Annotated in this window: 54 protein-coding genes (2 of these 54 running past the window's edge); 13 read left to right on the top strand and 41 right to left on the bottom strand. The window is 46.0% G+C overall.

Features of this window, described 5'->3' with window-relative positions:
- The 7 genes from ACN6NF_RS01465 to ACN6NF_RS01435 form a co-directional block, all read right to left on the bottom strand.
- On the bottom strand, positions 1 to 731 hold the beginning of the coding sequence (locus tag ACN6NF_RS01465) for a S8 family serine peptidase (RefSeq protein ID WP_474314498.1). 859 nt of this gene lie to the left of the window's left edge; 731 of the gene's 1,590 nt are visible here — the first part of the coding sequence; the start codon lies at positions 729 to 731; its stop codon lies off the left edge, out of view.
- Positions 732 to 877: 146 nt separating this feature from the next.
- Positions 878 to 1,660, bottom strand: a complete 783-nt coding sequence (locus ACN6NF_RS01460; RefSeq protein ID WP_474314497.1) for a muscle M-line assembly protein unc-89 Uncoordinated protein 89 — start codon at positions 1,658 to 1,660, stop codon at positions 878 to 880.
- A 97-nt stretch (positions 1,661 to 1,757) separates the two neighbouring features.
- A complete protein-coding gene (locus ACN6NF_RS01455) occupies positions 1,758 to 2,033 on the bottom strand; it encodes a peptide maturation system acyl carrier-related protein (RefSeq protein WP_474314494.1) in 276 nt (91 codons plus the stop codon).
- A gap of 13 nt (positions 2,034 to 2,046) precedes the next feature.
- The gene (locus ACN6NF_RS01450; protein ID WP_474314492.1) at positions 2,047 to 3,171 is read right to left on the bottom strand and encodes a TIGR04066 family peptide maturation system protein; all 1,125 of its coding nucleotides are present in this window, start codon (positions 3,169 to 3,171) and stop codon (positions 2,047 to 2,049) included.
- Between the two features lie 11 nt (positions 3,172 to 3,182).
- Entirely contained in the window at positions 3,183 to 4,637 is a 1,455-nt protein-coding gene (ccpM, locus tag ACN6NF_RS01445) for a Cys-rich peptide radical SAM maturase CcpM (RefSeq protein ID WP_474314491.1), read from the bottom strand.
- Positions 4,638 to 4,710: 73 nt separating this feature from the next.
- The gene (locus ACN6NF_RS01440; RefSeq protein ID WP_080710748.1) at positions 4,711 to 4,896 is read right to left on the bottom strand and encodes a CLI_3235 family bacteriocin precursor; all 186 of its coding nucleotides are present in this window, start codon (positions 4,894 to 4,896) and stop codon (positions 4,711 to 4,713) included.
- A 110-nt stretch (positions 4,897 to 5,006) separates the two neighbouring features.
- Positions 5,007 to 6,743 carry an ABC transporter ATP-binding protein gene (locus ACN6NF_RS01435; RefSeq protein WP_474314488.1) on the bottom strand — a complete coding sequence of 579 codons (1,737 nt, stop codon included), beginning with the start codon at positions 6,741 to 6,743 and terminating at the stop codon, positions 5,007 to 5,009.
- 216 nt (positions 6,744 to 6,959) lie between these two features.
- On the opposite strand from ACN6NF_RS01435, the gene ACN6NF_RS01430 reads away from it, so the two are divergent.
- The gene (locus ACN6NF_RS01430) at positions 6,960 to 7,547 is read left to right on the top strand and encodes an RNA polymerase sigma factor (protein WP_474314485.1); all 588 of its coding nucleotides are present in this window, start codon (positions 6,960 to 6,962) and stop codon (positions 7,545 to 7,547) included.
- A gap of 93 nt (positions 7,548 to 7,640) precedes the next feature.
- Here ACN6NF_RS01430 and ACN6NF_RS01425 read toward each other — a convergent pair whose 3' ends face one another.
- From ACN6NF_RS01425 to ACN6NF_RS01415, 3 genes are read right to left on the bottom strand one after another with little or no spacing between them, the layout of a single operon-like run.
- On the bottom strand, positions 7,641 to 8,495 hold the full coding sequence (locus ACN6NF_RS01425) for a carbohydrate ABC transporter permease (protein ID WP_474314482.1): 855 nt from the start codon (positions 8,493 to 8,495) through the stop codon (positions 7,641 to 7,643).
- 18 nt (positions 8,496 to 8,513) lie between these two features.
- Positions 8,514 to 9,398, bottom strand: a complete 885-nt coding sequence (locus tag ACN6NF_RS01420; protein WP_474314479.1) for a carbohydrate ABC transporter permease — start codon at positions 9,396 to 9,398, stop codon at positions 8,514 to 8,516.
- 36 nt (positions 9,399 to 9,434) lie between these two features.
- Positions 9,435 to 10,688 (bottom strand): sugar ABC transporter substrate-binding protein, encoded by a 1,254-nt coding sequence (locus ACN6NF_RS01415; RefSeq protein ID WP_474314477.1) that lies wholly within the window; start codon positions 10,686 to 10,688, stop codon positions 9,435 to 9,437.
- Between the two features lie 600 nt (positions 10,689 to 11,288).
- Between ACN6NF_RS01415 and ACN6NF_RS01410 the strand changes: the two genes are divergently transcribed.
- The 3 genes from ACN6NF_RS01410 (at position 11,289) to ACN6NF_RS01400 (ending at position 18,087) form a co-directional block, all read left to right on the top strand.
- Positions 11,289 to 13,463 (top strand): glycoside hydrolase family 3 N-terminal domain-containing protein, encoded by a 2,175-nt coding sequence (locus tag ACN6NF_RS01410; protein ID WP_474314476.1) that lies wholly within the window; start codon positions 11,289 to 11,291, stop codon positions 13,461 to 13,463.
- A gap of 13 nt (positions 13,464 to 13,476) precedes the next feature.
- Positions 13,477 to 16,917, top strand: a complete 3,441-nt coding sequence (locus ACN6NF_RS01405) for a GH36-type glycosyl hydrolase domain-containing protein (protein ID WP_474314474.1) — start codon at positions 13,477 to 13,479, stop codon at positions 16,915 to 16,917.
- 165 nt (positions 16,918 to 17,082) lie between these two features.
- A complete protein-coding gene (locus ACN6NF_RS01400) occupies positions 17,083 to 18,087 on the top strand; it encodes a LacI family DNA-binding transcriptional regulator (protein ID WP_474314472.1) in 1,005 nt (334 codons plus the stop codon).
- Positions 18,088 to 18,180: 93 nt separating this feature from the next.
- On the opposite strand, the gene ACN6NF_RS01395 is transcribed toward ACN6NF_RS01400, so the two are convergent.
- The 6 genes from ACN6NF_RS01395 to ACN6NF_RS01370 form a co-directional block, all read right to left on the bottom strand.
- Positions 18,181 to 18,858: a hypothetical protein gene (locus tag ACN6NF_RS01395; RefSeq protein WP_474314471.1), complete on the bottom strand. Its 678-nt coding sequence runs from the start codon at positions 18,856 to 18,858 to the stop codon at positions 18,181 to 18,183.
- Between the two features lie 90 nt (positions 18,859 to 18,948).
- The gene (locus tag ACN6NF_RS01390) at positions 18,949 to 20,166 is read right to left on the bottom strand and encodes a stalk domain-containing protein (protein WP_474314469.1); all 1,218 of its coding nucleotides are present in this window, start codon (positions 20,164 to 20,166) and stop codon (positions 18,949 to 18,951) included.
- Positions 20,167 to 20,529: 363 nt separating this feature from the next.
- Positions 20,530 to 21,015: a CcdC protein domain-containing protein gene (locus ACN6NF_RS01385; protein ID WP_474314467.1), complete on the bottom strand. Its 486-nt coding sequence runs from the start codon at positions 21,013 to 21,015 to the stop codon at positions 20,530 to 20,532.
- A gap of 39 nt (positions 21,016 to 21,054) precedes the next feature.
- Positions 21,055 to 21,822: an ABC-2 transporter permease gene (locus ACN6NF_RS01380; protein ID WP_474314465.1), complete on the bottom strand. Its 768-nt coding sequence runs from the start codon at positions 21,820 to 21,822 to the stop codon at positions 21,055 to 21,057.
- Entirely contained in the window at positions 21,819 to 22,532 is a 714-nt protein-coding gene (locus tag ACN6NF_RS01375; RefSeq protein WP_474314463.1) for an ABC transporter ATP-binding protein, read from the bottom strand. Before ACN6NF_RS01375 ends, ACN6NF_RS01380 begins: the two co-directional genes overlap by 4 nt.
- Positions 22,529 to 22,942, bottom strand: a complete 414-nt coding sequence (locus tag ACN6NF_RS01370) for a GntR family transcriptional regulator (protein ID WP_474314461.1) — start codon at positions 22,940 to 22,942, stop codon at positions 22,529 to 22,531. The genes ACN6NF_RS01375 and ACN6NF_RS01370 overlap by 4 nt, the downstream gene beginning before the upstream one ends.
- 213 nt (positions 22,943 to 23,155) lie before the next feature.
- Here ACN6NF_RS01370 and ACN6NF_RS01365 point away from each other — a divergent pair, with 213 nt between their 5' ends.
- Positions 23,156 to 23,728 carry a hypothetical protein gene (locus tag ACN6NF_RS01365; protein ID WP_474314459.1) on the top strand — a complete coding sequence of 191 codons (573 nt, stop codon included), beginning with the start codon at positions 23,156 to 23,158 and terminating at the stop codon, positions 23,726 to 23,728.
- A gap of 258 nt (positions 23,729 to 23,986) precedes the next feature.
- Positions 23,987 to 24,532 carry an N-acetyltransferase family protein gene (locus ACN6NF_RS01360; protein ID WP_474314457.1) on the top strand — a complete coding sequence of 182 codons (546 nt, stop codon included), beginning with the start codon at positions 23,987 to 23,989 and terminating at the stop codon, positions 24,530 to 24,532.
- A gap of 50 nt (positions 24,533 to 24,582) precedes the next feature.
- Here ACN6NF_RS01360 and ACN6NF_RS01355 read toward each other — a convergent pair whose 3' ends face one another.
- The gene (locus tag ACN6NF_RS01355; RefSeq protein WP_016820215.1) at positions 24,583 to 24,915 is read right to left on the bottom strand and encodes a hypothetical protein; all 333 of its coding nucleotides are present in this window, start codon (positions 24,913 to 24,915) and stop codon (positions 24,583 to 24,585) included.
- Between the two features lie 187 nt (positions 24,916 to 25,102).
- On the opposite strand from ACN6NF_RS01355, the gene ACN6NF_RS01350 reads away from it, so the two are divergent.
- The gene (locus ACN6NF_RS01350) at positions 25,103 to 25,927 is read left to right on the top strand and encodes an alpha/beta fold hydrolase (protein WP_474314455.1); all 825 of its coding nucleotides are present in this window, start codon (positions 25,103 to 25,105) and stop codon (positions 25,925 to 25,927) included.
- A gap of 82 nt (positions 25,928 to 26,009) precedes the next feature.
- On the opposite strand, the gene ACN6NF_RS01345 is transcribed toward ACN6NF_RS01350, so the two are convergent.
- From ACN6NF_RS01345 to ACN6NF_RS01335, 3 genes are all read right to left on the bottom strand, one after another.
- Positions 26,010 to 26,225 (bottom strand): cold-shock protein, encoded by a 216-nt coding sequence (locus ACN6NF_RS01345; protein WP_013308357.1) that lies wholly within the window; start codon positions 26,223 to 26,225, stop codon positions 26,010 to 26,012.
- Between the two features lie 131 nt (positions 26,226 to 26,356).
- Positions 26,357 to 26,557: a cold-shock protein gene (locus ACN6NF_RS01340; protein WP_007428290.1), complete on the bottom strand. Its 201-nt coding sequence runs from the start codon at positions 26,555 to 26,557 to the stop codon at positions 26,357 to 26,359.
- A 383-nt stretch (positions 26,558 to 26,940) separates the two neighbouring features.
- A complete protein-coding gene (locus tag ACN6NF_RS01335) occupies positions 26,941 to 29,376 on the bottom strand; it encodes a LamG-like jellyroll fold domain-containing protein (protein WP_474314454.1) in 2,436 nt (811 codons plus the stop codon).
- Positions 29,377 to 29,805: 429 nt separating this feature from the next.
- Here ACN6NF_RS01335 and ACN6NF_RS01330 point away from each other — a divergent pair, with 429 nt between their 5' ends.
- Together ACN6NF_RS01330 and ACN6NF_RS01325 are read left to right on the top strand one after the other, a co-directional pair.
- On the top strand, positions 29,806 to 30,147 hold the full coding sequence (locus ACN6NF_RS01330) for a DUF805 domain-containing protein (protein ID WP_016820212.1): 342 nt from the start codon (positions 29,806 to 29,808) through the stop codon (positions 30,145 to 30,147).
- A gap of 290 nt (positions 30,148 to 30,437) precedes the next feature.
- Positions 30,438 to 30,836: a hypothetical protein gene (locus ACN6NF_RS01325; protein ID WP_137077651.1), complete on the top strand. Its 399-nt coding sequence runs from the start codon at positions 30,438 to 30,440 to the stop codon at positions 30,834 to 30,836.
- 75 nt (positions 30,837 to 30,911) lie between these two features.
- Here the strand turns inward: ACN6NF_RS01325 and pyk are convergent, their stop codons facing one another.
- Positions 30,912 to 32,327 carry a pyruvate kinase gene (gene pyk, locus ACN6NF_RS01320; RefSeq protein ID WP_019685852.1) on the bottom strand — a complete coding sequence of 472 codons (1,416 nt, stop codon included), beginning with the start codon at positions 32,325 to 32,327 and terminating at the stop codon, positions 30,912 to 30,914.
- Between the two features lie 178 nt (positions 32,328 to 32,505).
- Here pyk and ACN6NF_RS01315 point away from each other — a divergent pair, with 178 nt between their 5' ends.
- Positions 32,506 to 33,294 (top strand): helix-turn-helix transcriptional regulator, encoded by a 789-nt coding sequence (locus ACN6NF_RS01315; protein WP_474314449.1) that lies wholly within the window; start codon positions 32,506 to 32,508, stop codon positions 33,292 to 33,294.
- A gap of 165 nt (positions 33,295 to 33,459) precedes the next feature.
- Here ACN6NF_RS01315 and ACN6NF_RS01310 read toward each other — a convergent pair whose 3' ends face one another.
- From ACN6NF_RS01310 to ACN6NF_RS01290, 5 genes are all read right to left on the bottom strand, one after another.
- On the bottom strand, positions 33,460 to 34,878 hold the full coding sequence (locus tag ACN6NF_RS01310; RefSeq protein ID WP_474314447.1) for a sucrose-specific PTS transporter subunit IIBC: 1,419 nt from the start codon (positions 34,876 to 34,878) through the stop codon (positions 33,460 to 33,462).
- A 67-nt stretch (positions 34,879 to 34,945) separates the two neighbouring features.
- Complete coding sequence (locus ACN6NF_RS01305) at positions 34,946 to 36,421, bottom strand: glycoside hydrolase family 32 protein (RefSeq protein WP_474314445.1); 1,476 nt, start codon at positions 36,419 to 36,421, stop codon at positions 34,946 to 34,948.
- Between the two features lie 179 nt (positions 36,422 to 36,600).
- On the bottom strand, positions 36,601 to 37,623 hold the full coding sequence (locus ACN6NF_RS01300; protein ID WP_474314444.1) for a LacI family DNA-binding transcriptional regulator: 1,023 nt from the start codon (positions 37,621 to 37,623) through the stop codon (positions 36,601 to 36,603).
- A gap of 164 nt (positions 37,624 to 37,787) precedes the next feature.
- Positions 37,788 to 38,630 carry an aldo/keto reductase gene (locus ACN6NF_RS01295; protein WP_474314442.1) on the bottom strand — a complete coding sequence of 281 codons (843 nt, stop codon included), beginning with the start codon at positions 38,628 to 38,630 and terminating at the stop codon, positions 37,788 to 37,790.
- 30 nt (positions 38,631 to 38,660) lie between these two features.
- Positions 38,661 to 39,857 (bottom strand): MFS transporter, encoded by a 1,197-nt coding sequence (locus tag ACN6NF_RS01290; RefSeq protein ID WP_474314440.1) that lies wholly within the window; start codon positions 39,855 to 39,857, stop codon positions 38,661 to 38,663.
- A 140-nt stretch (positions 39,858 to 39,997) separates the two neighbouring features.
- Between ACN6NF_RS01290 and ACN6NF_RS01285 the strand changes: the two genes are divergently transcribed.
- On the top strand, positions 39,998 to 40,363 hold the full coding sequence (locus ACN6NF_RS01285) for a winged helix-turn-helix transcriptional regulator (protein ID WP_013308345.1): 366 nt from the start codon (positions 39,998 to 40,000) through the stop codon (positions 40,361 to 40,363).
- An 81-nt stretch (positions 40,364 to 40,444) separates the two neighbouring features.
- Here the strand turns inward: ACN6NF_RS01285 and adhP are convergent, their stop codons facing one another.
- Entirely contained in the window at positions 40,445 to 41,461 is a 1,017-nt protein-coding gene (gene adhP, locus ACN6NF_RS01280; protein WP_016820203.1) for an alcohol dehydrogenase AdhP, read from the bottom strand.
- A 242-nt stretch (positions 41,462 to 41,703) separates the two neighbouring features.
- On the opposite strand from adhP, the gene ACN6NF_RS01275 reads away from it, so the two are divergent.
- Positions 41,704 to 42,537, top strand: coding sequence for a carbonic anhydrase (locus tag ACN6NF_RS01275; protein ID WP_474314436.1), 834 nt, complete (start codon positions 41,704 to 41,706; stop codon positions 42,535 to 42,537).
- Between the two features lie 114 nt (positions 42,538 to 42,651).
- Here ACN6NF_RS01275 and ACN6NF_RS01270 read toward each other — a convergent pair whose 3' ends face one another.
- Positions 42,652 to 43,938, bottom strand: coding sequence for a Gfo/Idh/MocA family protein (locus ACN6NF_RS01270; RefSeq protein WP_474314434.1), 1,287 nt, complete (start codon positions 43,936 to 43,938; stop codon positions 42,652 to 42,654).
- A 137-nt stretch (positions 43,939 to 44,075) separates the two neighbouring features.
- On the opposite strand from ACN6NF_RS01270, the gene ACN6NF_RS01265 reads away from it, so the two are divergent.
- Entirely contained in the window at positions 44,076 to 44,912 is an 837-nt protein-coding gene (locus tag ACN6NF_RS01265; RefSeq protein ID WP_474314432.1) for a helix-turn-helix transcriptional regulator, read from the top strand.
- A 9-nt stretch (positions 44,913 to 44,921) separates the two neighbouring features.
- Here ACN6NF_RS01265 and ACN6NF_RS01260 read toward each other — a convergent pair whose 3' ends face one another.
- The 13 genes from ACN6NF_RS01260 to ACN6NF_RS01200 form a co-directional block, all read right to left on the bottom strand.
- Entirely contained in the window at positions 44,922 to 45,752 is an 831-nt protein-coding gene (locus ACN6NF_RS01260) for a carbohydrate ABC transporter permease (protein ID WP_474314429.1), read from the bottom strand.
- On the bottom strand, positions 45,742 to 46,614 hold the full coding sequence (locus ACN6NF_RS01255; RefSeq protein WP_474314427.1) for a carbohydrate ABC transporter permease: 873 nt from the start codon (positions 46,612 to 46,614) through the stop codon (positions 45,742 to 45,744). Before ACN6NF_RS01255 ends, ACN6NF_RS01260 begins: the two co-directional genes overlap by 11 nt.
- A gap of 38 nt (positions 46,615 to 46,652) precedes the next feature.
- Positions 46,653 to 47,951, bottom strand: a complete 1,299-nt coding sequence (locus ACN6NF_RS01250; protein ID WP_474314424.1) for an ABC transporter substrate-binding protein — start codon at positions 47,949 to 47,951, stop codon at positions 46,653 to 46,655.
- A 267-nt stretch (positions 47,952 to 48,218) separates the two neighbouring features.
- The gene (locus ACN6NF_RS01245; protein WP_474314423.1) at positions 48,219 to 48,776 is read right to left on the bottom strand and encodes a GNAT family N-acetyltransferase; all 558 of its coding nucleotides are present in this window, start codon (positions 48,774 to 48,776) and stop codon (positions 48,219 to 48,221) included.
- A gap of 77 nt (positions 48,777 to 48,853) precedes the next feature.
- Positions 48,854 to 49,888, bottom strand: a complete 1,035-nt coding sequence (locus ACN6NF_RS01240; protein ID WP_474314422.1) for an iron chelate uptake ABC transporter family permease subunit — start codon at positions 49,886 to 49,888, stop codon at positions 48,854 to 48,856.
- A gap of 274 nt (positions 49,889 to 50,162) precedes the next feature.
- Entirely contained in the window at positions 50,163 to 50,612 is a 450-nt protein-coding gene (locus ACN6NF_RS01235; protein WP_474314419.1) for a hypothetical protein, read from the bottom strand.
- Positions 50,613 to 50,659: 47 nt separating this feature from the next.
- Positions 50,660 to 51,631: an ABC transporter ATP-binding protein gene (locus ACN6NF_RS01230; protein ID WP_263559769.1), complete on the bottom strand. Its 972-nt coding sequence runs from the start codon at positions 51,629 to 51,631 to the stop codon at positions 50,660 to 50,662.
- On the bottom strand, positions 51,618 to 52,655 hold the full coding sequence (locus tag ACN6NF_RS01225) for an ABC transporter ATP-binding protein (protein WP_474314418.1): 1,038 nt from the start codon (positions 52,653 to 52,655) through the stop codon (positions 51,618 to 51,620). The genes ACN6NF_RS01230 and ACN6NF_RS01225 overlap by 14 nt, the downstream gene beginning before the upstream one ends.
- Positions 52,656 to 52,714: 59 nt before the next feature.
- On the bottom strand, positions 52,715 to 53,560 hold the full coding sequence (locus tag ACN6NF_RS01220) for an ABC transporter permease (protein ID WP_016820191.1): 846 nt from the start codon (positions 53,558 to 53,560) through the stop codon (positions 52,715 to 52,717).
- A 4-nt stretch (positions 53,561 to 53,564) separates the two neighbouring features.
- Positions 53,565 to 54,515: an ABC transporter permease gene (locus ACN6NF_RS01215; protein WP_016820190.1), complete on the bottom strand. Its 951-nt coding sequence runs from the start codon at positions 54,513 to 54,515 to the stop codon at positions 53,565 to 53,567.
- Between the two features lie 73 nt (positions 54,516 to 54,588).
- Positions 54,589 to 56,208: an ABC transporter substrate-binding protein gene (locus ACN6NF_RS01210; protein WP_474314417.1), complete on the bottom strand. Its 1,620-nt coding sequence runs from the start codon at positions 56,206 to 56,208 to the stop codon at positions 54,589 to 54,591.
- 159 nt (positions 56,209 to 56,367) lie between these two features.
- The gene (locus tag ACN6NF_RS01205; protein WP_474314415.1) at positions 56,368 to 56,730 is read right to left on the bottom strand and encodes a DUF1304 domain-containing protein; all 363 of its coding nucleotides are present in this window, start codon (positions 56,728 to 56,730) and stop codon (positions 56,368 to 56,370) included.
- Between the two features lie 136 nt (positions 56,731 to 56,866).
- Positions 56,867 to 57,671, bottom strand: partial view of a methyl-accepting chemotaxis protein gene (locus ACN6NF_RS01200; RefSeq protein WP_474314413.1) — the 3' portion only. It continues 707 nt past the right edge of the window; 805 of the gene's 1,512 nt are visible here — the last part of the coding sequence; the start codon falls outside the window, past its right edge — the gene reads right to left on this strand; the stop codon is at positions 56,867 to 56,869.

Below are 57,671 nucleotides of genomic sequence, written 5' to 3'. Positions count from 1 at the left end.
CAATCTGGATGTTTGTATTGGATTACAGGTAAATCCGTATCCTGTATCGGACGGTAGCTATTCTCATACAAAATATATTTTAGCTTCTCTATAGAAGGAACATGCTTGGACTGCTGCAAAGCTTTACACACCTGGGCCGTAACGAATGGAGTGGCATAGCTATTGCAATTGGAGCAGAGCACAATCCCTCCCGTTGAATCTACCAGTTCATGTCTGGCAAAAGCGGTAAATTCAATACCACTTGAATAAGCTTTTTCAGCATCATATGTATATTGCCCTGCCATAAGTATGCCGCTTCGGTCACAGCGTACTCCAATCACATTAGCAAAAGAAGCCGGATAAGTAAGAAGCCCCCCGTTTTGTGCAGCACATACCATAATCACTCCTGCGTTAGCTGCAACATTTACAGCTTCCCGCAGCCTACCTCGATCTCGGTAATTTATGCTTCCCAGGCTCATATTCGCTACCTGTACCCCATGCTTTACACACCAATCCAGTGCGGCACAAAGCTGCACCGCATTTCCTTTCCTATCGTTCATTATTTTCACACTGCTAATGATTGCGTCCGGAAAATACGTTTGTACAATAGCAGCACACAGCGTACCGTGATTTAAACGACGTCCATCTGCTACGCCTCCATGTGCTATTTCTACATCATATAATAAATGAGTGTTCAGGAAGTCAGCATTCACCCCATCGTCAATGATGGCTACATGGATCTTAGCATTCATCGTTTCTCCCCCTATCCTTTTGGATCGCAAAGTGATTCTCACTGCTCTGTACCGTTTCATTAAGTAAGAGAAGGATGCCTCTACGAACGCTAGCGTTCGTCCGAAAGCACCCTCCTAATTAGCCTACTATGCGCTTAATAACCGGATCAGACCGCAATATTCACCTTCGTGCCTGCCATCTTGTCCTCGTTCTTAGCCGAATCCTGATAGGCATTGATTTCTTGTTCAGTCCACACTCTGCCAGCCTCTGGATATGGTTTCTTTCCACCCTTTGGCTCATCCTGTTCTGTAATCGCCGGTGCATTATTCGCGGCTTCACTGATGCGCTCATTAATACTCGCAGCGATTCCCATAATTTTTCCGTCAAGCCCTTCTGCCTTCTCACGCAAAGCCGCTGATTTTGCAGGGTTAGTGCTTTCCCAGCCCTTAGCCTCGCTTCCCAATGTGATTTGTGCCATTTTAGCTATTTTGGCATTCTTCAACTCATTGTTTGCAGATACTATACCATGCATGGTATAGGTGATCAGATTTTGCCTCTGTTCCTCTGCAGTCTTCGGTATATATTGTTCCTTTTTACCTTCCTGAGCCTCTTTTTTACTGTCCTCATCCATGCCTAAAGCTTTTTTTTGTTCTTCCAGTGACTGTTTTTGAATGTTCTCATCAATTTGCTGAATCTGCTTATCGATCTCCTCCATTTCAGCCTTTACAGCTTCTGGACCGAGACCACGCTTGAGGGCATTACTTACATAGTCCGAACGCCTCTCCATTAAATTTTGCTTTTGCTCTGTCAATTGTTGAATAATCTTGTTTTGCGGCTTGCCTATACTCTTTCTTTCAGCCTGCGCGGAAAGTGGATGCCGTAGTTCAAGTCGGTTGTTATCTGCGGTGCGGAACGGCGATTGGTGAGATGATGTAAAAGATACATTCATCCTAAAACCTCCAATTCTCTTCTAATAAGTGATTCTAGAGGTATATCGGATTCTTTTGTATGTTTTTGTATGTTTTATCATCATTTTCACAAATCATTCATTCCTTTTCCACTGCCAAGCAGTCCTTTATCGTCTCGCACAAGCTGTTATATGTAAGCAACCCCCCTTCCAATATACGCTCTTCCGGAATTCGGATCGCGAAGCTTTTTTCCACCTCAAAGAATAGATACACCAGATCTCGGGGAAACAGCCTCATTTCTGGTCCCAATAAAGTAGCCTCTTTATTGATCTCGCTCGCTTTGATGTTAAAAAGTTCCCCAAATATATTTTCCAGCTTAGCTCGTGTTTCTGTTACATCCTGAGTAAAGTTCATATTTTTCCCTCCATTAGAACTGAGCTACATGATGATCGACCGAAAAATAGTGTAAAATGTCTTCCGTCAGCTTGCCCATATCCTCATCGCTAGACAGATTGAGTATAGGCACGGGATAACTGGAAAACTCTTGTTTTTTCTCTTCCACAAAACGAGGATCAACAGAAGCATATTGCAAATTCACCGTGGAAGAAGAATAGCTATCGAATACATTGTTACTCAAGGCGTATCCCAGCAATGAAGAGGAAAAGCGATTTTCCATGTATTGTTTGACATGCTCCAGGTATTTTAGATTATATTCATCATAATGAAGACAACAGATCAGCCCATCGGGTCTAACTGCACGGGATGCCAAAAATGAGGTCACCCCAAAATAATTGGTGAACGTGTTATTAAAAGGGACAATCCCACCTGGGATACCAACGAGTATCAAATCAGGCTTTTCGCTCTGCTCTATTTTTTTCAAATAGCGATTAAACATGATAATCTTCTGCGTCTCAGTCATACCGCCCTCAAACATAAACTGCGGGAAAGAATGTGCACCTATCAGTTCTCCGCATCCGTTAGATGTCACTTGCGATACCTGATATCCTTGTGCTTCAAGCTTCTGCCGAATGCTAAGCTGCAAATGAAGCTTGTGAGTTCGCTCGTTCAGACCTATTACAAACAGAACTGGTGTAAAAAAATCATGAATGGCGGAAGACGGGTCCGGCGGTGAAATATGTTCTGTGCGCACATCAAATGTATTTTTTAATATCAGCTTATAATCATGCCCTTCACAGGGTTGAATATGTTCCATACATGAGTCTGGCAAAGTGAAATTACACATGATTTTTTTGCCAAGTTGTCTAGCCTTCTTGATCACTGGGAGATACACCTCAGCTACATCCAGCTTGAAGTTAGATTGTACCAGTAAAATGTCATCACAGCTCTCTAATTCCTGTTCCAAGCAAGACACCGGCTTCACGATAAGGCCTGTTACTTGTCCCTTGTCCACCACACAGGCATCTTTCCCGATCATACCCGATCCTTGAAACGAAATAAGTACAACTTCCCCATAACTTCCTAATAAGTTCAAGTTTCTAACCAGAGCTATCGTTTCATAATCAAATGGAAAAATGATTAATTTATTCGTCATGGAGACACCCCTCATGCTTTTTCAAAATCAAGGATCGTATCCTCGGAGAAATCATAGCCCAGCTCATTCATCATGCAAAAATCAAGTAAGGTATGTCTGATATCATTTTTAACTACAGAGCAGTGACTCAGCTTTTTTTCTTTAGACAAGGTATGCAGATCATCTGCTACAGCCACACATAGCGTACAAAAACGGAAGTTCCAGCAGTTTTTGCATGCATCCTCCGTAACCGTCCCTACATTTAAAATTCGGCTGACTTTATCCACTTCAAAGCCAGTGTCCACCTTTCCAATCTGCACGACCTCCGACTGCTCACTCACCCGTTCACACGGAAACAGGTTTCCATTTACATCGGCAAACAGACGCTGAACACCGGGCACACAGGGTCCGCCATGATGCGCTTCTATAGGCATCCCCGCCGAAGGCTTTCTATAATGAAACATTCGGAAATAAATCTGAATATAATAGTCCTTAATCAATTTGGACACATGGCTTTCATCCACTCTTCCAAACTTGGAAAGCATCATTTTAAAAACCTCATAGCCCCTCTGCTCAATAAATTCATTTCTGTACAAGATTTCATCCTTCACATAAGCATCATTAATGTAGGATGACCTCACACTGTACAGACTTTCGAACGTTTCATAGTTCGTATAAAAGTCATTAATGCAACCAAAATCATTGCGAGTATCCAAGACCACATTAAAATTGATCCATTCGAAGAGGGCTGGGTAATTGCTTTTAATTTTGTTCACATTGGCAATGATCGTATCGAACGAGCCCCGTCCGTTAACAGCAAACCGTCTGTTTCTGTCATGGTTCTCCTGATCTCCGTCCAGACTGATCGTCAGCACAAAACGATGCTCATCCAAAAAGTCCAAAATGTCGTCATTAAGCAGCGTACCATTGGTCGTCAAATGAAAGCCCACATCTCTGTATGCTACCTGCTCCTTAATATATTCAACACATTGCTTGATCAAAGGAAAATTAATGAGCGGCTCTCCCCCATAAAAGCCAAAGTCCAAGCGGTCACTGTCTACTGAGCGATCAATGACAAAATCAATACACTTGCGTGCTGTCTCAAAATCCATCATCAGACTGGTATGACCCCGATTCTCATATCCTCCTGAATAAACACAATAAGAGCATCTGAGATTACAATTTTGAGTGACCTGCAAAGTTAGGGTCTTCAGCTGATGCTGAAGCATATGCTCCAGATGTTTCGTTTTGGGGTGCATCATAATCTGTGGGCGCTGTGAAGATAAAAATCCGTTATCCAACAAGTCACGGATATACTGCTGCAATTCCGGTGTAGCTTCCATCTCATTCAGGTCGAAGCTGGAATGCGAATTCAGAAAATGGTAAGCCTCCTCTTTAATCCGTAAGATTAAATTGGTATTTACATCATATACATAATGGTGGAGTCTTGTCTGAAACGTGTATATAAAAGGTTGGCACATGTTCATGATTCACACCTACTCTGTTTTGATGTAGATAGAAGAGCCTGTAATGTCCAGGCTCCTCCATACAAATACAAGCTTAATAATTACCAATTCCCGTTCCATTATCTCTGCGATAAGAACCGTCACTTTCTCGCGATGTATTGGAGCTTCGAGTCAAACTGCCAGCGCAATAACAGGAGCAAGGACAATAACAGGAACAACCACAGCCAAATGCCTCAATCGTGTCGCCTACGTTCGCACTTCTTTTCACAAGCTTACGCATGTAAAACTACTCCTCTCATTTTTTAATATGATTAAAACGGGTGTTCACCCATACTAATTCCTTACATGGTGTTAAATCACACGATGAAGGTGTTTGTTTTTTTCATCATTTTATAGAACCTCTTCTTTCTCTGACACCCACCTTCTGTATTCCGCATGACAGGTCATAAAATGTGAATGTGTTCCGATTTGGAGTGGCTTGCCATTCTCTAGCAAAATAACTCTATCGACATGCGCTAATATGTCGCTGTGATGGGTAACGATCATTACGGTCTTGTCACGCAATCGGGTCTTTAACAATTGTTGGACATTTAGCCTGGCTGTTGCATCCAAATTGGAAGTCGCCTCATCGAGAATATACAATGGCGCTTCCCTGACCAGTGCCCGGGCCATGGCTATTTTCTGTCTTTGTCCTCCCGACAGCTTGGAGCCATTGGAGCCTATGGGAAAGTCATCTGCGAAGCTGTGAACCAAATCTTTCAGACCAACCTCCGCGATAATTTCCTCTATTGTCCCATTAGTGGCTTCTGTACCTAAGCGGATATTTTCAAAAAAAGTAGCGTCAAATAAATATACCTGCTGGCTGACCAAGGCTATCTGACTTCGATACTCATCTATTTCATAGCTTTGAACGTCAATGCCTTCATAGGTGATCATTCCCTGATCAGGCTGACTGAACCTCATCATCAAATCCAGCAGCGTAGACTTCCCCGACCCATTTGCTCCTATGATAGCTACCTTTTCTCCCCGGGCAATCCTAAAGTTCACATCGGATAGGATAGGTTCATCCTTGGTATAAGAAAAAGAAACATGATGAAACGAAATGTGATCCTCAAGAGGCGGCTCAGTGAGTACAGACGCAGCAGGGACTGAATTAGATGTCTCTTCCTCTGCCCAATCCAAAAACTGATAATAACGCACGGCAGAAGGAACAACTTCGGCCAGCATATAGCCAATGTTTAAAATAGCGAAAATAGGAGTGGTGACATAAGCACTGTAAGAAACAAAGGCAAAAATGCCACCTATAGTGAGCTGTAAACGAAAAATAAGATTAGCTCCAACAACGTACACAAGCATCATCAGGAGCTGAATTAAAATCGATTCCGAAGCGATATTCCACGCATCCAGAAGAGACAGTTTTCGTTCTGAATCTACAATTCGCCGTTGTTTGGATGAGAACTGTTGATGCTTACGGGGGGTAAGACCAAACATCCGCTGTTCCTTCATACCTCCGATTGATTCCCCAAACCACTGGGCAAAATCACTGCTGCCTTCAATCAAATCCCCCACCAATCTTTTTCTGCGCTTCACAAAATACTTCACCACAACATATTTGATAGGCAAAAAGCACAGCACAATTACAGTCATTTTCCAGCTAATAAGCAGTAGACCAAATAAACCACCAATCATGCTGAACGCTTGCATAATAGTAAAAAACACTCCACTATCTGTGATCCTCGATACATTGCCTACATCTGTACTAATCTGGTTCAGCAGTTCTGCTTCATTGGTTCGGTTAAAATAGCTCATTCGAACTCTTGTCAGATGCAGGTACGCCTTTTCAAATAAGGAAAAGGTAACCTGTGCGCTTAAGCCTGCCCGGAAAGATTCTTTATACACATGCAGCATCTTGTCCAAGCAAACAATGAAGAACGCAGCAGAAGTGTACAGGACTACAGCCTGCATATCTCCTTTTAAGAGACCTTGATCCACAATAATCTTACTTGTCAAAGGCAACAACATATTCAAGCCTGCTGATACGATAAGACAGGCCACAATGATCACAACTGTCTTCAAATGAGGTTTAAAGGTTGCTGCCAAGCGTTTGTATACTACAGAATCCTTCATCCTTTCCCCCCTTCAGCTGATGCGCCCTCTCCCCCTATTAACTAATTCCGTATCGGAATCAAAATCACCTTAAAATATCTCTTAACTGTTCTAGTAATTCCACATTTGCGAGATTAAATATGATTTTTGTCATTCTTCAAAATTGGTATTAATGTATACGATTGGAACATGTAAAAGTCATTTATCTTTTTATCCGTCCAAAGGGGGCTTGAACAAATGCCAACCACGATGGTTACTGACTGTTGCAAAGAGGATCAATGCAGAGGTAGTTCCAGATGCTTTTACAAAAAAATTTGTGAATTGTATCTGAGAGAGGTATATCGGTTCTGTATGCATTTAATCAAGAATCAATCTTGTTTTAAATTTATGGCAGAAGAATGTACACAAGATACTTTTGTAGCGGCAAGACAGCAATTGGTCAAGCTCAAGCATCACCCCAATGTTAAGGGATGGCTGTACCTTACGGCTAAGAATCTCATATATAAATCATTTAGGTGCTACTATACGCAAAGGAAGCATGAAACTACGCTTGAATGTGAGAAAATATGTGGTTTTTCGAATTCGGTAGAGGAGGAGTGGGAGAATCAAAAGTTGGAAGATGTGGATACGGTTATGGTTAGCATATTGACGCAGCTTTCCAACATTGAATATACGCTCTATCAGGACTACTTTTGTCGACAAATGCCTGTATCCTTCCTCGCTGACAAATATAAGATTTCAGTTACAGCGACAACGACTCGAATCTACAGACTGAAAAGAAAAATTCGTACATTATCCCATCAATATTGTCTAACTCATATATAGATATCCATATAAAGCAAAAAAAGCGGAGCTTCTCTCCTAAAGAGAAGCTCCGCTACTCGTTCTGGTGACTAAACTTGCTTTCACCCTATACCCCTACTTAATTCCCGAAATTGTATAATTCTCGATAATATACTTTTGGAAAATAATGAAGATAATCATAATCGGAACGACCATGAAGGTCGAACCTGCCATTTGCAGGGCAAATTGACTTTCGTTCTGTCCCTTGAGCAGTGACAGACCAACGGACAGGGTGTACAGCTTTTCATCGTTCGCAATAATGAGTGGCCATAAGAAGCTGTTCCATCCGCCGATAAAGGTCAGGATCGCCTGTACCGCGATAATCGGCGTCGAAATGGGCAGCACGATTTGTAAAAAAGTGCGGAACTCCCCTGCTCCATCAAGTCGTGTCGCCTCCAGCAGTTCTTCCGGGATATCGGACATGAACTGCCGGAAGAGGAAGATCGCGAACGCGCCCACCAATCCAGGAAGGACAATCCCCAGCATGGAGTTGGTCAACCCCATCTGGTTTAGAATCAAATAGACGGGAATCATCGTCACTTGACCTGGAATCATCATGGTTGCCAGCACCAGATAGAACAGAAAGCCTTTGCCCTTAAACTGGAATTTGGCAAAACCATAGCCCGCCATGGCATTAAGGAATAATCCTAAGAAGGAAGCTAAGACAATGATCAGCGTATTTGTCAGATAGGTTCCAAACGCCATGCTATCGAATAGGATTTTAAAATTATCCAGTGTAAAATGCTCCGGCCAGATGGTTGGAGGAATTTTGGTTACCTCGCCCTCTGTCTTAAAGGAGGATAAAATCATCCACGCAAAAGGCAGCACCATCAACAGACCTCCCACAGTCAGGAGAATCGCCACGAACCATTGAAATGTTTTTTCACCACTGCGCGTATTGGCGCGGGCTTGCTGAACAGCTGTTTTCACGTTCATCACCTCTCTCTATCAGGACTCCGCTTTATTTTGCAAACGGAACTGAATCAGCGTTACCGCAATGATCGCGAAGAACAGAATGAACGATCCCGCCGCGGCATAACCGAATTTACTAAATTGGAAGCCGTTATTGTAAATGAACAGGGATGCCGTCAGCGTGCCGTCCAGCGGTTTCCCTTTGGTCATGACAAAAGGTTCCTCGAAAAATTGCAGCCAGCCGATCATCGTCGTGATGGACACGAAGAAAATAGCGTAACGAAGCTGCGGAAGCGTAATATAACGAATTTGCTGCCATGTATTGGCTCCGTCAAGCTGTGCTGCTTCATAATAAGAGCCCGGAATCCCTTTAATAGCCGCAATAAAAATAATCATATTTAGGCCGATGCCCCGCCAAACCGCTAACACAATCAGCGAAATTTTCGCTACTGTTGGATCGGTCAGCCATGGGACGGGACCTAAATTCACCAGACCAAGTACGTAGTTGAATAACCCAAGCGTCGGGTTATACAGATAGCTCCAAACCACTGCGACCGCAACCACATTCGTTACGGACGGCAGATAGAACACGACGCGGAATACTTTGAAAGCACGTGATTTACCCATGTTAATCAGAATCGCGATGCTAAGCGAAAATATCAGCACCAGCGGAACGCCAATGATAACAAAGAACAACGTATTCCCCATGGACTTCAAAAAGGAAGGGTCCAAAAGCACGTTCGTGTAATTTTCCAATCCTATAAAGCGAATACTTTCATAATTAACGAGTCCGGACAGATCCATATCCGTGAAGCTGATCACGAGCGCCAGTAGTATCGGCAATAACGAAAACAGCGTTAACAGGATGATGGAGGGACCGATAAACAAGTATGGCGCAAGCTTCTGCGAGCTTCCTTTCATGCCTTCACTCCCTTTGACAATGACGGATATGGATCATTATTTTTTCATTATACTTGCAGCCTGCTGATTAAAGTCATCCATTTCCTTCTGTACATCGGCATGACCGCGGTAAATACGCTCAAAGCTCTTGATGAATTGTTGAGAAACCTCTTCCCATGCAGCCAGTTGCGGCAATGCTGCGGAATGATCCAGCTGTTTGCGAATCGTCAGAAGCATCGGATCACTCTTCAGTTTGGCATCTTCCCACGATTTAGTAGTCGCAGGCAAGTTACTGGACAGATCCATCCATTTTAGTTGTGTTTCTGGTTTGCTCATATAAGCCAGGAATTTGGCCGACTCCTCTGGGTGCTTGCTGAATTTCATAATTGAAAGGTTGGCTCCACCCAAAACGGACAGGTTGTTTACTTTGCCAGGAAGCTCCGCAATATTCCACTTGCCTTCCAGTTCTGGTGCCTTGCTCTTGATTTCTTTAATCATGAAAGGACCGCTGATAAACATTGGAACGATCCCCTCGCCTTGCAGACCTTGAACGGAATCAATTCCAATATCCACTGCGTTAGAGCCATTTTGGAAAAAGGTGTTTACATACTTCACAGCATCTACAAACGGTGGTTGGTTGAATAGCGGATTGCCCTGCTCGTCAACCAGCTTGGAACCGTTCTGGAGAGCAAACATAAAGCCCATGGACTGCTCCTTTGCACTAAAGGAGATACCATATTTGCCTTTACCCCGAGCCGCTAGCTTTTTAGCAGCATCGGACAGTTCTTCCCACGTTTTAGGTGCTTCATTATATCCGACTTGTTTCAGTAGGTCAGAACGATAGAACAAAACTCTCGTTTCAGTGTACCAAGGCACACCGACCGGTTTCCCTTCAAATTTGGTCGTACTCACAGCACCCGGGAAGAAATTTTTCGATTCCAGCTCAGGATATTTGCTGATATAAGGTGTGATGTCTGTCAATGCACCCGCAGACGCAAGCTCAGGGACCCACGACGTGCCCAATTGGACCACATCTGGACCGGACTTTGAAGCAACCGCTGTGAGCAATTTGTCATGAGCGTTATCCCAAGGCAACGCCTGTACATCAACGTGAATATCCGGATTTTCTTTCTCAAAATCTTTTACGATTTCAGGCAGCAACTTTCCTTCCGCTCCCATGCCCCACAAGGTGATGGTCGTCTTGCCGCTTGCATCTTTGCCCGACGAATCATCCTTGGATGAACAGCCTGCCAGCGCCCCCCCCAGTAATAAGGAGCTTGCCAAAATGATCCCCAATGTTCTTTTCAACATACGAATTCCTCCCGAGATGATCAGTTTACCGATCATGCAATATGATAACGGATTCAAATGCTAGAATTTTGCAGAAAATCAATAAGCGAATTCCAATAACTAATATATAGATCGAAATGGTCTAGTTCGTCTATATATTGCACTTTGGAACGATAGGAATCAATTTTTGCAAAATCCTTGTACACGTAAAAACATAGCAGTTAAAGCATACCGTTATAACAATTATGTGCAAAGCCTAAGGACCATACTCATCAATAGAAACGTTTCGATAGTCATTATAGAACAAATTGAAACCGTATTCAATAGGGATTTTATTTTTTATTTTCTTAGAATCTCATCTCTTTTTCATTTATTTCAATCTTTATTACGCTATTTGTCCTATAAAAAACCCCCGTTTTGCATTTGACTCTCCATTTGGAAGCGTATATAATCCAACTGAGTCCAACAATAGAAACGTTTCGATTAATAATACAACAGAAGATTATGCTTCTATACTAGCTATTAGCCTGTTCAGCACTTTTTTGAATCAATTTTATCCAAAATCTCATGAATCTGAAAAAGAGAGCTGTTTGCCAACCAAACAGCTTACGGAGGATTATGATGGAACAACACCTGAATTCCTATCTACAAAACATGACACTTGAAGAAAAAGTCGACCAACTGCTTCAGCTTGTGGGTGGCTTTTTTGAAGAAGCCGGTACAGAGGGCCAAATTACTGGACCTATGGCTTCTCTCGGCATCACAGAGCAAACGGTTCACAACGTTGGTTCCGTGCTCGGCCTTGCAGGAGCTCAGGAAGCGGTTCGTGTTCAGCAGGCTCATTTGAGTAAAAACCGTCTGGGTATTCCGCTTTTAATTATGGCAGATATTGTACACGGCTTCAAAACGATTTTCCCTATACCGCTGGCTATGGGTTGCTCATGGGATATGCAACTTGCAGAGGAGAGCGCTACCATTGCTGCCCGGGAAGCGGCCGTATCCGGTGTTCACGTCACCTTCGCTCCTATGGTCGATCTGGTACGTGATCCGCGCTGGGGTCGTGTGATGGAATCTACTGGGGAAGACCCTTATCTCAACAGTCAATTTGCCCGTGCGTTTGTGCGCGGATTTCAGGGTAAAGATCTGACGAATGATACCGAGCGGGTAGCCGCATGTGTGAAGCACTTTGCTGCTTATGGAGCCGGTGAAGGCGGACGAGATTACAATACCGTAGATGTATCCGCATGGCAGTTGCGAGAGTATTATCTCCCCTCCTACAAAGCTGCTTTAGATGAAGGATGTGAAATGGTGATGACGTCCTTCAACACCGTAGATGGCGTAGCCGCAACGGGCAATAAGCGTCTGATGCGTGATCTGCTTCGTGATGAATGGGGCTTTGACGGTGTACTCATTTCGGACTGGGCCGCGATCAAAGAGCTGATTCCTCATGGCATCGCCGAGGATGAACGGGAGGCCGCAAAAAAAGCATTGCTGGCAGGCGTAGATATTGAAATGATGACCTCCTGCTACAATGGGCACCTGCCTGAGCTGATTCGTAGTGGACAGCTAGATGAAGCGCTCGTTGATGAAGCAGTAATGCGTATATTGAAGCTCAAACAAAAGCTGGGCTTGTTCGAGAATCCGCTACGCGGCGCCGACCCTAAGCGTGAACGTGAAGTGGTATTCTGTGAAGCCCACCGTGCGGTTGCTAAAGAACTAGCCATTAAATCGTGCGTGCTGCTCAAAAATGATTCTGTGCTTCCATTGAATCGCAATCAACATATTGCATTGATCGGGCCTTTTGCAGAGAGCGGCGATATTCTGGGCTCTTGGTCATGGAGCGGTTCACAAGAGGAAGCCATTCGTGTTGTTGATGGATTCCAATCGAAAATATCCTCCTCGCTGCTCACGGTAGCGGCAGGATGCTCTGTAGACGACATAACAGAGGAGCAATATGCAGAAGCTCTGCATGCTGCCAGTCAAGCAGAGGTCATCGTGCTAGCGCTTGGCGAGCGCTCAGATATGAGTGGTGAAGCAGGCAGCCGTTCGAATATCCGCCTGCCACAGGCTCAATTGGAATTGGTGAAGCGCCTGAAGACACTGAACAAGCCAATGGTAGCCGTACTGTTTAATGGTCGTCCATTGGATCTGCACGGCGTCATTGAAGAAGCAGACGCTGTACTGGAAGCCTGGTTCCCTGGTGGCGAAGGCGGCGCGGCAATTGCCGATTTGTTATACGGTGATGCTGAACCTACGGGTCGTCTGACGATGTCCTTCCCGCAATCGGTCGGACAGGTGCCAGTGTATTACAACCATTTTAATACAGGACGTCCGCAGTTAGATCCGAACACAACAGAACGCTACGTGTCTCAATATCTAGACGTACCGAACGAACCTTTATTCCCGTTCGGCTATGGTCTGAGCTACACCGATGTAGCCTATGACAGCTTACAACTGTCCGGTGATACCCTTATTCCCGGTCAAGAACTGACCGTTAGAGTGCAGGTAACGAACACAGGAACACGTCCAGTCGAGGAGACCGTTCAGTTCTATGTCCGTGATATCAGCGGTGATACGGTTCGCCCAATGAAAGAACTGAAAGATTTCTGCAAAATCCTGCTTGCCCCAGGCGAAAGCCGGGAAGTGGAATTTACAGTGACCGAGCCTCAGCTGCGCTATCATCATGCAGATTTGAGCTTTGACAGTGACAGCGGTGAATTCGCCGTCTTTACAGGACCTAACAGCCGGGATACTACTGAAGGTCGTTTTCGGTTAGTAAAAGAAACAGGAAAGTGAGGCGTTCCCTTTGATGAATACAAGTCTAGACCAAAATATTTTGCTGCGGGCCGGAGACCTGTCTTTTACCTTCTTAAGCAGCGGTGATGTGTACAAGATCGCTCACGGCTCAACGATGATCAACCAACTGTTGACCAATTCAGTCGATGGTTCCCTGAACAATCTGTACCTGAGACTGTATCGTCCTTCCGGCGTAAGCATCACTCCTCTGCTGGGAGTTCGTTCGCCCGGCGTAATCCGGCAAACGGATCAGCAGATTATATGGGAAGGTTTCACTGCCGGTGTAGGCTATCAGGTGACCTTCACACTCAGCCGCCTGGGAGTATGGTTCTGGGATGTAACCCTACAGGGCGATGATGTTGAAGCAGATATTGTGTACGGTCAGGATATCGGCATTGCCGATACCGCTGCTGTGCGCAGTAATGAAGCTTATTTGTCTCAATATATTGACCATACTGTCTATCATGATGAACAAAGAGGCTATACCGTTTGCTCACGTCAAAACCAGCCTCAAAGTCAGGCATTCCCATACATTCAACAAGGCTCGTTAACCCGCACTGTTGGTTACTCGACAGACGGATTTCAGTTCTTTGGACTTTCTTACAAGGAAACGAATGAGCCGGAAGCACTGCGCCGCGACTCGCTCGCCAATGAAGTGTATCAATACGAATTCGCTTATACGGCGCTGCAATCTGAGCGGGTAAAACTTGCTGGGGAAGCTCGCTTTACGTTTTACGGTCTGTTCCAGCCGAGCCATCCGGCTGCAGTGACGAAGCTGGAGTATCAGGACCTGGTAACCAAAGCACGCGATGAAGTAGCTGCCGTGCTAGCGGACGCTTCTGAGACCAGCATACCAGCACACGCGGCAAGTGATCTTCAGGCAGGGCGTGTGGCCCCAGCTCAAACCATCGGTGAACCGCTGCGCACACTGGACTTGACCGATGCCGAAGTGAATCAGCTTTTCCCGAAACGCCAGGAAGAAGAACGGGATGGCGATACACTACTTTCCTTTTTCACGGATAGCTATGAGCATGTCGTACTCAAATCCAAAGAGCTTCGTGTAGAGCGTCCTCACGGACACATTTTAATGGGTGGGCATTACTCTGGGGATAAGGAAGAAACCATTACAACCACTTCCTATATGTACGGGGTATTCAATTCCCAGCTCGTGATCGGCAATACGAATTTCAACAAAATGATCACCAACGTGCGTAATGCGCTCAACATTCCTAAGACATCCGGTCAACGTATCTACGTCGGAATTCAAGGGAAATATCGCTTGCTCACCATGCCTTCCCTGTTTGAGATTGGCTTTAATTATGTGCGCTGGTATTACAAGACAGCTGACGATACATTCATTATTACAAACCATACGAATGCCGATAGCCCGGAAGTGCGGCTTCACATGCGCTCGGCAAGTGGTAAAGCCTACCCATTCCTGATCACTCAGCAAATGTGTATGAATGTGAACGAATATGAGCTTCCGTTTCATATGGAACGCGAAGGAGACAACCTGCTCTTTAGAGCTGATTCCGCTTCCCTGAGCGCCGAAGCCTATCCCGACCTGCTTTACCGAATGCACGTAGAGGGCGCACCATTACAGCATGTGAGCGACGCTCAAGCACTGCTACAGGGTGGAGCCTCTCCTGATGCATCACTGGTCGTTTTGGAACTGGGCGACAGCAGCGAATGGACCTGCAATGTACAGGGCTGGCTGCATGGCCGCTCGACCGGGAAGGACCGATCACACAAGGAGCTTCACGCCTCCTTTGAAGATGAGCGCGAGCGCTACCGGGAGTATTTTGCCGAGCTTATGAATGGCTTCCATCTGACGCTTGGCCAACAGGAAACCAGCGAGCTATTCCGTGTAAACGCAGTGGCCTGGTGGTACACCCACAATATGCTCGTCCACTACTCTGTACCTCACGGTCTGGAGCAATACGGCGGAGCAGCTTGGGGAACACGCGATGTATGTCAGGGACCTGTTGAATATTTTTCAGCGGTACAAAAGTTCGATGAGGTTCGTTCCATTTTGCTAACTGTATTCAGCCATCAGTATGAAGACAGTGGAAACTGGCCGCAATGGTTTATGTTTGACAACTATACTCACGTGCAGCAAGAAGAAAGCCATGGGGATATTATCGTTTGGCCTCTCAAAGTACTGGGCGATTATTTGACCGCTACGCGTGATTACAGTATTCTGGGAGAAAATGTGCCTTACACCCATCGGCATACTTTCGATTATACCAAGCAGACCGCGACCCTCATGGAACATGCCCTGAAGGAAATCGAATATATTCGAGAAAATTTCCTGCATGACACGTACTTATCGGCTTATGGCGATGGCGACTGGGACGACACACTTCAGCCAGCCAATGCGCAGTTGAAGCAATACATGGCGAGCAGCTGGACGGTTGCACTCACCTACCAAGTGGTTCGTAACTTTGCTGCTGCGTTGGAGCAAGCTCCTGCAGATGTAGTAAGCGAAGCGGATAAGATCGCACAAGATCTACATCAGATGGCGAACGGCATCCGTAAAGACTTCAATCGCTACATGCTGGAGAGCGGAACTATTCCAGGCTTCGTATATATGGAAGAGCCCGGTCAACCCAAGCTCATGCTCCATCCGTCCGACACCGAGACGGGAATCCACTACCGCTTGCTGCCGATGACACGCAGCATGATTAGCCAGTTGCTCACGCCTGAGCAAGCATTGGCTCATGAGCAGCTCATCCGCGAGCAGTTCCTCTGCCCGGATGGTGTGCGTCTGATGAACCGTCCTGCACAATATGACGGCGGTGTGAGTTCGCACTTCAAGCGCGCAGAGCAAGCGGCCAACTTTGGCCGTGAGGTCGGGCTGCAATATGTGCATGCTCATATCCGCTTTGTGGAAGCCATGGCCAAGTTAGGACGCAAGGATGACGCTTGGCACAGCCTGAAGCTCATCAATCCGGTCGGCATCCGTGCAACCGTACCGAATGCCGAATGGCGCCAAAGCAACGCGTATTTCAGCAGCTCGGATGGTAAATTTAACAACCGCTATGAAGCACAGGAACGGTTTGGTGAACTGCGGGAAGGAGCCGTACCCGTCAAGGGTGGCTGGAGAATCTATTCCAGCGGTCCGGGAATCTACATGAATCAGCTCATATCGAATGTCCTTGGTATTCGTCAGTCAGGCGAGGATCTGATTCTGGACCCTGTGCTGCCGGACGATCTCGACGGATTGGAATTTAAATTTTCCTTTGCAGGAAAGCCAATCACCTTCGTCTACCGCATGCTGCAAGAGCATACGAGCGGTGAGCAAGGCCGTGCAGTATTGAACGGAGCCCCTCTGGAAAGCGAGCCAGCCGATGATAATCGCTACCGTTCCGGTGCCCTGCGCATCAAACGTGAGACTTTCGAGCAGGCGTTAGCAGGACATGATGGTGTACACCGCCTGGAGATTATTTTGTAAAATCGAATGATGCATAAGCAAAACCAGGTATAGGCAACAAAGGATGGCGATCTTGCGGGATCGCCCTTTGCTGCTTGCATGTAGAACTACGACATTTTGAATAGATATGTGGTTAATAATCCATATACAATAGCACATATAAGACGAACACAAGGAGGTGACGTTGTGGTCAGCATTAAAGATATCGCCAAACAGGCGGGCGTTTCCATATCTACCGTTTCATATGCTTTGAACGGTAGCGATAAGGTAACAGAAGAGACTTGTGCACGTATTTTGGCCATTGCCAAAGAACTTAACTATGTGCCAAATGCCGCCGCACGGAATCTCAAGAAAAGGCAGACCAAAATTATTGGCGTATTCCTGACTGATTTTCGCGGAGATGTTTATGGAGATTTGCTGTACGGCATCAAGGAAATTTTGAACCGGAAGGGCTATGACCTCATTGTCTGCAGCGGCAAGCAATCTCATCGAATGCTGCCAGAACGCATGATTGACGGAGCCATCGTACTAGATCAGACGTTTGATAGTCAGGAGCTGCTGAACTACGCCGAGCGCGGGCATAAAATTGTCGTATTGGACCGTGAACTGAATCATCCTAACATTAACCAGGTGCTGCTGGATAACAAAGCAGGTGCCGCGCTCGCGATAGAGCATCTATTGGAATTGGGACACCGCAAGCTATATGTTGTGACCGGACCAGAAGGTTCTTATGATTCCTGGCAGCGGATGCAAGCGGTCAAGCAGACCATTGAGCGTAGCGGCGTCGCCGAGATGATTGAAATTGGTGGCGATTTTGAGAAATCGGGCGGCGAGCAGGCGGCTGAGATCATTTTGCAGCAACAGGCTCGCCCGGATTCGGAACCTGTAGCCGTATTTTGTCTCAATGATGAAATGGCCGTAGGCTTTTACAATCGAATGGCTCAGTCAGAGCTTACCATTGGCGAGGATATCCATATCGTCGGCTTTGATAATATCGAGCTGGCGCAATATATTCAGCCCCGACTAACAACGATAGATTACTCCAAGCGCAAATGGGGTGCTGTAGCCGCTGAACAGGTTCTCAAAATCATTGCCGGGGAAGACGTGGAGCATGAACGTTTGTACGTTACGCTTGTTCAAAGAGAATCGGCAGGCACGGTGCTCATCACCCAAGATCAGCAGGAGCTCTAATGAACCGCACAGAGGTGTCCTACCCGCCAGCCTCCAAAAAAAAGAACTTCCACTGTCCCAAAATGGGTAGGAAGTTCTTTTAGCTATACTTATTTAACCTAATAAAACCGCAATTAAATTTGCCAACGACCGTAAGGGATTGGCAATCGTCCGCCCTGTCTCCAGCTCCACCTGCAACGCAGCATCAACCATGGATAACTGTGCTACAGCCAGCCCTCTACTTGGATCAGCCTTCCTCAGTTCATGCAATGAACGAACCAGCAATTTCTCATACTCATCTTTACGTCCCTGCATAATCAGTCCAAAAGCGTCCTCCACCACCTTGACCTCAATCAAAAAAGAGAGGTCTGGCTTGCCTAGCAGAGTGGCCGTATGATAAAGACGCTTCATCGTGCCCTCTACGGTAGCCGGATTCGTGAATACCAAGGTTCGTGGCAGCAAATCATCGCACATCTCATGCAAGAAAGGTTCATCCAGTGCGACTATTGGTTTAGACATTGCCCCTTGAGCCTTCTCCGCCAAAGCAATATAATTCGTGCACGTTATTAAAATAACGTCTAGATCGCTTTGGGACATCCAATTCAGTTGCTCTTCTACCTTGCGGCTGGCATCATTCGCAGAGAAATGCGGATCCGACGATACCCGGCGCATAAGTCCTGGTTCCACAAAATGTACCAGCTCCACCTCATAAGAAGCAAAAGCTCGTTCCACATAGGCAATGTTCGAGTGATGCGCATGCAGGCAACCTACACGTTCCTTCAAGCCTTCCACCGTCCAACCCCCTGATCTATGTTTGCATCATTTTAACAGGATCAGGACGGTCTGGACAGTGCCAATCAGATTACACGACGAGTGCATTTCTTAAAATTTACCGTTCGTATTTTTCCACTCTGTTTTAGCTGGAACCTCCTGAACTACATCCCAATGCTCGGCTATTTTGCCGTTTTCCACACGGAACAGATCATAGACAGCGGCTGAGATTCCCTTAGGAGACTTCAATTCACTTACAACCAGCACGAAGTTGCCTTCTCCAAGAACCATATGCACCTGATCATATCCAATAGAAGCTCCCTGACCCGCTGCGGATAATGCTTGCTTCAGATTGGATACACCGTCACCAAAAAGAGGATTATGCTGAATATACTGATCCCCATTATAATAACTTTCCAATGCTGCACGATTTTTGCCAACCAGCACATCATCCACAAACTTGCGGATCAACGCTTTGTTCGTCTCAGTTTGGTTAAGATCCGTGATTTGTGTTGTTCCGTCAATCATGGTATGTCCGCTTGGATTGGTTGGAGCCGAGTCCTGCATGTTGTCCCAATGCTCAACAATTTTACCATTACTATCAAAGCGGAAAATATCAAAAGCAATGCTTGTTTTTCCTGCAATGGACTTTTTATAATGTACCGCTACATCATTGCCATCCTGAATAACCCGCTGGACTTCAACAAGCACATTGGCTCCCTTTGATTGGCTAATCCCTTGCAAAAAGGCATCTCTCCCGCTAGCAAAGCTCGGATTATGATGAATGTACTGATCTTTGCTGATCCAAGTCTCAGCTGCTTTCGTATCGCCCGTTTCAAAGCTCTTCAAAATCTCTACAACCTTATCTCTATTGCTCACCCCGATTTGCAAGGTCTGGCTGGCCGGGTCCCAAATCACTTGCTTGCCCCACGCTTCTTTGACAACATCAACCGGTACATAGGTTACCCCTTGCTTGGTCAAGATGGTCGAGGTAGACAGTGGTACCTTAATCCCGTTGATTTGCGCTTCCGGGCTGCCTGATACCAGTACAACTGTCGCTTGATCATAACGGATCGTCGTGCTTTGACGCGCCGTATTGAATGTAATATGCTTGGCGTCCAGCGGAATTCCTAAACTGGTGGCCAACTGTCTCAAGGGAATCAAAACCTGCTTATTTCTCACGATAGACGCAATTTTGTAAGCCTCCTTCTTGCCATCTACCCAAACCTGGATACCCGTAGCAGGTTTTACGTCGGCTGCTAAAGCCGGTACAGCAGAAGACAGAACGAGCAAGCCAGCAAGTGCAGCAGTAACTGTATGTTTTTTCATGAATGTAAGCCCCTCTCAACCTGTAAAATATAGTATGAAACACAATGCCCTTTTATGTAACTAATATAGTTTCAATTAACCACGAAAGTATGAACTTCCCTCCTATCTATCTAACTTTAAACCTCATTTAAATTATTTGAAACCTTAATAGCCCTCCTTTAAATTTTTATACTTATGGCCATTGCCACGCAAACCACAAACCTTAGAATAAAGGATATGGAAAGCAATAACAATGTATGATACTCTCCATAATTTTATTATGAATAACATGCACTAATAAAGTTAGCTCCAAAAAGCGGCTCCTATCACCAAGCGAATGGACGCTTTTTGAATAGAAAGCCGCTGTTAACCTCATTCATATTGTTATACAGATAGTGTTCTCCGGAACTTGATAAAGCTCCCAATTCGCCAGATTGAGATATATACCAGCGCCATCGTAATGGCCAGCATGCTAATTTGGGTCGTACCCAGACTGCTGAGGTATTGGGTCAGAACAATGCGAATCAAAATAATAGCGATGATAATATACTTAAAATATTGGTTCGGTTTAGGATAGATAAGACCGTCATCCCGTTTTTCATACGCCGTATGCAGCAAAATAACGTAGCCAAACAGAGCCCCTAATAACCCAGCAACCAGCAGCTCCCAAAAGGCGGGAAGCGCGTACGTTTGACCAGGGATATGCATCAATTGATATACCGATATCATCATAGCTGGGAAAGCGATAAACATAGGGAGCAAAATCCGAAATCCTTTTCCCTTTACCGGGCCCCTTCGTCGTTTGGTTCTCAACCAAATCATCAGACCCACCAGAACAGCCATCAATGCATAGATAAAGATTGTCATCATGGTGAAATTCCTTTCTAATATATAGTCATTTATTCTAAGTTAAATCGACAGTTTTTTCTCCAGCAAATAAGCGTTCAAGCGGATCAGTGCATATGCAGCAACCCAACTAATCAACACCGCAACCGGAAAATGCCAGGTAAAAGGGAACCACTGTCCGTTGTGAACATGATGAAACTGCTCATAAATCCGCTGATCGCCTGACCAATAAAAGACGCTTCCTCCACCCATCAAAAGAATCCACAGGATTGGGCTAAGCGGCCGCAAGGTGCTGTATTTGGTACTGGCCGTCAGCAGACCCAGCGCAATAACCAACGGTGTAAAGGCGATAATCATTACAAACCAGTTCAAGCCGGCTATCATAAAAGACGCTGCATCCGCAAACGTATAAGCCTGTATGATCGATGAGATAAGCAGCGCATATAGAGAACCTACCACAAACAAGAGCAAGATCACGAAAATGGTTTGTAAAATAGCAGCAATCCATTTGGCGCTAATTAGCCACATACGCGGATAGGGAAGGGTCAGCCACCATCCGTAGGTGTCATTTTCCCATTCTCTTCTCAGCATTCCCACACCCATGAAAACGATCATGTATGGCAAGCCCAGGGTGACATACCACAGCCTTGTCAATTCGAGTTGGTTGTGAAGAGCGAAGTATAAGGAGATCGCGAACGCCGCAATTAGAAATAGTGAAAAATATATAAGTCTCCACGATCTGGGCAATCGATTGCGGCCTTGCTTCCTCCAGCTTCCTTTATTTCGAAATTCATGGCGTATTAAATCTTTGAACAGCCCTGATGAATTCACGCCTTCCACTCCCTTTTGTACAAATTGCGGAACACCTGGTTCAGCGAGCCATGCTCTGCACGTAGATCATCCGATTCACCAGACCATATCACTCGCCCTCGGTCCATCATGACCGTGTAATCAAATAAGCCTTCCACTTCCTGAATATCATGTGTGCTAATGAGTATAGATTGTTGTCGATCCTCCAAATAATCAATAATCCCAGCTACGATCGCTTCTCTAGAGAGCACATCAATGCCTACAAAAGGTTCATCCAGGATCATAAGCGGTACTTCTCGTGCCAGACACAGAATCAGCAGCACACGTGCCTCTTGTCCGCGACTCAACCCGGTCATCCTTAGCTCCAATTCCACATCCATATGGTCAGCGAGTTTATAGGCATCCTTTATATTGAAGCCAGGCAAAAAGGACTTCCCCCATTCCAGCGTCTGCTGAACTGTATGATTGGGATACCAGCGTGCCCGGTCAGGAAGATAGGATATATTCTGGTTGGTTTCCCAGCCAGGCTGTTGGCCCAGCACCTGAAGCTCGCCCCCGTCCGGCTGAATCAACCCCGTGATGGCTCGAAAGAAGCTGGACTTCCCGCAGCCATTGGGCCCAAGTACGCCTACAATACGTCCTGCCGGAATGACGACATCCAGTTGATCCAATGCCTTTTTACTGCCATATTGCTTCATCAGCTGCTTGGCGGTTACCACAGACTCCGTCATGCCTTTTCGCCTCCTTCCTCGTGATCTCCGTCCTGTCGGCTTCTTATATATTGCTGTACATCTTCCCAGGATAATCCCAGGCTGCTCATCTGTCCGAGAAACTGATCGATATACGTCATAGCCAATTGTTCCCGAAAGCTAGCAATCCGCTCACTGGACGAAGTTACATACGTACCCAAGCCGCGTCGCTTCTCGGTCAATCCGTCCCGTTCCAGCTCCTGATACGCCCGCATCACAGTATTCGGATTCATACGCAATTCCTGCGCCAGATCACGCACAGATGGCATTTTGCTTCCCATTTCGATCTCCCCTTTAGCAATGGAGCTTCGTACTTGATTTAATATTTGTTCATATAATGGCTGGCTAAAGTCTATTAAAAATCGGAACGAGCCAACCCGTTGTTCTTCCATGGGTGCTTCCCCCTAATTCGGCTGTATCTATCGTGCCTGCAGTGTATTATATCACTTAATACACATAATACAATAGCAATTCGTTAAAATGCTAGTCCTGCCATCCGAATTTCATTCAGTAAATGCTCAGCTTGCGCTCAGATAGCATTCAAGTTAATCCCTTATGATGTATCACGTACCCAACAAACCATAATGGAAAGGTGGAAAATGAAGATGAAGAGCACCAAGAAGGCAATTTTGGCCGGAACGTTGGCGTTGACATTTTTAGGAGGCGGAGCGCTGTACTCCACGAGCGCAGCCCATGCCGCTTCAACTACACCTGAGAAGACTCCCACTGCAAACAAAGCACAGGCACCTAAGGGAAACCCTGGCGATGCTAACGGTCCACAAATCGCAGGAGGAAACTATGCTGAGAACAAGGCTCTCCTGAAACTATTGAAATTGTCCTCCAGTCAATTGGATACACAGTTGAAGGCCGGTAAATCCCTTGCTACGATCGCCAAAACACAAGGCGTGAGCGTAAACTCCGTGATTGATGTGATGGTTTCGGATATGAAGTCGAAACTCGCTACGGAAAAACAAAATGGCAAGATTACCGCAAGCGAATATAATCAGCGTGTTTCCAATCTGAAGCAAATGATTACCGATATGGTGAATAGCGTTAAGCCTTCTAAGCCACCAGTAGACGGTGCTAAAGGAGAAGCAGGTAAAGCTCCAGCTAAAACAGATGCGGCTAAGGTTCCTGCTAAACCAAATGCAGCTAAAGCCTCTGATAAGCAAAAATAGCTACAGCTTCTGTTTTCCAAAAGCTGTAGCTCGATAAGTCACATTCATAAGAAAAATTTGTTAATCTGACACTGCCACTCCATCATAATAAATCTCCATCCGGCTTCCCTGTACGGATCGAGAATGAATAAGCCTGTCCTCTGCTACGATACAACAGAAGAGGACAGGCTTATTTTTCATGCACTTCATACAATATGTGGTAAACTAACATAGGCCAGAGATCACATTTTTTATCCTGATTCAGCAAAAGGAGTATGTATGAAAATAAATAAACAGGAATTTAATGTACAAGGGGTAAGCTATACTATCAGATCGGCTAGGATTCAAGATGCGATGAATTTGTCTGAAATCCGCTTACGGATGGATGGAGAGACTGAAAATTTAGACAGAGAAAAGGGAGAAGCATTCATAAGTACATCCGGTTTTGAACAGCTTATTAAAGCCGATACAGAGCACGCCAAAAATCTATTTTTAGTTGCGGTCGTTCATGATAAAGTCGTTGGATTTTCAAGATGTGAAGGTCATGTTCTGCGTCGATTCGCTCATAAAGTTGAATTCGGTGTGTGTGTACGAAAGGATTTCTGGGGGTATGGAATCGGGACGAATCTTTTGAAAGAGTCTATTTCCTGGGCAGACTCTAACGGCATCCAGAAAATGAGCCTACAAGTTCTAGAAACCAATCATAAAGCCATTGAACTTTATAAAAAACATGGATTTGAAATCGAAGGGTTATTAAAAAACGACAAGATTCTCTCAGATGGTCAATACTACAACACCATAATCATGGGAAGATTCCATAACTAAAAAAGATCCTGTTCAACAGGATCTTTCATCATTTCGAGGCGATATTGGCCCTAGTAGCGATAATCATCGTAGGGATTGCGATTACGATAATGGTCTCGCGGCTGTTGGGCTGCGGTAATCATCAAAAATATGCCTGAGAGCAAGTGCATTAACCAGCCTACAAATGGAATCCACCCAACAACCGAGGTCACAATCCCTAAAATAGATCCATAATAAGTCTCTTTATTAGTCACCGATAGCACCAACGTAACAATGTGAAAAATCAACATAAAGAACAATACAGTATACGCAGAATTTATGACGAGCAGCCCGCCCAAAACAGGAATAGCAAAAAAAAGCTCCAATCCCCCTGTAATCCATTTTAATGTTTTTGATGGTGTCATTGTTCCACTCTCCCAATGCTGTTTCATCCCATAAGTATATCCTATCCCCATGCAGGATGACATACATATTTTACTAATTGCATACTTACGTAGCGACGAACTCACCCCTTTTTCGAATGAGCTAAGCCCTGGCTACATATATGTGAGAGAGAACGAAATTTCGTGATTTTTAAAGGGGGGGAGCATTATGGGATATTATATTGAAGTGGAACGTGGCGTTAAGCTGTATGTAGAAGATATAGGAGAAGGCATCCCTGTTTTGATGGTGCACGGCTGGCCGCTGGACCATCGAATGTACGAATACCAGGTTGCCCTGTTGCCTGCTTACGGATACCGCTGTATTCAAGTTGATCTTAGGGGGTTCGGGAAGTCTGATCGACCATGGCATGGCTACAATTATGATCGACTGGCAGACGATCTCCTGGCTGTTATACAGTCCCTTCAATTAACCCATGTACGGCTGATCGGTTTTTCCATGGGGGGAGCTGTTGTTACACGCTACATGAGCAGGCACCGGGGATGGGGTGTTGATCAGCTGATTTTGATCGGAGCTGCCACGCCTCGGTTCACCCCAACCAGCGACTTTCCTTACGGTACTCCTGTCGCAGAGGTAGATAAACTCATCAAGCAAGCCTATACAGATCGTCCGCAACTGGTAACATCATTTGGCGAAATGTTATTTGCCAAACCCGTCAGCCAGAGTTTACGTGACTGGTTACGTGATCAGGGCTTTGCGGCCTCGGTTCATAGCATGGCTTGTACTTTGTATTCACTGCGTGACTCTGATTTACGACACGACTTGTCATGTATACACGTGCCTACGTGGATTCTACACGGCAAGCTGGATCGGGTCTGCCCTTTCCCCCTAGCAATTCAAACCCAAAAAGGAATTGCCGGTTCCAGGCTTATTCCTTTCGAACGAAGCGGCCACGGTGTATTCTATGAGGCACTACCTGAATTTAATTCCACCTTACTGAGCATACTATCCCCATCCTCTATACACCCTAATTGAAAACCTGTTCTCAGAAAAACAAAAAAGACGCCTCAGCGCCGTTATGGCTATGGGGCATCTTTCATTACAAACATGTATCCGCTTAGGATTGTTTGGTATGATTAAAGCTCGTATTGTTTAAAACAGCCAGCTTTTTCTCGCCCTTCACCATGGCAGAACCGCAAATGGGGCATGTCGGCTCGACAGAAAAAGCGAAGTTATCCCGCATCCAGCCGTTGCATGTATCACTGGCGCAATTCCAAACAGTAGTAATTTCCTCAGGAATTTCATCCATTGGCTTTTTCCGTGAATTGTACATAAACATCCCTCTTTCTTCATGATTTATAAAGCGATAAGATGTAATCAGTTCAAAAACGGTCTTGTGAACAGATAAAAACAAATGCCCCAAACGCTATGTTCGGGGCATCTGAAGTAGGCTGTAATTTAAAATTACAGTTTTACAACGTTCTCAGCTTGTGGTCCACGGTTTCCTTCAACTACGTTGAATTCTACGCGTTGGCCTTCGTCCAAAGATTTGAAACCTTCGCCTTGGATTGCGGAGAAGTGTACGAATACATCGCTTCCACCTTCAACTTCGATGAAACCGAAACCTTTTTCTGCGTTAAACCATTTAACTGTACCTGTTTGCATGGAATTACCTCCAAAATATATTTATATGACCTTTATTTTTTACAAATAAAAATTCACATATTGCACAAGGTTATTTCAACCTAAAACAATAACCCTCTACAATATGTGAATCTCAGGTCACAATTTCAATATACTCATATTACCATAAGTGTATTGAAAACGCAAGCACTGGTGAATTTAATTTATGCAGAGTGCTTATGTCAACTATTGCTGCTTCAAACTGTCTTCATTATACAAGAGCGAGTCATTAACCCCTACTTAAAACATTATATCCGTAATTGGTTCCTATTATACCAGTAATCAAGAAATAAATATACACAACGTTGCGCAGGAGATGAACTTCTTAAAAAAGTTCATCTCCTGCTTTACTTTTTCATTTTTAATTACAAATCCGCCAGTGCTTTAATTTCCTCTGCTGTCAGCGCTTTGTTATACAACTGTACCTCATCCAGGCTGCCGTTAAAGTAGGCATCGGCGACAAAGCGGCTTTTACCGAGATATGCCTCGTTTGTCAGCAGCTCATTGGGGTTAAAGGTGATACCGTCATTTACAGCTACTTCTTCACCATTAACATACAGCTTCCCTGTATTCCCCTCCAGTGTAACCGCCACATGGGTCCACTGGTTTAGAGGTAATGATGATTTGGAAAGCAAGCTCTGATCCGTACCTTCATGGATGGTAAACTGGAGTACACCGCTTCCTTGGGAAGGGGTGAGGAACATATGACGAGCCTGGCCGTTGCCGAAGTCAAAAATCCGTTGCCAAGCTGCTCCGCCCTTCCAGTTCACCCAAGCAGAAAAGGTAAAGTCCTTCGCATCCGTTACCGTATTGGGCAGCTGCACGTAACCATCCTTGCCGTTCAGGGCAAGAGCACCACCAAGCTTCCCGTCTTTATCCCATGTGGCGCCCCCATAGGCCTTACCGTCGAGTTGATTATATGTGCTGTCGACAACCGAAGTTCCTTGATCCTCACTCCACGAGTACCGTGCGAGCTGAGGGCCTTGAGCCTGCTCGGGAACAATGGCAGTAAAGCTTTTCTTTGCTGTAGCTTTGTCCTTTTTAATAGTCGCCGTCAAAGTAACTGCTGCAGGCTGAGAACCAGCTTCTGGACGGTACACTTCACCAGTGACAGAAATAATCTCAGGGCGGGAAGATTCCCACGAAATCGTGGTATCTTGTGCAGCTTGAGTAGGTAGCGTGAGATCATAAAAAACATTGCTCGTGTCGCCCAAACTCAGATCCTTCTGCACCGCAGCTACAATCTTGTTAGCCTTCAGGTCAGGCTTTAGCGAACCCCATACTGCAACACCCTTCGAGGACAATGCGGTAAAAGCAAGAGTCTTGGCTCCCGTGTCTGGATCACGGTGCCGCAGGAATACCCCTCTATACTTCGCACCATCTGCTGTAATTTCCAGCTGATTGTCTGCCCCCAGCTTCCATGTACCGTTCACTCCGCCAGACAGTTTGCCACCGTGATCCAGATTGACGGTAACAGCTTGCTTAATATTGGCCGAAATTTCCTTCCCGTGATTTACATACGAGTATTGACCGATGACATCCTTCTCTGACAGCTTTTTCAGTGAATCCTCATCTCCTGAATAACGATAAGGAGCAACTACAGGCCAACCGTCAGCGTTCATGAACATTTCATGTACCCGCACTTCAAACTGCTCGCCTCTCCCCGGAAAACGAGAGTGAAAAATGACAAAATGCTTTTTCGTCTTGGGATCATAATAAGCCGAGTTGTGTCCGGGCGACACATAGCCTGTACCCAGCCCTGTTCCCGGATCACCAATTTCTCTTGGAATCAAGTAATTACCTATTAACTTGACACCGTACGGCTCAATGGAAGCGTCATCAAAAAGAGGTTTGTCAGGATTCGCTTTAACCTTGATCATATCGTTGCCCTCAGCATCGTAGAAAGGACCATCCGGTGTTTTGGACCGAGCCACACGCAAATTGTATCCGCCATCCGCTGACAATCCGCCATAGGACAGGAACAAGTAATAGTAGTCCGTTTGTGGACTGTATTGTATGTACGGCCCCTCCATACGAGCATGGTTACCACCCGTCAGTTTTTTCCCATAGCCTTGGCCTGGTAAAGGCTTCCCTGTTTTTTCATCCATCTGCAAAATGAAAATGCCTCCGGAGTAGGAGCCATATACCATCCACAGCTTGCCGCTCTTATCATAGAAAGTGTCAGGGTCTACGGCATTGGGATGCTTGGTTGCGTCATAGATCGTTCCATCTTCACTCGGTTGATCCCACATACCGGACTTCAGGAAAATTCCTTTATTTTTATAAGGTCCTTCAATTTTATCAGCAACCGCTAGGCCCATAGCTGAACGTGGGGAGTCGCCTTTACAAGCGTTATAGTACATATAGAACTTGCCATCCGCCAGTTGAATGACATCTGCTGCCCACAGCGTGTCTGTCTGTGCCCAATCGAGTGCTTCCTTTAATTCCTCTTTGACGTTGGGAATCAATGCATTACCATTCGCCACTCCTGTTGCAATCGTATCCCAATTCATGAGGTCTTTGGACTTGGCAGCCGCCAGATGTGAGCCAAAAATGTAGAATGTGTCTTTCACTTTCAGGATGGATGGATCATGTACGGAAGTCTCCTTGAAGGAAACGGCCTTTTTACTTCGGCTTAAAATGTTATCCAGACCTTGAGCTTGAAGGGTGGTTTGCTCCAGACTTTGAATCCCAGCTGTATCTGAATTGATTGTTGACTCAGCGCCCACCAAAGAAGCAGGCAATAACAGCGCACCCGCCAGAGAAGCAGCCGTTACTTTACGAACAAATAATTGCTTCATAAATCAATCTCCTCTCGTTTTGAACATTCCTGAAATCATAAACAATATGGAATAAGGCAGTCAGGATTATGTTTAAATTAACTTCTTCATCCTCGGATTAAAGATTGATCATCCCCTCCTTAAAAATAAAGCGCTTCCAATTGGTTTGAAAAATAAAACCTTCTTCTGCTAAGAAGGACGATTCAAACCTGACGGTTAATCGTATCTCTATATTATTCAATGGGTATGGAAAATTCAATATGTAATTTTATATTTTTATAAATTATTTATTTAATTATTAACCTTAATAAATGTGTTGCTTTAATTCCTAGTTTAAAGTTATAATTTTACAAGTAAAATTCTATATGTTACCTGCCGATATATCTAAAAAGAATTGTTTTACGACGAATATAATACAAATTTTTACATTTTGTGAGGAGGTGAAAATTTATGCAATGGTATTTAAAAGTGCTTCAAAACTATGTAGGATTTCAAGGTAGAGCAAGACGTACAGAATACTGGATGTTTACTCTGTTCAATGCGATAGCTGGTCTGGTATTATACTTGTTGGATTTCCTCTTGGGACTTCCTTTCGTATTGTCATCTATCTATGGTCTGGCTGTTTTGTTACCGTCTCTGGGAGTTCTTTTCCGTAGACTACACGACACCGGCAAAACCGGGTGGTGGATCCTGATCGCATTGGTTCCTTTTGGGAGCATTGTGCTGCTTGTATTCACATGCCTAGACAGTCAGCCTGGCGACAATAAGTATGGGAAAAATCCTAAATTGTAATTTGATGTAGTTGTCTAAAACCTCTTTCACTTCTGTGAAGGAGGTTTTTTATATCCTCTTTTTGTCATCTGTGAATTATTTTTGGCGTAACCTGTTTACAATCTTCTCTTTTAGTTTATTTTAAACGAGTATTAAGCTGGCGCTAAGATTGGGCGTGTATGATGTATTTAAGAATCTGGTAACTACATAAGCCGGATGGGCTAAAGGCATAAACATCACTCCCGTTGGATATCCATATACCGTTCCACCCCGTCAGAAATTTAATGAAACACAAAAGGAGATTTACACTTATGAATCGAAAACGAATGTTGGTCATCTGCACACTGTTACTGGCGTTATCTATTGGGCAGTCTTCTACTTGGGGAAGTCGTGCTAATGCTGCTGCACTGGCTCCAGAGAGAGCCCTGCATGTACAGGACAATGAAGCTTCCAAGGATGATGATCTGTTGAAAGCACTGGGTATATCCTCGGATGAGCAATTATATGATGCGTTATATAATGGTCAAACCTTGGCTGATATTGCACAAACCAATAATCAGGATGCTCAGGCTATCGTTGATCTACAGGTAGCTCAGTTGACAGAGCAGTTGGATCAACGACTGGCCAATAAGAGCATTACCCTAGAGCAATACCAAGCCCATAAGGCAGAACTGACACAAGTCGTTGCCAAAAGTGTGTTCGGGCTGTAAGCCTAGGACACGACCGAATATAAAAAAGGCGCTGAACCCTTAGAGGATCAGCGCCTTTTCTGTATTTGATATACCTTACGCTTGATATACCCGAATCAGATTGGTCGTGCCTGCCTCAGCGACAGGAACACCTGCCGACAGGACTACAGTATCCCCTTTATGGATATATCCTGCATTCAGCGCGTTACGGATGGAAGATTCGAACATTTCATCCGTTGTAGCTACTTTATCCCCTTTAATCGGGAATACACCGGACAACAGGCAAATTTTAGCGAATACTGTGTTATTCGGAGTAACCGCAATGATCGGTGCCTTCGGACGATATTTGGACACCATACGAGCCGTGAATCCACTGGCAGTCGAGGTAATAATCGCTTTGGCATCCAACTCCAGAGACGAACTTACCGCACCTTGACTAATAACTTCGGTAATGTTGGTGCTTTGGCGTGCTCTGCGCTTATCGAACTGCTCCTGGTAATCCAATTGTGATTCTGCACTGGCAGCTACCGCAGCCATGGTCCGTACGGATTCGACAGGGTATTTACCTGCAGCAGATTCGCCCGACAGCATCACTACGTCAGCTCCCTGCATAACGGCATTGAACACGTCACTAACTTCAGCTCTCGTCGGACGCGGGTTCACCTGCATGGACTCCAGCATGTGAGTAGCAACGATAACGGGCTTGCCGACCAGATTACATTTGTCGATCATTTCTTTTTGCATCACAGGCACGTCTTGAATTGGCACTTCCACGCCCAAGTCGCCACGAGCTACCATAATGCCGTCCGAAGCTTCGATGATATCATCCAGGTTTTCCATACCTTCGGCATTTTCAATTTTAGAATAAATCTGTACATGCTCGGCATGATGTCCCTTCAAAATTTCACGGATTTCACGGATGTCGTCGCCTTTACGTACAAAAGAAGCCGCAATAAGCTCGATACGCTGCTCCACCCCAAATTGAATGTGCTTCACGTCACGCTCTGTTACGCCTGGAAGAGTTGTATGAATTCCTGGCAGATTCACACCTTTTCTCGGCTTCAAAATACCGCCGCTTACGATATTACAAATCATCTCGGTTCCTTCGATGGAGGTTACAGTCAGATCAACCAAACCGTCGTCGATGAGAATGCGGTCACCTGGTTTGATGTCCTTCGGCATATCCGGGTAATTCACCGAAATACGATGCTCGTCCCCTAAAATCTCTTCCGTGGTCAGAATGAGCTGGCTGCCTGGCTTCAGTAGAACAGATGCCTCTTTCAGCTTGCCAATCCGTATTTCCGGTCCTTTAATATCCATCATGACAGGGATACAGGTATTCATTTCCTTCGCAGCCTGCCGCACATTTTCAATACGTTTAACATGATCCTCCAACTCTCCATGAGCCATGTTCAAGCGGGCTACAGTCATACCAGCCTGGATCATTTCTTTTAACAAATCAATGGAGTCGCAGGCAGGTCCCATAGTACAAATAATTTTCGTTTTAAGCATAGTAATGTCATCCTCCTGAATGTCTTTACTGTATGGTTTCTATTCCACTTTGCTTCTCTATCTACATTAAACTTATATAGCTCTATTCTACCTGTACCCGTGCACCAAGACTATGAACTATAGTATGATGAATGTACTACAGTATAGTGAATGTTGAAGACATCGGGGAGTGAGTTTCGTGATTACATTGATGGATATACGGCAGGACAACGGTGTGGACTGGTATGAAAAGGCTGGCGCAAATAGCGGCAACGATGACTTACTGTTCATTTTGGTCACCTTTGGCAAATGTGTATATTGGGTGAACGATTACAAGTTCATTCTTGGCAAGGGTGAAGCACTGCTTTTACCCGCTCATCTGAGTTACTATGGTAAGAGTATTCCTACGCTTTTCCATACCAAGTATGTGATACATTTCCGCAAAACATGTACGAACAGTACACTTCCTATACTGAACACAGACAAGCCGTTATTGATCAAGCCTGGATGCTACGATATGCTGCATGAACGGATCAAATCGATGTATTATCAATGGACAGAACACCCAAGCTACTATACTCTGATGGCTGACTGCCTGCTGACCGAGACCATGATTTATATGAATCAGGAATGGGACAAAGGCGCCATTTCTTGCGATAAAGAGCGGCATGTGGAACATATGAAGCAGTATATTCAGAATCACTACAGGGAAAAGGTAACCAAAGAGGAGCTTGGTGACGCCATCCGCAAAACCCCCAACTATGCGGCGACACTGCTGCGTGAGGTTACACGCCAAACGATTAGCGAGCATGTACATACGCAACGTATTAAAACCGCCATTTACATGTTGACGGAGTCGCGGCTAACGATTCGTGAGATTTCAGAGTATGTGGGCTATAGTGATGTTTCTTATTTTCATCGGATCTTCAAACGCTTAACAGGCTGCTCGCCGTCCGAATTTCTGGATGAACGTTCCTCCATTGTCTAATCTGATAACCTAAGCTTAATTTCATAGATAAAAAAATGGTCGCTTCACATCGAATGCTGCTCTAATTATCCTTTATTAAAGGACAAGAGCGCTCCATGTAAAAGCGACCATTATATTTATGCTTACGCGCATGAATCTGCGTGTATTTGTGCTGAGTGGATGTTATTAATTAGAAGAACCTGCTGTTTTGACTTTCTCCAGCATTTTATCGTTAAAGCCAAACATCCAAGTCAGGACAAAAGATACAGCCATCGCAGCCAAGTTTGCCAAAATATAAAACGGAAGCTGATGGTTCATGTAAAGCAACGTACCTGGAATAACTGTAACCGCCATCCCTGTAGCCGCCAAATGCAAGACTGAGGCAATAAAACCACCAACCGCTCCGCCGATGAGACCCATAACAAAAGGCTTCATATATCTCAGGTTGACCCCGAAGATAGCCGGCTCTGTAATCCCCAGGAAAGCGGAGAACGAAGAAGGAAGCGCCAACGCTTTCAGCTTGCTGTCCTTCGTTTTCAGGCCAACCGCCAGACAAGCAGCACCCTGGGCAGCCATAGCGCAAGTAATGATCGCATTGAAGGCATTTACGCCGTTCTTTTCAAGCAGTTGAATCTCCAGAAAATTAAAGATATGATGCACACCAGTAACGACAACAATCTGATGCAAAAAGCCGATGATAATCCCCGCAATACCGAAAGGCAAATCCAATACAAATGTTGTTCCGTGCAGTACCCATTCTTCAAGTGAATGGAACACTGGACCGATGGCAAACAGCCCCAAAGTGATCATAATCAACAGTGTTAAAAATGGTGTAAGAATCAGGTCCAGAGCTTCAGGCACCCGTTTGCGCAGCGCCCGCTCCAGTTTGGCTCCGATCAAGCCTACGAAGAAGGCTGGCAATACTGAGCCCTGATAGCCCACCACTGGAATGAATCCGAACATCGTTAACGGCTGGGCTGAGCCATCCGCAACACTATACGCGTTAGGCAAAGCTGGGTTTACCAGCATCAGACCGAGAACGATACCCAGCACCGGACTGCCTCCGAATACTCTAAAGGCTGACCATGCGACTAACGCAGGTAGAAAAGCAAAAGCCGTATCTGTTAGTACCTGTGTATATAATAAAAAGTTAGGCGAAATATCCTGCGGCGTCATGCCGAGCAAAGCGAGAATTTGCGGCTGAGTGAGCAGGCCACGTAGTCCCATGAACAGCCCCGTAGCGACCAGTACAGGAATAATCGGTACAAATACATCGCCAAAGGTACGAATCGAACGCTGGAAGACGTTGCCCTCCTTTTTCGCCTGACTCTTGACCTCTTCTTTGGATGAACCGGTCACACCGAGCTTCTCAACTTCTTCAAAAATCCGATTTACCGTTCCTGTACCAAAAATAATCTGATATTGTCCTGAATTGAAGAAAGCACCCTTAACCTTGTCGATCTCCTCAACTTTTTTCTGATCAATCTTCTCCTTATCATGCACCATAATCCGCAAGCGCGTTGCACAGTGAGCAAACGAAGCGATATTTTCCTTTCCGCCGATCGCTTCGATCACTTCTTTAGCTATTTCTCTGTTTTCCGCCATGATGTTCATCCTCTCGTTCATTCCGTTATGTTTGCTGATTAACGATCCACTTGTTGTATTAGCCTACTCATGTAAAATCCCATTTTACCGCTTGGAAGAGAGCCTCTCCCTTGTCGGCAAAAAAGCGTATCTCGTCACTCTCTGGGTGCGGAAAAATACGACTGGTGAACACTTCTTCCCCATCATTGACGAAAATCTCAACCGAAGATATATCTACAAACAAATGAAGTTTGATATGATCCTTATCCCATGCACACTGCCGTACTTCACCGTACGAAGTGGCTACAGGCTCACCCGATTGCGTACGATCCAATACAAGTTTACGGCTAATGGCATCATATTTAATCACCGTTTTCTCCGTCTCACCTGCACGGAATTCAATACCGAATGCCTTGGCATCCAAAAGATCTACTTCGCAGATCATCTCATACGCTGTACCTTTAAATCCTTCATAGGTTTTGCTCTCTGAGGACAACGTATCAGCTACTCGATCCTCCCTATTTCTACGCAGCGTGGTTAGTTCTGGGATTGGCCGTTGCAAGAGTTTCCCATCATGAAGCGTAAGTTCCCTCGGTAATGTCAGACAATGGGCCCATCCGTTCGGATCTGTCGGATATTCGATATCTGGCAGCCCCATCCAGGCCACCATAATACGACGCCCCTGCGGGTCAATCATCGTCTGTGGTGCATAGAAGTCGAAGCCCCGATCAAGCTCGTGGAATGCGCCGTGCTCCAGTGTTCTTGTCTCTGTATCCAGCAGTTTGCCGATAACATAGCCCGATTGATAAATATTGTGGTTTTCATCCCCTGAAGGCTCCAAGCCCTGTGGAGAAAAGACCAAAACACCCGCTCCGTTCAGTTCGAAATAATCCGGGCATTCCCACATATATCCAAACGACTCCAACCCCGTGCTCAGTTCCCCCTCGAACTGCCAAGTATGAAGATCGGTTGACCGGTAAAGGACAACACAGCCTGTTGAATTCGTCCTCTGGGCACCAATCACACAGTAGAAGCTATCGCCGTCCTTCCATAGCTTGGGATCACGAAAATGGTCTGTATAGCCTTCTGGCACATGGTCAATAACAGGATGCTCCCACTTGGTAATGTGACCGCTCTCATCCATAACGGCCATGCATTGATAAGGATGTCTGATCCAGTTTTCGTCTCGTGTATTTCCTGTATACATCATGTATAACTTGCCCTCATGCTCCAGCGCGCTGCCGGAATACGCCCCATGCGAGTCGAAATCGTCCCCAGGCGTGATGCCAATGCCTGCACTATGCCATGTGGCCAAATCTTGGGATTTCAAATGATACCAATATTTCATTCCGTGATCCGTTCCTAGCGGGAACCACTGATAAAATAAATGGTATTCACCTTGATAATATGAGAATCCATTCGGATCATTGAGCAAACCTGTCGGTGGCTGGATATGAAATGACTGCCGCCACGGACATTGCTCCACCTTTTTCTGCAAACTCGCTATTTCACCGGGCTCAGCCTGCTCGATTAATCGATACTTTTGTTCTTTTGTCATTTTCATAGGTGTACCTCATTTTTTAAAACTTGATTTTTGGGAACCGGTTCCAATGCAATGAAAAAAATTAAACGGAACCGGTTCCTACACAATGAAAAAAATATACTCATCCATGGATTTGCAACCGATTCCAATTGTGCAAGAGTGCAATGGAACCGGTTTCGAAGAAATTATAATCCACCTGCTCAGCGTTTGTCAACGCTTTCTCTTTCAATAAGGGTATAATCCATGACCGTAACTTGCTCTACCGTTTTATGTTCTACCAGCCGTACAATGTTTTGGGCTGCTACACGTCCGGCCTCCATATACGGATATTGAACAGTTGTTAGCGCAGGGTGGATGACCTCCGTGATATCGTATCCCCCAAAGCCAGTGACCGACAAATCCGACGGGATGATAATTCCTTTGGAATAGGCCGCGTTGATTACCCCAAGCGCGATATTATCCGTAGCACACACCATTAACGATGGCTTGAATTTGTCTAAGATGGCGGATGCAGCAATCCGTGCATCGGACATTTTAAACCCGGTTTCATAGTATCTGATATCATATCCTGCGGCTCGCATCGCCTCGTCCGTATAACACGTAGCAGGTAACGCATCGCGAACAGCCTGCCTAAAGCCCTCTTTGCGTTGCACACCGACAGCAACGTCCCTTTCAGTAACACCGACATAGGCAATTTCACGGTGGCCCTGTGACAGGACATATGCACCGATATCATATCCGGCACGATAATCATCATGGATAAGGCTATGGATCTGCTCATGTTGTTGGCCCACTAGCAATACCGGAATACTGATGTCTCGAATCGCGGTCAGGTGGTCGTCTGTAATTTGGGCAGCCAGCAGAATGATGCCTGAAATTTTTTGTCGTGCGAACTCATAGATCGCTTCGATTTCACGCTTTACATCCTGACTCGTATTCGAGATCAGCATCTGGTAATGCTGGGAACGCAGTTCCTCATCAATCCCCATTAACGTATGGGATGTCGCAAAGGAATCTAGCCGTGGCACGACGGTTCCGATAATGTTGGTTCGTTTTGCCTTCAAACTCTGGGCAAAGGTATTGGGCACATACCCCGTGGCTTTGACCACCTTTTCAATTTTACGCTTAGTGTCCAGGCTGACAGACCCGCCGTTCAAAAAACGGGATACGGTGCTCTTGGATACACCAGCCATTTGGGCTATATCTGCAATTGTCTTATTCATGAGGTCCCCCGGGATTTTCATTTTCATAAGCGTCCAAAACTTCTCATTTCATATAACTCTATAATACCATATGGCAGGATTGGATTGCTGTAGCTCCAGTTTCACCATGCATAAAAAGCCGTCCCTTCATGGAGAAGGAAACGGCGTTTTAGGATGGGATGAACTTAAAAATCGAAGTTGTCCGGATCTGGACCTACACGCAAATTGGCATTTAACGCCTGAATTCGATCCATATCCTCACGCGTCAATTCAAAGTCAAAAATGTCGGCATTTTCGACGATTCGATGCGCTTTGGTGGACTTGGGAATGGTGACGACTCCCTGCTGTATATCCCAGCGTAAAATCACTTGAGCCACCGATTTACCGTGCTTGTTCGCTATGTCTTGCAGTACCGGATGATCAAGCAGTTGGCCTTGCATGAGCGGGGACCAGGCTTCCATTTGAATGTTGTTCTTTTGACAGAATTGCAGCAGCTCGGTTTGGGTTAGCTGCGGGTGAAATTCCACCTGATTGACCATTGGTTTGATTTCTGCATCCTGCATGAGATCTTCCAAATGATGAATTTGGAAGTTGCTGACTCCAATGGCCTTAATCCGTCCTTCTTTATACAAGGACTCCAAAGCTCTCCAGGCTTCTTTGTACTTCCCTTGAACTGGCCAATGAATTAGATATAGATCCAGATAGTCCAGTCCCAGCTTGTCTAGGCTTGCTTCATAAGCTGCTCGTGTCTCTTCATAGCCTAAATCTGCATTCCACACTTTGGACGTGACGAACAGATCTTCTCTGGACAGATTATTCTCCGTGAGGGCTTCCTGAATAGCCTGTCCCACACTGTTTTCATTTGCATAGATTGCCGCGGTATCTATACTGCGGTAGCCATGCTTTACAGCACCCTTTACAGCACGGACCAGCTCTGAGCCTTCTTCCACTTTAAATACCCCGATGCCAAACCAAGGCATGCGAACTCCGTTGTGCAATGTTGTGGTGCTTTGTAGGTTTTGTGTCATTTTGTATCTTCCTCTCTATTTTTAAAAGTTTTAGCCTGCCAAGGCGGTTGTATCCCTTTTTTCCAGCATGCGACTCCAGACTGTCAGTAGAACCGCCACCAAAACCATTACCCCACCGACCCAAGTTGTATGCATGAGACCCAGTGAATCCGTCACAATACCTCCCACATATGCTCCGATTGCGATCCCTGCATTGAAGGCCGCAATATTAACAGCAGAGGCGACATCGACCGCTTTGGGTGCAAAACGTTCGGCTAGCATGACGACATATACCTGTAGGCCCGGCACATTCATAAACGCAAGCAACCCCATAAAGAAAATCGTCATCAGTCCTACTGTTTTGTATGGCACAGTAAACCACAGCAGAAACAGAATCACAGCTTGAATCAGAAACATGTAGAATAAAGCTGAAAGCGGTCTGCGATTCGCAGCTTTTCCACCGATAACATTCCCGATAGCAATGGCGATTCCATACAATAAGAGAATGAACGTTACCGTATTTTGCCCAAAACCGGTTATGTCGTGAAGTAATGGAGATAAATAAGTAAACACGACGAACGTGCCCCCGTATCCCAAGGCAGTAATGATAAATGCAAGTAACAAGCGACCATTCGTAACCAGTCTGACCTGCTCGCTGAAAGGAGTCTTATTCCCTTTCCGGAGCGTAGAGGGCAGCAGAATCAGATTGGCAATGAGGGCCACAACACCGACGACCACAATTGCCATAAATGCAGCCCGCCAACCCCATTGCTGACCAACGTAGGTGCCCAATGGTACCCCTGTCACGGTGGCAACGGTCAAGCCGGAGAACATAATCGAAATAGCACTCGCCCGCCGATCATCGGGAACAAGGTCGGCCGCGATGGTGGACCCGATGGACATGAACACTCCATGGGAGAATGCCGAGATTACACGTGCAATCAGCAGCAGGGTGATTCCGCTAGAGACCGCAGCAAGGCTGTTGCCTGCGATAAACACAATCATGATCCACAGCAGCAGCGTTTTACGAGGAACACTCGATGTTAATGAGGTCAACACAGGCGCTCCAATGGTAACCCCTAATGCATACAGCGTTACGGTTAGTGCGGACATCGTTACGGATATGTGCAAGTCTTCAGCGATCAGGGGAAGCAGTCCTACGCTGATGAACTCAGTTGTCCCAATGGCAAAGGCACTTACGGCTAAAGCCAGTAATGGCCAGATACTTCGTTTGGATTCTGGCGACATGTTTTTCACTCCTATCTATAGTAATCTTTGACCAGCAGATGTTATTATGAGTTATTCAATCAATTATGAACAGTACGTACTTTTTAGTGATATAGGTACCAAAAAGTACCCTAGAGGCGACATACACGGAGGGATCGGCATTGGGAAAGAAAAAATACAATATCTCTGTTGAGGCGACATTAGAGGTGATCGGGGGAAAATGGAAGTGTGTGATTCTGTGTCATTTGACCCATGGAAAGATGCGAACAAGTGAATTAAAGCGAATGATGCCTTCCATAACACAAAAAATGCTGACTCAACAGCTTCGTGAATTAGAGGAAGACGGCATTGTCAATCGGATTAGCTATAATCAGGTTCCACCCAAAGTGGAGTACGAGCTAAGTGAATATGGATGTAGTTTGAAAGGCATTTTGGATTCACTTTGTGCCTGGGGAGAAAGACATATTATTAAAGAATACGGGGATAAATCTGCGGTTTTGGAGGATAACATTCTGAATAAGCTGTAAAGCGAAAAAAAAGCGTCTGCAATAGATCAGCAGGCGCTTTCTCTCTCTTAGAATTCCAAGAGTTACGAATTGGACATCATTTTATTTGGTAAAATCAATGACCATACGTCCTTGGATTTTGCCATGCTCCATCTCTTCGAAGATTTCATTGATGTCTTCAAGCGGACGTTTTTGTACAAGAGGAACAACTTTACCTTCTGCAGCAAACTGGAACGCTTCTTTAAGGTCTTCACGAGTACCGACCAAAGAACCGATTACTTGAATGCCGTCCAGAACCAGACGCGGAATGTCCAGATCCATTTTATCGGTTGGAAGCCCTACAGCTACGACACGCGCGCCAGCCTTCACAACGTCAATAGCTTGGTTGAAAGGTGTTTTGGCAACAGCAGTAACCACGGTTGCATCCAGACCAGCACCGTTCGTTAATTCCTTAGCTCGGGCGACTGGATCTTCTTTCATGCTGTTAACAATATAGTCAGCACCAATTTTTTTGGCCAGTTCGAGTTTTTCATCACTGATGTCAAAGGCTACAACTTTAGCATTGAATACATTTTTGGCGTATTGCACAGCCAGGTTACCCAAGCCGCCGATACCGAAGATACCGATCCATTGTCCTGGTCTGATATCGCTTACTTTAACTGCTTTATATGTTGTAACCCCTGCGCAAGTTACACTACTTGCAGCGGCAGGATCAAGATTATCTGGTACTTTGACCGCATAGTCAGCTGTAACAATACATTGTTCTGCCATTGCACCATCTACCGTGTATCCGGCATTTTTAACTTCACGACACAAAGTTTCCCGTCCGGTTAAACAATATTCGCAGTGACCGCAGCTTTCGAACATCCAGGCAATACTTACGCGATCGCCAATTTTAAGGCTGGTTACTCCTTCACCTAATTCAATGACTTTCCCAATGCCTTCATGTCCCAGAACTCTGCCTGTGACATCACCAAAATCTGCATTTTTTACGTGTAAATCTGTGTGGCAAACCCCGCAATATTCAACTTGGACTAACGCTTCCCCATGTTTCAGGGAGCGCAAAGGTTTCTCTTCTACACTAACTTTCTTGTCTTTTGTAACAATTGCTGCTTTCATGTAGATCTCTCCTTTGAGTGGATATGGAATAATTTTGTAATGCACACCCCACTATTATAGTTACTTCCCTCAAAGAGGACAAACAAATATTTCACCACTCCATTATTCTCTCTACATCCCGGTAATAATAAGCAACCATTTCTACCTTTTTCCTAAGTCCTTGTACCCTTGCAGGAACTTTGTACAATAATTTACAATGTAAAAAGTTTCACATACCCTATTTGGAAGAAGGATAAAGAACCATGAAAAAACACTGGAGAGGTTGCTTGTTCAGCATATTTTCCATAATCTTGGCACTGTCGGTAACAGGTTGTACATCATCCGCCACTTCTAGTCCTACTAGCGCATCATCGTCATCAGCTAACAACGCTCATGCAGTTGTTCACAAAAGCCCGCACTGGTCCTACGAAGGGGATGAGGGACCCGAGCATTGGGGGGAGCTGGAAAAGGATTTCGTCGCTTGTGGTAACGGTCAGGAACAATCTCCCATCAACATAGAGCATTCCCATCTGGAAGCTTCGCATACGCAGCAACCGTTGCAGGTTCATTATTCAACCACTAAAGTATCCATACTGAATAATGGACATACCATCCAAATCAATGCAGCTAGTCCCAGCAATAATATTGTTGTGGACGGTACTACATTCACTTTAAAGCAGTTTCATTTTCATCATCCAAGCGAACACCAAATAGATGGCAAAAATGCTGAAATGGAGCTTCATTTTGTTCATCAAAGCGACAACGGAAGCACAGCCGTCTTGGGTGTTCTTATTCAAAGCGGCAAAGAAAACAAGGCTTTCAACCGCATTTGGTCCAAACTGCCAAAAGGTATCTCTCAAGAAGCGAACTTGGAGGGAGAAATAAATCTTGCCTCGCTGCTGCCAAAAGACCTGCACTCCGTTCGCTACAACGGATCACTGACTACCCCGCCATGCACAGAACATGTGAGTTGGACGGTACTGGAACAGCCCATTGAAATGTCAGCAGACCAAATCAATCAGTTTGCTGCCATTTTTCCCGATAACCATCGTCCTGTACAACAACTAGGAACCCGTGAGCTGAAGACCGAAAAATAATAAAATATAGTGCTCTAAGATATAAGCTGCTTTTTAAATGCAAACAAGAAGCCCCTCTGTTCATCTGAATAGAGGGGCTTCTTGTTATTAATGATGCTTCCTAGCTTACAATCGTTATAATCGCACCAATTGCTCCACCTTCACCGGCTGGCCTGTGCGCATAGAGCGGTTGGCGGCGATGCCTGTTAAAATGGACCATGCGCCGTCAATATGGGAGGCCGCACGATGAAACCGATCTTCTGCCGGCTTATCGAAAATATCCCGCAGCATGACCGGATCTCCTCCGCCATGTCCTCCCACGCCTTCCTCTACTTCAATCTCGTAAGGTGCTGCAAAGTGAGGATAAATCGTGATGTTTTTTTCTTTTAACGCTCCCTCATCTGCCTTGCTGCCACCGGAATTAACATAGGATTGCTCGGACACCCGAACTTCCATTCGTCCCTTGGTGCCGTTAAATACAATGATAAAGCCCTCCCATGGCATATAAGCGTTCAGTGAGTAGTTCATTACCGTTTTATTCTGATATTTCACCATGACACTCAGCGTATCCTCGATGCTGATATTGTCGCCAAATACGCTTTGGTCCCTCACATACCCATCCTCATGCTCCGCATCCAGATACATGCCTTTTAGATGCTCGTTACGATCCAGATGTAAGGCAAAAGGGTCATTTTCCGCCGCCTTGCTGCCGTAAGCCCGTTGATAGAACTCCGTCACGCCACGCTGCTCCGCATTCTCCCGGCCGTAAAATTTCAAATCGCCCATCGCATATACCGTATCCGGCTTCGAGCCAAGCCAGAAGTTCATTAGGTCAAAATGATGCGTCGATTTATGCACCAGTAGACCGCCGCTATTGCGCTTGTCCCGGTGCCAGCGGCGGAAATAATCCGCGCCATGCTGAGTATTCAACAGCCATTCAAAATTGACTGACAAGATGTCACCCAGTGTCCCGTCCATGATAACCTCACGGATTTTCGTATTATGCGGGGCATAGCGGTAGTTAAAGGTAACGCGCAGCTTCCGTCCCGTGCGGTCTATGGCATCCAGGATGTCTTGGCATTTGTCCTCGTCCACCGTCATCGGCTTCTCGGAAATGACATCACAGCCTAGCTCCATCGCCCGGATAATATACCGATGATGCACCCGGTCAATGGTGGTGACGATGACGATATCCGGCTTTGTCTCCGCGATCATCCGGTCAAATTCGTGAGCTTTATAGGTTGGAATCGGCTGGTGATCGTATTTCTCCTGCAACAGCCGATTGGCATAATCCATTCTCGTCTGATTGACGTCACAGAACGCGACCAGCTCCGATGTATCTTTGAAAACGGTAACAACTTCACCGTAAAAAAATTCAGCTCTTCCTCCGGTGCCCACAAGCGCATATTTGATTTTAGCCAATTGGTTCACACCCTTTACATGAATTACTAATATTTTATAGTATAAGAAAGAGCGAAATCTTCGCTTTTATTGTGAATTCGTCTAAAGAGTATGCATATATTATCCTCATGAATACTTTCATAAAGGAGAACGCTGCGATGATTGCCACACCCCTTTTTACCATCGAGCAAGCGCTTCGGACGGTGCCATTTAGCATGTCTGCCGACCATGTCCATCAAGCGCATGAAATTTATTATCTGCTGGCAGGAGAGCGCTACTACTACATTAATCAGCGTGTATACGCGCTACAAAAGGGCGATCTGATCTGGATTAGCAAACATGATTTTCACCGTACGAGTAACAAAGGGAACGGCAGCCATGAGCGAATTTTGATCAACTTTGATGAAGCGTTTGTAGGCTCGTCCGCGTCTGTCACTCCATCCGACAATCAGAATCATCTACTTTTGCCTGAAAAAAGCTTTTTGCTTCGCCCCTCCGTGGAAGAACAACGCGAGCTGGAGCATTTGTTCCAGCAAATGCTGGATGAATACCGTCAAGAGCATACATACCGTCATATGTATCTTCAAAGCCTGTTGCTCCAGTTGCTGATCCGAATCCGCCGTATACAATCAGCGGCTCCTGAAACCATAGCGCCGGAACGCAGCGAGCAGCAGCAGCGCGTGTACTCGGTGATTGAGTACCTGCATGCCCACTATGCCGAGAAGCTATCATTGGAGCAACTAGCAGGACATTTTTATATTAGCAGCACATATCTGTGCCGCATTTTCAAGCAGACTACAGGCTTTACGTTGGTCGAGTATCTTCAGGATGTACGGGTCCAGCAGGCTCGGGCGTATTTGAAGGAAACCAACTGGAAAGTGACCGCCATTGCTGAAAAAACGGGCTTTGACAGCATTGCTCACTTTGGCCGTGTATTCAAGCATTTCACCGGGCGTACTCCATTACAGTATCGGAAAGTACACAAAAAGGAGTAGGGAAATGCCCTACCCCTTGATGCCTGTTAAGGTAATGCCTTCAATAATTTGCTTTTGGGCGAAGATGTAGACGATGAGCACCGGGACGACGGAGATGGTGGTACCTGCCATCATCAGTGACCAGTCGGCGGTATATAGCCCTTTAAAATTGTTGAGCAGAAGCGGAACCGTAAATTTCTCCGGTGTATTGAGATAGATCAGCGGATCAAGAAAGCTGTTCCAGGCACCCAAAAAGGTGAAAATCCCGATCGCCGCCAATGCTGGACGAATGAGTGGCAGAATGACACTCCAGTAAATGCGAATGTATCCCGCCCCGTCCATGACTGCAGCTTCCTCCAGATCGCGTGGAATACCCATGACGAATTGACGGAGCAAAAACACTGCGAATGCATTAAACAAGGCTCCGGGTACGATTAGCGACCAGTGCGTATCCAACCAACCGATACGATCCATCACCAGATATAACGGAATCATAGTTACCTGCTTAGGCACCATCATCGTAGCGAGGAACAAAATAAACAATATATCCGAACCCGGAAAACGGATTTTGGCAAAGGCATACGCCGCCATAGACGCGCTAATCAGCGTCGCTGTCACGATGATAAACGTAATGTAAAAGCTGTTCATGTACGCCTGCACGAAGGGCATGGCCTCCAGCGAAGCCGGATAGTTGCTCCATACGAACGGATCGGGAATCCATTGTGGCGGAACGACAAAAATTTGAGAGATATCCTTTAAAGAACTGAGGATGGTCCATAGAAATGGAAAAAACATGATTAAAGAGCCGACAGCGAGCAGCACATGGCGCAGGAGCATCCTGCATCTGCAACTAATCTCCATAGTGCACCCACCTCTTTTGCATTTTAAATTGCAGCAGTGTAAATATGAGAATGATCACGAACAAAATCATTGCCGCTGCCGCACTTTCTCCCATCGTGAAATCAATGAACGCCTGATCGTAAATGTGATACACAAGCGTATAGCTTGCTTTGGCCGGTCCACCATTTGTCATGACGAACGCCTGATCGAACACCTGAAAAGAGCTGATGACCATCATAATGGTGACGAAAAAGGTTGTTGGTGATAATAGCGGCAATGTGATATACCTTAGCTGCTGGAACTTGCTGGCCCCGTCAATTTCGGCTGCCTCGTAATAGCTTTTGGAGATGCCCTGAAGTCCTGCCAAAAAAATGACCATGTTGTATCCCAGTCCCAGCCATATGCTAAGTAGAGCAATCGATGGGATTACCCAATGCGTATCGGTAAGCCACATCGGGCCTACAATCCCAATCGTTCGCAGCAAGTGGTTTAAAATGCCGAATTCACCATTCAGTATCCACATCCAGATGACCCCAACTGATACCGAACTGGTCACGACTGGCATGAAAAAAAACAAGCGATAGATTTCCCTGCCCTTCACTTTATTGAGTACGATGGCTACGAGCAGAGCCAACACAATTCCCACCGGAATGACCAACACCATATAGTACACCGTATTAATGAGTGCCTTCCAAAAATCAGGATCAGATAATTGACCTTTAAAATTGTCCAAGCCGACAAACAAAGGCACCCCAAAACCATCCCAATTGACAAAGCTTAAGTAAAACGCATACAGCAAGGGCAGCAGTGAAAAACATAACAGACCAAGAAACTGGGGGCCAATAAATAGATAGCCCCACAGCGCTCGATGCTTTTTCTGCATCTTGTCACCTTCCTCCCTGGTCACGGCCCATCCCGTGTTTACTTGACCGCCTTGGATATGATCTGATTCAACTTTTCAATGGTTGTCGCAGCATCCTGCTTGCCCAGGAACATCAGGTCAATGGTTTCCGTGATATCGGAGTTCAACCCCGGCACCTGTGCATCATATGCCAATGCGGAACCATAAGCATGCCCTTTATTACGTCCCTCCGTCAGATAGCCCGAGTGCTCAATCGTCGCCTTTTTCATGATGCTCTCATCTGCGGCAGCAAGCGTACCCATGGCATTTCCACCTTCAACCAACCGCACCTCCTGTCCTTTCACAGAGACGTAGAAGGCTGCCAGCTTCATGGCCTCTTGCACATGCGGACTGTTTTTGTTGACAGCTACATATGCAACCGGGATGGCGACAGGCTCATTTTTACCAGTGTTGGAGGGCCAGTAGATATAATCAAAGTCGAGGCTTTTATTTTGGCTAAACAAAGGCTCCAGCCATCTTCCTGCCGCCAGCATGCCGACTTGATTGGACATGAACATGGCATCTGCCCCCTGCCCTTTCGGAAGCGAGCCAAGGTATACCGCATTTCCCTTTTTCACCATATCGTGCATAAAAGCGAACGCTTCCTTGCCCTTTTCATTGTGGTCCAGCACATACTTGCCTTGTTCATCAAAAATCCGGCCACCATTCGACCACACCCACGAATACCAGTGAGCCCACCAGTTTTCCGCAATATAGCCCTGCTTTCCGGCGGCCTTCAGCTTGGATGTAACCTCCTCAAAGGCGTCCCAGTTCCACTTGCCCTCATCATAGTATTCCTGCGGTGTTTTCACACCTGCTTCCTTAAATACCTTTTTGTTGTAGTACATGACCATCGGGTTTGAGTCAGGAGTGACCCCATAGATTTCCCCATCACGCTTGGCCGGACCCCATAATCCTTCCGGAAAATCCTCGGCCTTCACGTCACTTGCCTCACTTTTTAAAAATTCACCCAAAGGCTGCACCTGTTTTGCTCCGATCAAACGCGCAATCGTCGACTCATATGAATAAAAGACATCCGGTCCGCGACTTCCCTGTAGCTGTGTCAACAGCTTTTGCTCATATTGGTCTCCCGGTACTGGTACCAGCTTAACTTCGATATTCGGATTCTCTTTTTCAAATGCATCCAGTGCCCGCTGATACACCTTCACCTCCGCAGGGTTACCCCAAACCTGCATCGTAAGCCGCACCTTTTGTCCATCTGTATTCTCTATTTTGGGAGAAGTGCTGCATGCCGTTGCAAGTAAAAACAGAATGCTGAGAAAAAATCCAATTTTTATCCAACTCATGTAATTGTCCACCTTAACCGCCTCCTGTAGCTTCGCATGGTTGTATATCACCCTTCTTTGAAGCGCTTACAAAACTTTCCCTATCATCATATGTAGAAGGAGAAAGCGCGATATCCCCATTTTCATTTTTATATAAATTTTTTTCTTTTGAGTGGCTCTGATATGACAGTAACCAAGAGAAAGACATTACGAGGACGTAAAGGTCTGCACAACAAAAAAAAGAAGAATGCAGATCATCTGCTTCCTTCTTTCGTATTCCTACAGCTATAATTCCATTTTCTAAGAATTTATTATCATCTTTTCAAAAGTGTTATAGCCATTCGTTTCGCCCATATAAGTATAGCCACATTGTTGGTAAAAACCGCTAAGCTTGTCATTGCCCGCAATACAATCCAGACGGATTCGATCCTTGCCTGCGAAGCGGATACCTTGCTCAATCCACTGCATAAGCTCACGGCCCAGTCCCTTTCCCGTGTTATCGCGATCTACAACCAAACGATGCAGATACACGGAGGTTCCTCCCTCGGAATTCGTCTCGTCTAATCCCCACAATTTACAATCCCAAGCACTGGGTTGCTGCTGCAAGATCACTGCGCCTGCCAAGCGATGATCGTCTGAGGTTCGGAACATAACCACTTCTCCGCGTGCAATAGCTCCGCCCAGATTGTGGTCATCCTCTCCTCTTAGTAATTTGCCCCATTGCGTGGAACCTTTGCTGTGCAGCCATCTGGCCGTCTTTAAAATTAACTCCTGAATTTCAGCCTGATCTTCATTACTTGCCTGATAAGCCACTAATCCTGGTTTGACGGATGGATCGACAATCGTCATTGATGTCATGCTGCACCTCAACTCTATTTTTTTATGTATAAAATATAGCATAAAAAAATAGAGTTTGATGCTCTGGCTAATAGCGTTCAGAATTTACCATTTTCAAGCATGGAGCTTCTTTTCCATTCTCTCCACATCATAAAGATCAAAAGGGGTATGCCGATGCAGGCCAGTACTAGGGTTAAGGGCAACCCAACCGGCTCATGGATTCTAGCGGAAATGACTTTGGCCAGCATCAACAACCCGCCTCCCCAAAGGATGGAGCCCAACATGAGAAGCCGTGGACGGTTTCCAATCATACAACGCATGAAATAAGGCACAATAAGCCCTATATATCCGATGGTACCACATGCCCACACCGTAATGGCGGTCAACACAATTGCGAAGGGAATGTACAGGGGTTTCAGCTGCTTGGGGAATGCGAAGACAGATCCTGCGACGAGAAGTGTAACCAAGGTAAGCCAAAACGTGAATGACCCTTCTCTTATTCCCCACCCTCCCACAGACATTGCCCACTCTTGCTGATTTTCTCCAAATAGCACAATAAATCCAGAGATTGAACGAAGGGCTACATCAATAATGAAACCAATCATGAATAAATGAATTCCCGCAGACCGTCCTCGAATGAAACGGATTCTATTTAATGTAAATACAATGAATCCCCCAAATACCGCCCCTGCAATACAAAGGGCCATACCACCAAAAGAGTCTATGTTCATTCCCAGTAAAAGGACAACACATAACCCCACCATTGCCCCAGGCATAAGTCCGGTTAAGGTGGGTGATGCAAATGGATTAGCTATTCGTAGTTGTAAAAGAGTGCCTGAAACGGCCAGACCTCCTCCGAGCAACAACATATCCAAGGCAAATGGCATACGAGTTTGGTATACAACTTCCTTCAATATGGGATCAGGATTGGAAGAAAACAACACTTCACATAACTCTGCATAGCTGATAGGAAATATACCTGTGACTAGCGACAGGAACAAACTAAAGATCAATAATGCAAACCCTGTAACCAGAGTTAAAACTATTCTTTGTGGACGTGGTGGAGCTGCGTTCGGTTCAGCGACGGTCGCCCCACCTCCGCATTCACCCACATGTATTTCTTGTTCACTCATCAGATTGAAAAGTTCCCCTTTCCTCATTTCCCATAAAATATAAATAACACTATACTTTTATCGGTCATATATGGTGAAAAATGTAACCTTTCTAATCATTTCAACTGATGATATCCATATGAGGAAAGATGGAAGGGACGTGAATGAGGTGCCAAGCCGTAAACCTATTTTCTAAAGTATGAAAAGATGAAGAAGCATCGTATTAAAAAACGAGCTGACCTCCCGGTCAGCTCGTTTCAAATCCTGGTAAAGTGTGCTGCTCCATATTCACAATTTAATTCGTCTGTGCAGCAGGCACAATGCGGTACAATCCTGCAGTATCGCCAGTCGCGGGCCGTACCTCCTGAATGACCCAACCTAACGACAGCACCTGTTCCAGCCGATCATATTCGGCCTGCGTCAGTTCGGATGTAACAGCTTCGCTTCCTTCCTCCAGAGACAGCTCAGGCTCACATCCGAATGCAGTGGCAAGCCACGTACGAATGCCACGGATCGTATTATATTTGATCTGATACCCGTCTGTTACCGCGCTGACAAACACCTCCGGTTCATTGGCCGCCAGCCCGGTGGCAAGCTCCGCATAATCGAATTGTCCGTCCGTTGGCAGCTCATTTTGCTGCACCCGACGGATGAGTTCCTCAGGGGACCAGCCTAATGAACGTAAAGATTCCAGCATGAGCGCGTCCCACTGGGAAATACGTACTCTTTTCGTTGATTCAGTCATCGTTTTTTACCTCCTATGGGTTATGTACACGTACAACCAATCTTAACCTAACGGCTAACCGGGTACGCCACATAATGTCCGGGACTAATTTCTTTCAGCTCGCCAGCATCGTTGCTATCCTTGTCCCATACCCATGAACCGTCGGGTTGAGCCAAGCTATTCTGCCGCTCGCCGACCGCTCTCGGATCAGGCACAGGGATGGAAGAGAGCAGCGCCTGTGTGTAGGGGTGAGCAGGCTGCTCATACAGTTCATCTGCATCAGCTACCTCCACCAACCGTCCATGATACATCACGCCGATACGATCCGAAATATGCCGCACCATCGACAAGTCGTGAGCGATAAACAGATACGTCAGCCCGAACTCCTGCTGGAGATCCTCCAGCGTGTTAATGACCTGCGCCTGGATGGACACATCTAGGGCCGAAATCGGTTCATCACAGACGATGAACTCGGGATTCACGGATAAGGCACGAGCGATGGAAATCCGCTGGCGTTGACCGCCGCTAAACTCGTGCGAATAGCGGTACAGGTGCTCTCGCTTCAGCCCTACCTTCTCCAGTAAAGCCACTACGGCATCCTTACGCTCACTGCCCTGATGCAATCTGTGAATATCCATCGGCTCACCAATCAGGTCAAGCACGTTCATACCCGGATTAAGCGAGGAATATGGGTCCTGAAAAATGCTCTGAATACGCCGACGTAGCGGCTTGAGCTGCTTGTCATTCAGCTTGGAAATATCCTGACCGTCAAAGCGTACCGTACCTTCCGTATAATCGTATAACCGTGTCAGGCAGCGTCCAACTGTCGATTTGCCACTACCGGACTCACCAACCAGTCCGAACGTCTCGCCGCGCTTGATGTGGAAGCTTACGCCGTCAACCGCCTTGAGCACCTCGGAGCTGCGCCCTAACAAATCCTTTGCGGTCACAAAATGCTTCTTAAGCTGGTGTACCTCCACCAAGGGCTGATCCTCACCCGCCACATGGTTGGCCTCACTCAACGCTTCATTCACCGTCATTCCCCTCCTCTGCACGGCCCGCTTCGGACGTCTCGTAGACTCCGGCGGGCACAACGTCCGGCTCGTTCAGCCAGCAGGCTGCTCGCTGGTCTGGGCGCAGCTCCACCATCGGCGGCCGCTCCACACAGCGGGCAAACGCGTGCGGGCACCGTTCCATGAACGGACAGCCTGATGGCGGGTTCAGCATATCCGGGGGCGTGCCCTCAATCGGCACCAGCCGCTCACGGAAGCCGTTCGTACGCTGGGGTACAGAGCGCAGCAGACCCTGCGTATATGGATGCCTAGGACGATAGAAGATATCGTCCACACGCCCCTCCTCCATCACCATGCCGCCGTACATTACGATGACACGGCTGCACACCTGGGCGACGACGCCCAGATCATGGGTGATCAGGGCAATCGCCATATCGGATTGCTGCTTGAGCGTCTTGAGCAGCTCCAAGATTTGCGCCTGAATCGTCACATCCAGCGCTGTAGTCGGCTCATCTGCAATCAGCAGTTCCGGACTGCACGAGAGCGCCATTGCGATCATCACCCGCTGACGCATCCCTCCGCTGAATTGATGCGGGTATTGATTCATTCGACGCTCCGGTTCAGTAATACCTACCTGTCGCAGTAGCTCCACAGCTGCCTGCGTAGCTGCTTCCTTGCTCAGTCCTCGATGCCTACGAATCACCTCGACCAGGTGATAGCCTACTTTTTTGACCGGATTCAGCGAAGTCATCGGGTCCTGAAACACCATTGCGATTTGGTTACCGCGTATTTTACGCCATTGTTTTTCTGTCAGCGCGGTCAAACTTTCTCCACGGTAACGGATATCGCCGTTCAGCCGCTTGCCGGGCGGGGCAATCATCGACATGATCGCTTTCGCCGTAACGCTTTTGCCGCTACCGGATTCTCCTACAATTCCTACCGTTTCTCCAGCATCAATATGAAAGCTAACCCCTCGAACGGCCTGATTCTCCCCCTCACGAGTGAAAAACGAGACCTCCAGCTGTTCGACAGACAGCAGATGTTCTGTCATTGTGTTTTCGCCCCTTCCTGTCGCTCCTGGAGCCATTGTTAATGGATCTATGCTATGAATCACCGTTTTACTAATTTGGGCTCAAAGCCTACACGCAGTACATCTCCCAGTACATTAAAGCTCAACACGGTCAGTAAAATAAGCAGTCCCGGAAACAATGCCATATATGGTGCCTGTGCAATATAACCTTGGGCATTATTCAGCATACTGCCCCACGTAGCGTTCGGCAGTTGAACACCAAAGCCGAGAAAGCTCAGTGATGATTCCATCATAATGGCTGAAGCGATATTGTTCGTCGCTCCTACGATAATGACTGGAATCAGATTGGGAACGATGTGCTTCAGGATAATGCCAAATGTACTTTGTCCTGAAGCCTTAGCGTATAGTACATACTCCCGTTCGCGCAGCGTCATCGTCTCTGCCCGCACCACCCGGGCGATATTCATCCACATGAGCAGGGCGATAATGACAATGATATTGCCAACGCCTGGCTTCAAAAACACACTAAGCAGCAATATAACCAGAAAAGACGGAATCGACATGATTAGCTCCAAAATCCGCATAAGCAGGTTGTCAATCCACCCGCCAAAATAGCCGCTCACAATGCCTACCACTGCACCAATACTGGTCGCAATAATCATAGACGCAAAGCCAACCAGCAATGATACACGACCGCCATACAGCGCTCTTGTAAAATAGTCCCGACCGTAATCGTCCGTTCCAAACCAGTGTGCGCCTCCCGGTGGTTGGAGGCGCTCCAGTACGTTCAGCTTATTCGGGTCCTGCGGTGATAAAAATGCGAAAATCGCTCCCAGCGAGAATACGATCAATAGTATGAGGGCGACGGCGCCCATTTTGCTCGTCATCAGCTCGATCCCGATGTTGCGCCATTTGCTCCGATTCATGTTTTCACCTCGTTGATTTAATTCTCGGGTCCGCCATGCTGTACAAGATATCTGCCAGCAGATTACCCAGGATCAGCAGTAAAGCGGAAAATAAGGTAATCCCCATAATGACGGGATAATCCATTCCTTTTACAGCCGTCATGCCCAGCGAGCCAATACCCGGCCAGGAAAATACCGTCTCCGTCACAATGGCTCCCGCCACCAGGTCCGCAACCGACATACCAAGCAGCGTAATGATGGGCAGCAGCACATGCTTGAGCACGTGTCGAAACAAAACCAGTCGTTGTCCAGACCCGAACGCGTATTGAATCTGCACGTACTCTTCCTTAAGCTGCGTAATCGTGCTGGAACGGATGTACCTCACATAGACAGATAGAAAGCCAAAGGCCAGTACAAAACATGGCAAAATTCCATGCTTGATTACATCCAGCACCGAGTCCGTTCCGATCGTACGCATCCCTGTACTTGGAAGCCAATGCAAATAAATTGCAAATAGATAAATAAGCAAAATACCAAGCCAAAACAATGGGACAGAAATACCGATGTACGACATTAGATTAATGAGCTTGTCGATCCAGCGATTCCGATTGGCCGCAGCAATCAAACCAAGTGGAATTGCAATCAACACAGCGAGTATGATGGAGGCGCCCATTAACCCCGCTGTCGCCGGGAGACGGTCGAGAATCTGATCCAGTACAGGCTGATGATTAATTAGCGAATAACCTAGATCTCCTGTCAGGCTTTTTTTAAGCCATAATATGTACTGTACATAAGCGGGCTGGTCCAGCCCCAAGCTATGCCTCATTCTTTCAATATCTTCCAGATGCATATTCGGTGTAACAAAAGAGAGAACCGGATCACCTGGAGCCAGCTTGATCAAGCCGAAGCAGACGATGGACACAAAAAATAGCATCGGTATAACTTGCAGCAACCTTCTGGCGATGAGTTGTCTCATACGTTTTCCTTCCCCTTGCTGTTTTCGAAAAAAATAAGCTGGTTACCCCAGCTTATTTTTTGAAAACCCTGTCTTATTTGTGATAAATTTTGGACAAATCCTCGAAAATCACGACCGGCTTCAACACAGCCTGATCAATACCGCCATACTGCTTGTCGAAGGCCACAATCGTTTTGGTGTATGCAATCGGATAGATAACCGCATCATCAGCCAAAATTTCTTGTACCTTTTTATAAATTTCTCCACGTTTAGTCGTATCCGACTCACCCGCGCCCTCTTCCAACAACTTATCTACTTCTTTATTAGAATAATGCGAATAGTTGGAGGACGATCCCGTGCTATACAAAATACGATACGCATCAGGGTCATACCCCATGATATAGCCGCTGATCGCCAGATCGAAATCCTTGGCATTCGTATCAACGAATTTTTGCGACCACGCTGAGGAATCCATGCTGTTCACCTCCAGCTGAACGCCAATATCCTTGAACTTCTGCTGGATATACAGCGCCTGTGCTTCCTGAACCTTGTTGCCGCCCGGAATGATAATGCGCAGCTTCAGCCCTTCAGCGCCAGCTGATTTCAGCAGCTCCTTCGCCTTGTTCACATCATTATTGAAAAATGCAACATCATTCGTGTGATACAGTACATCCTGTGTCAAAGCGGACTTTGCAGTATCTGCATAATCTTTGGAGCCATACGATACCTGGATCAATTCATCCTGATTCAGTGCATAAGAAAGCGCCTGACGTACTTCTTTTTTGTTCAACTGCTTTGTATCACTGTTTTCATTAAACATCAGGTAAGCCAAGCGGCCTTCGCTGTAAGGGAAAATGTCAAACTTATCTGTCGCTTTAATGGTGTCTACGTTTTGCGGGTCGAGATAGTTTACATTGATTTCACCATTTTGTAGGGCCAAATTGGCAGCATTCGAATCTTTAACAATCCGAAATGTCACAGAATCCAGATGCGGCTTGCCGCCAAAATAGTTATCGAACCGTTCAAGTGTAACGTACTCGCCGGTTTTGTACTCTTTAAATTTGAAAGGGCCTGATCCAACCGGAGTGTTGTTTTTCGTGCTTTTCTCAATATCCGCTTCATTCTCAAAAATGTGCTTCGGAATCGGGGATACCTGTACCAGGGCCGCCTCAAAAGCTGGGGCTGGCTGAGGAAGCTTGAAGTCCACCGTCGTATCATCAACCTTGCTCGCCTGTACCGGCTTGCCGTTGACCATAAAATTACTTCTCAAGAAGCTGTGCTGCTTCTCGTCTAAAATTTTGTTAATCGTGAAAACGACATCGTCAGCTGTCAGCTTCTCGCCATCATGCCAAGTCAGATCCTTTTTCAGTTTTAGTGTATAGGTCAACTTGTCTGCCGAAGGAGTCAGGCTATCTGCCAAATAAAACGTCTTCTTGCCATTGTTCACTTGGAACAAAGGTGCGAATATCGCTTGATCTATCGTCAGACTTACCCGGTCACCCGCATAGTTCGGATTCAGCACCACCGGATCGGCTTGCACGCCGATAATCAAACTACCACCATCTTTGGGCTGTCCGTTATCCGCTGTAGTTGCATCTGTGCCAGACGCACTACCATTCGTCGCAGACGAAGATCCCGAATTTCCGCCGGAGCATGCACTTACTACCAACATTAATACGATGAATACGAATATACCTGTCAAATTACGACGCATCGCTCTAGCCTCCAAATTCTTTAAGTATGTATTGAAAAATATTATAAATCGGAATAGTCGGATTTACAATCGTTCAAAAACTGTTTATTCCCCTTGTCATTAGCATTGCAGACATTATGTGATCGAATTAGCAAAAAAGACACCCGTTAAGGGCGTCTTTTAGAAGACCAGCAAACTGATTAATGCCAAGATGGCAGGCAGACCTTGCTTTAATAAAATAGACTTATTGGCCGTTAATGCACCATACACCGCAGCCACTACCACACAAATGACAAAAAATAATTGGATTTGTCGCCCAATTACAGGATCGGGATAGAACAAGCCCCATACCAATCCAGCAGCCAGAAATCCGTTATACAGCCCCTGATTGGCTGCCAGGGACTTGGTCACTCCTGCCAATTCCTTCGAGGTACCGAACGTACGCATCGCTCGCGGGGTCGTCCATAGAAACATTTCCAACACTAAAATATAAACGTGCTCCAGCGCTACAATTCCAACCAATATTGAACTAAGTAAGCTCAAATCGTTTCCTCTTTTCCACATGAAGTTACTATGAGGTTATTTTTAGATCGATCCTCAAAAGTATAGTTTATCTACCAAAAACAGTAAAGAGACCGAGCCCATGGCCCGGCCTATTATTCACATGAATTCTAAAGCCTTACATAGTTCTTGCAAAATCCAACAAAGCTTTAGACATACTGTTGATCTCGTCCGTAGAAGCGTTCACTTGCTGCGTTAGTGCAGCTTGTGTTTGTGTCAGCGTAGACATATTCCCGATGTTGTGCAAAATTCGCTCGATAAGTGTTTTCATTTCGTCCAGACTGGTCTCGATATTCCCGGTCGCATCAGCACTATGAATGGCAAGCTTTCTCACTTCATCTGCAACAACCGCAAAACCACGTCCCTGCTCGCCTGCACGCGATGCCTCGATTGCAGCATTCAGACCCAGTAGGTTGGTTTGATTCGCGATCTCTTTAATGAAGTTCGAAATGTTTTGCGTCTCTTCTGCACTGACTTTGGCTTGATTCGCCGCCTCTGTCGATTGCTCTTGAGCCGTAGCCAGCTCCTGCGCCTGGTTACTAACCGAGTTAACACCGTTCACCATTTCTGTAATGGAATCGGAGAGATGCTGAATTTTGAGCGTAAGCTCATCCGCGACAGCCTGCTTTTCCTTTTCTACGGTGATATCACGGATGGTTCCGGCAATACGAATAGGCACTCCATTGCTATCACGTATGCTTCTTCCACTGTTTTGATACCAGCGATACTCTCCATTTTTACTTTGTAAGCGGCATACCATGTCATACGGTGTACGATCTGTATAGTCATTTAAATGATCGACTACAGCCTTAACTGCATGTTCGGCATCATCAGGATGTATACGCGAACTCCAGCTGCTTAATACACTTGGAAAGTCCTTCTCGTCTGTAAAGCCCAAGGTGTTGCGGAATTGCTGGGACCAC

This window comes from Paenibacillus sp. TSM33, assembly GCF_056099025.1.
Note: the sequence above shows the minus strand (reverse complement) of the source record. Positions and strands in the feature narration are given on the sequence as shown.

Coding starts and splice junctions, on each gene's coding strand:
- ACN6NF_RS01460 (WP_474314497.1), bottom strand. CDS start 1,660: ATGAATGTATCTTTTACATCATCTCACCAATCGCCGTTCCGCACCGCA.
- ACN6NF_RS01455 (WP_474314494.1), bottom strand. CDS start 2,033: ATGAACTTTACTCAGGATGTAACAGAAACACGAGCTAAGCTGGAAAAT.
- ACN6NF_RS01450 (WP_474314492.1), bottom strand. CDS start 3,171: ATGACGAATAAATTAATCATTTTTCCATTTGATTATGAAACGATAGCT.
- ccpM (WP_474314491.1), bottom strand. CDS start 4,637: ATGAACATGTGCCAACCTTTTATATACACGTTTCAGACAAGACTCCAC.
- ACN6NF_RS01440 (WP_080710748.1), bottom strand. CDS start 4,896: ATGCGTAAGCTTGTGAAAAGAAGTGCGAACGTAGGCGACACGATTGAG.
- ACN6NF_RS01435 (WP_474314488.1), bottom strand. CDS start 6,743: ATGAAGGATTCTGTAGTATACAAACGCTTGGCAGCAACCTTTAAACCT.
- ACN6NF_RS01430 (WP_474314485.1), top strand. CDS start 6,960: ATGCCAACCACGATGGTTACTGACTGTTGCAAAGAGGATCAATGCAGA.
- ACN6NF_RS01420 (WP_474314479.1), bottom strand. CDS start 9,398: ATGAAAGGAAGCTCGCAGAAGCTTGCGCCATACTTGTTTATCGGTCCC.
- ACN6NF_RS01415 (WP_474314477.1), bottom strand. CDS start 10,688: ATGTTGAAAAGAACATTGGGGATCATTTTGGCAAGCTCCTTATTACTG.
- ACN6NF_RS01410 (WP_474314476.1), top strand. CDS start 11,289: ATGGAACAACACCTGAATTCCTATCTACAAAACATGACACTTGAAGAA.
- ACN6NF_RS01405 (WP_474314474.1), top strand. CDS start 13,477: ATGAATACAAGTCTAGACCAAAATATTTTGCTGCGGGCCGGAGACCTG.
- ACN6NF_RS01390 (WP_474314469.1), bottom strand. CDS start 20,166: ATGAAAAAACATACAGTTACTGCTGCACTTGCTGGCTTGCTCGTTCTG.
- ACN6NF_RS01385 (WP_474314467.1), bottom strand. CDS start 21,015: ATGATGACAATCTTTATCTATGCATTGATGGCTGTTCTGGTGGGTCTG.
- ACN6NF_RS01375 (WP_474314463.1), bottom strand. CDS start 22,532: ATGACGGAGTCTGTGGTAACCGCCAAGCAGCTGATGAAGCAATATGGC.
- ACN6NF_RS01370 (WP_474314461.1), bottom strand. CDS start 22,942: ATGGAAGAACAACGGGTTGGCTCGTTCCGATTTTTAATAGACTTTAGC.
- ACN6NF_RS01365 (WP_474314459.1), top strand. CDS start 23,156: ATGAAGAGCACCAAGAAGGCAATTTTGGCCGGAACGTTGGCGTTGACA.
- ACN6NF_RS01360 (WP_474314457.1), top strand. CDS start 23,987: ATGAAAATAAATAAACAGGAATTTAATGTACAAGGGGTAAGCTATACT.
- ACN6NF_RS01355 (WP_016820215.1), bottom strand. CDS start 24,915: ATGACACCATCAAAAACATTAAAATGGATTACAGGGGGATTGGAGCTT.
- ACN6NF_RS01350 (WP_474314455.1), top strand. CDS start 25,103: ATGGGATATTATATTGAAGTGGAACGTGGCGTTAAGCTGTATGTAGAA.
- ACN6NF_RS01345 (WP_013308357.1), bottom strand. CDS start 26,225: ATGTACAATTCACGGAAAAAGCCAATGGATGAAATTCCTGAGGAAATT.
- ACN6NF_RS01340 (WP_007428290.1), bottom strand. CDS start 26,557: ATGCAAACAGGTACAGTTAAATGGTTTAACGCAGAAAAAGGTTTCGGT.
- ACN6NF_RS01335 (WP_474314454.1), bottom strand. CDS start 29,376: ATGAAGCAATTATTTGTTCGTAAAGTAACGGCTGCTTCTCTGGCGGGT.
- ACN6NF_RS01330 (WP_016820212.1), top strand. CDS start 29,806: ATGCAATGGTATTTAAAAGTGCTTCAAAACTATGTAGGATTTCAAGGT.
- ACN6NF_RS01325 (WP_137077651.1), top strand. CDS start 30,438: ATGAATCGAAAACGAATGTTGGTCATCTGCACACTGTTACTGGCGTTA.
- pyk (WP_019685852.1), bottom strand. CDS start 32,327: ATGCTTAAAACGAAAATTATTTGTACTATGGGACCTGCCTGCGACTCC.
- ACN6NF_RS01310 (WP_474314447.1), bottom strand. CDS start 34,878: ATGGCGGAAAACAGAGAAATAGCTAAAGAAGTGATCGAAGCGATCGGC.
- ACN6NF_RS01305 (WP_474314445.1), bottom strand. CDS start 36,421: ATGAAAATGACAAAAGAACAAAAGTATCGATTAATCGAGCAGGCTGAG.
- ACN6NF_RS01300 (WP_474314444.1), bottom strand. CDS start 37,623: ATGAATAAGACAATTGCAGATATAGCCCAAATGGCTGGTGTATCCAAG.
- ACN6NF_RS01295 (WP_474314442.1), bottom strand. CDS start 38,630: ATGACACAAAACCTACAAAGCACCACAACATTGCACAACGGAGTTCGC.
- ACN6NF_RS01290 (WP_474314440.1), bottom strand. CDS start 39,857: ATGTCGCCAGAATCCAAACGAAGTATCTGGCCATTACTGGCTTTAGCC.
- adhP (WP_016820203.1), bottom strand. CDS start 41,461: ATGAAAGCAGCAATTGTTACAAAAGACAAGAAAGTTAGTGTAGAAGAG.
- ACN6NF_RS01275 (WP_474314436.1), top strand. CDS start 41,704: ATGAAAAAACACTGGAGAGGTTGCTTGTTCAGCATATTTTCCATAATC.
- ACN6NF_RS01265 (WP_474314432.1), top strand. CDS start 44,076: ATGATTGCCACACCCCTTTTTACCATCGAGCAAGCGCTTCGGACGGTG.
- ACN6NF_RS01260 (WP_474314429.1), bottom strand. CDS start 45,752: ATGGAGATTAGTTGCAGATGCAGGATGCTCCTGCGCCATGTGCTGCTC.
- ACN6NF_RS01255 (WP_474314427.1), bottom strand. CDS start 46,614: ATGCAGAAAAAGCATCGAGCGCTGTGGGGCTATCTATTTATTGGCCCC.
- ACN6NF_RS01245 (WP_474314423.1), bottom strand. CDS start 48,776: ATGACATCAATGACGATTGTCGATCCATCCGTCAAACCAGGATTAGTG.
- ACN6NF_RS01240 (WP_474314422.1), bottom strand. CDS start 49,888: ATGAGTGAACAAGAAATACATGTGGGTGAATGCGGAGGTGGGGCGACC.
- ACN6NF_RS01235 (WP_474314419.1), bottom strand. CDS start 50,612: ATGACTGAATCAACGAAAAGAGTACGTATTTCCCAGTGGGACGCGCTC.
- ACN6NF_RS01230 (WP_263559769.1), bottom strand. CDS start 51,631: ATGACGGTGAATGAAGCGTTGAGTGAGGCCAACCATGTGGCGGGTGAG.
- ACN6NF_RS01225 (WP_474314418.1), bottom strand. CDS start 52,655: ATGACAGAACATCTGCTGTCTGTCGAACAGCTGGAGGTCTCGTTTTTC.
- ACN6NF_RS01220 (WP_016820191.1), bottom strand. CDS start 53,560: ATGAATCGGAGCAAATGGCGCAACATCGGGATCGAGCTGATGACGAGC.
- ACN6NF_RS01215 (WP_016820190.1), bottom strand. CDS start 54,515: ATGAGACAACTCATCGCCAGAAGGTTGCTGCAAGTTATACCGATGCTA.
- ACN6NF_RS01210 (WP_474314417.1), bottom strand. CDS start 56,208: ATGCGTCGTAATTTGACAGGTATATTCGTATTCATCGTATTAATGTTG.